This is a genomic window from Stenotrophomonas sp. JAG2, from assembly GCF_041080745.1.
Lineage (GTDB): Bacteria > Pseudomonadota > Gammaproteobacteria > Xanthomonadales > Xanthomonadaceae > Stenotrophomonas > Stenotrophomonas maltophilia_AA.
Map to the genome: position 1 here is coordinate 1 of NZ_JBEUMH010000008.1, position 56,093 is coordinate 56,093.

General features: G+C 66.7%; 52 protein-coding genes and 1 pseudogene (1 of these 53 running past the window's edge). 23 read left to right on the forward strand and 30 right to left on the reverse strand.

The features are described 5' to 3' along the window. Positions 1-42 precede the first annotated feature (42 nt). The 7 genes from AB9O74_RS11760 to AB9O74_RS11790 all read right to left on the reverse strand — a co-directional run bounded on the left by AB9O74_RS11760 (position 43) and on the right by AB9O74_RS11790 (position 8,947). Positions 43-1,467: a replicative DNA helicase gene (locus AB9O74_RS11760; protein WP_121037974.1), complete on the reverse strand. Its 1,425-nt coding sequence runs from the start codon at positions 1,465-1,467 to the stop codon at positions 43-45. Positions 1,468-1,681: 214 nt separating this feature from the next. Continuing rightward, a complete protein-coding gene (locus tag AB9O74_RS11765) occupies positions 1,682-2,242 on the reverse strand; it encodes an NADPH-dependent FMN reductase (protein WP_346478225.1) in 561 nt (186 codons plus the stop codon). Between the two features lie 167 nt (positions 2,243-2,409). Further along, positions 2,410-4,353, reverse strand: a complete 1,944-nt coding sequence (asnB, locus tag AB9O74_RS11770) for an asparagine synthase (glutamine-hydrolyzing) (protein WP_369349423.1) — start codon at positions 4,351-4,353, stop codon at positions 2,410-2,412. A 3-nt stretch (positions 4,354-4,356) separates the two neighbouring features. Further along, positions 4,357-6,636: a thiamine pyrophosphate-dependent enzyme gene (locus AB9O74_RS11775; protein WP_369349424.1), complete on the reverse strand. Its 2,280-nt coding sequence runs from the start codon at positions 6,634-6,636 to the stop codon at positions 4,357-4,359. A gap of 47 nt (positions 6,637-6,683) precedes the next feature. Next, positions 6,684-7,343, reverse strand: coding sequence for a glutathione S-transferase family protein (locus AB9O74_RS11780; RefSeq protein ID WP_369349425.1), 660 nt, complete (start codon positions 7,341-7,343; stop codon positions 6,684-6,686). Positions 7,344-7,433: 90 nt separating this feature from the next. Beyond that, positions 7,434-7,985, reverse strand: coding sequence for a GNAT family N-acetyltransferase (locus AB9O74_RS11785; RefSeq protein WP_369349426.1), 552 nt, complete (start codon positions 7,983-7,985; stop codon positions 7,434-7,436). Positions 7,986-8,116: 131 nt separating this feature from the next. Continuing rightward, the gene (locus AB9O74_RS11790) at positions 8,117-8,947 is read right to left on the reverse strand and encodes a glycine zipper 2TM domain-containing protein (RefSeq protein ID WP_369349427.1); all 831 of its coding nucleotides are present in this window, start codon (positions 8,945-8,947) and stop codon (positions 8,117-8,119) included. 159 nt (positions 8,948-9,106) lie between these two features. On the opposite strand from AB9O74_RS11790, the gene AB9O74_RS11795 reads away from it, so the two are divergent. After that, entirely contained in the window at positions 9,107-9,331 is a 225-nt protein-coding gene (locus AB9O74_RS11795; protein ID WP_369349428.1) for a DUF6116 family protein, read from the forward strand. Beyond that, the gene (locus tag AB9O74_RS11800; protein WP_369349429.1) at positions 9,328-10,101 is read left to right on the forward strand and encodes a TatD family hydrolase; all 774 of its coding nucleotides are present in this window, start codon (positions 9,328-9,330) and stop codon (positions 10,099-10,101) included. Before AB9O74_RS11795 ends, AB9O74_RS11800 begins: the two co-directional genes overlap by 4 nt. On the opposite strand, the gene AB9O74_RS11805 is transcribed toward AB9O74_RS11800, so the two are convergent. Further along, on the reverse strand, positions 10,075-11,478 hold the full coding sequence (locus AB9O74_RS11805; RefSeq protein ID WP_369349430.1) for an MFS transporter: 1,404 nt from the start codon (positions 11,476-11,478) through the stop codon (positions 10,075-10,077). The two genes, AB9O74_RS11800 and AB9O74_RS11805, sit on opposite strands and share 27 nt — an antisense overlap. A gap of 98 nt (positions 11,479-11,576) precedes the next feature. Here AB9O74_RS11805 and AB9O74_RS11810 point away from each other — a divergent pair, with 98 nt between their 5' ends. Continuing rightward, positions 11,577-12,449, forward strand: a complete 873-nt coding sequence (locus AB9O74_RS11810; protein ID WP_369349431.1) for a LysR family transcriptional regulator — start codon at positions 11,577-11,579, stop codon at positions 12,447-12,449. A gap of 28 nt (positions 12,450-12,477) precedes the next feature. Here AB9O74_RS11810 and AB9O74_RS11815 read toward each other — a convergent pair whose 3' ends face one another. Next, a complete protein-coding gene (locus AB9O74_RS11815) occupies positions 12,478-13,287 on the reverse strand; it encodes a tRNA threonylcarbamoyladenosine dehydratase (protein ID WP_319212080.1) in 810 nt (269 codons plus the stop codon). A gap of 94 nt (positions 13,288-13,381) precedes the next feature. Here AB9O74_RS11815 and AB9O74_RS11820 point away from each other — a divergent pair, with 94 nt between their 5' ends. Next, a complete protein-coding gene (locus AB9O74_RS11820; RefSeq protein ID WP_176989476.1) occupies positions 13,382-13,822 on the forward strand; it encodes a cytochrome c in 441 nt (146 codons plus the stop codon). Positions 13,823-13,940: 118 nt separating this feature from the next. Next, the gene (locus AB9O74_RS11825; RefSeq protein ID WP_019185918.1) at positions 13,941-14,426 is read left to right on the forward strand and encodes a glycine zipper 2TM domain-containing protein; all 486 of its coding nucleotides are present in this window, start codon (positions 13,941-13,943) and stop codon (positions 14,424-14,426) included. 88 nt (positions 14,427-14,514) lie between these two features. On the opposite strand, the gene AB9O74_RS11830 is transcribed toward AB9O74_RS11825, so the two are convergent. Beyond that, on the reverse strand, positions 14,515-14,718 hold the full coding sequence (locus AB9O74_RS11830; RefSeq protein WP_019185917.1) for a cold-shock protein: 204 nt from the start codon (positions 14,716-14,718) through the stop codon (positions 14,515-14,517). Between the two features lie 232 nt (positions 14,719-14,950). Between AB9O74_RS11830 and AB9O74_RS11835 the strand changes: the two genes are divergently transcribed. From AB9O74_RS11835 to arsC, 3 genes are all read left to right on the forward strand, one after another. Next, positions 14,951-15,436, forward strand: a complete 486-nt coding sequence (locus tag AB9O74_RS11835) for a DUF456 domain-containing protein (RefSeq protein ID WP_369349432.1) — start codon at positions 14,951-14,953, stop codon at positions 15,434-15,436. A 153-nt stretch (positions 15,437-15,589) separates the two neighbouring features. Continuing rightward, positions 15,590-16,756 (forward strand): phospholipase A, encoded by a 1,167-nt coding sequence (locus AB9O74_RS11840; protein ID WP_369349433.1) that lies wholly within the window; start codon positions 15,590-15,592, stop codon positions 16,754-16,756. Further along, positions 16,756-17,109, forward strand: coding sequence for an arsenate reductase (glutaredoxin) (arsC, locus tag AB9O74_RS11845; protein ID WP_346489713.1), 354 nt, complete (start codon positions 16,756-16,758; stop codon positions 17,107-17,109). Before AB9O74_RS11840 ends, arsC begins: the two co-directional genes overlap by 1 nt. Positions 17,110-17,118: 9 nt before the next feature. Here arsC and AB9O74_RS11850 read toward each other — a convergent pair whose 3' ends face one another. After that, positions 17,119-17,463: a hypothetical protein gene (locus AB9O74_RS11850; protein WP_346489712.1), complete on the reverse strand. Its 345-nt coding sequence runs from the start codon at positions 17,461-17,463 to the stop codon at positions 17,119-17,121. A 185-nt stretch (positions 17,464-17,648) separates the two neighbouring features. Between AB9O74_RS11850 and AB9O74_RS11855 the strand changes: the two genes are divergently transcribed. Further along, positions 17,649-18,758, forward strand: a complete 1,110-nt coding sequence (locus AB9O74_RS11855) for a sterol desaturase family protein (protein ID WP_369349434.1) — start codon at positions 17,649-17,651, stop codon at positions 18,756-18,758. 6 nt (positions 18,759-18,764) lie between these two features. On the opposite strand, the gene AB9O74_RS11860 is transcribed toward AB9O74_RS11855, so the two are convergent. Further along, a complete protein-coding gene (locus AB9O74_RS11860) occupies positions 18,765-19,400 on the reverse strand; it encodes a glutathione S-transferase family protein (RefSeq protein ID WP_369349435.1) in 636 nt (211 codons plus the stop codon). A 160-nt stretch (positions 19,401-19,560) separates the two neighbouring features. On the opposite strand from AB9O74_RS11860, the gene AB9O74_RS11865 reads away from it, so the two are divergent. Next, on the forward strand, positions 19,561-20,196 hold the full coding sequence (locus tag AB9O74_RS11865; RefSeq protein ID WP_369349437.1) for a LysE family translocator: 636 nt from the start codon (positions 19,561-19,563) through the stop codon (positions 20,194-20,196). Positions 20,197-20,297: 101 nt separating this feature from the next. Here the strand turns inward: AB9O74_RS11865 and AB9O74_RS11870 are convergent, their stop codons facing one another. Then, the gene (locus AB9O74_RS11870; RefSeq protein WP_261996983.1) at positions 20,298-21,815 is read right to left on the reverse strand and encodes a fumarate hydratase; all 1,518 of its coding nucleotides are present in this window, start codon (positions 21,813-21,815) and stop codon (positions 20,298-20,300) included. Between the two features lie 153 nt (positions 21,816-21,968). Here AB9O74_RS11870 and AB9O74_RS11875 point away from each other — a divergent pair, with 153 nt between their 5' ends. The 4 genes from AB9O74_RS11875 to AB9O74_RS11890 all read left to right on the forward strand — a co-directional run bounded on the left by AB9O74_RS11875 (position 21,969) and on the right by AB9O74_RS11890 (position 26,189). Next, positions 21,969-22,865, forward strand: a complete 897-nt coding sequence (locus AB9O74_RS11875) for an RNA polymerase sigma-70 factor (protein ID WP_369349438.1) — start codon at positions 21,969-21,971, stop codon at positions 22,863-22,865. Between the two features lie 35 nt (positions 22,866-22,900). Continuing rightward, positions 22,901-23,344, forward strand: a complete 444-nt coding sequence (locus AB9O74_RS11880; RefSeq protein WP_346478207.1) for a carboxymuconolactone decarboxylase family protein — start codon at positions 22,901-22,903, stop codon at positions 23,342-23,344. Between the two features lie 98 nt (positions 23,345-23,442). Beyond that, positions 23,443-25,314: an ABC transporter ATP-binding protein gene (locus AB9O74_RS11885; RefSeq protein WP_369349439.1), complete on the forward strand. Its 1,872-nt coding sequence runs from the start codon at positions 23,443-23,445 to the stop codon at positions 25,312-25,314. Between the two features lie 95 nt (positions 25,315-25,409). Further along, entirely contained in the window at positions 25,410-26,189 is a 780-nt protein-coding gene (locus tag AB9O74_RS11890; protein ID WP_354273483.1) for a ferredoxin--NADP reductase, read from the forward strand. Between the two features lie 107 nt (positions 26,190-26,296). On the opposite strand, the gene AB9O74_RS11895 is transcribed toward AB9O74_RS11890, so the two are convergent. Then, a complete protein-coding gene (locus AB9O74_RS11895; protein ID WP_369349440.1) occupies positions 26,297-26,779 on the reverse strand; it encodes a glutathione peroxidase in 483 nt (160 codons plus the stop codon). 240 nt (positions 26,780-27,019) lie between these two features. Here AB9O74_RS11895 and AB9O74_RS11900 point away from each other — a divergent pair, with 240 nt between their 5' ends. Then, the gene (locus AB9O74_RS11900) at positions 27,020-29,197 is read left to right on the forward strand and encodes a M3 family metallopeptidase (RefSeq protein WP_369349441.1); all 2,178 of its coding nucleotides are present in this window, start codon (positions 27,020-27,022) and stop codon (positions 29,195-29,197) included. A gap of 67 nt (positions 29,198-29,264) precedes the next feature. On the opposite strand, the gene cfa is transcribed toward AB9O74_RS11900, so the two are convergent. The 3 genes from cfa to AB9O74_RS11915 all read right to left on the reverse strand — a co-directional run bounded on the left by cfa (position 29,265) and on the right by AB9O74_RS11915 (position 31,620). Next, positions 29,265-30,383, reverse strand: a complete 1,119-nt coding sequence (cfa, locus tag AB9O74_RS11905) for a cyclopropane fatty acyl phospholipid synthase (protein WP_369349442.1) — start codon at positions 30,381-30,383, stop codon at positions 29,265-29,267. 14 nt (positions 30,384-30,397) lie between these two features. Then, positions 30,398-31,252, reverse strand: a complete 855-nt coding sequence (locus AB9O74_RS11910; RefSeq protein WP_176989463.1) for a DUF3298 and DUF4163 domain-containing protein — start codon at positions 31,250-31,252, stop codon at positions 30,398-30,400. Between the two features lie 65 nt (positions 31,253-31,317). Further along, a complete protein-coding gene (locus AB9O74_RS11915; protein WP_176989462.1) occupies positions 31,318-31,620 on the reverse strand; it encodes a GNAT family N-acetyltransferase in 303 nt (100 codons plus the stop codon). A 212-nt stretch (positions 31,621-31,832) separates the two neighbouring features. On the opposite strand from AB9O74_RS11915, the gene AB9O74_RS11920 reads away from it, so the two are divergent. Continuing rightward, positions 31,833-32,012, forward strand: coding sequence for a hypothetical protein (locus AB9O74_RS11920; protein WP_369349443.1), 180 nt, complete (start codon positions 31,833-31,835; stop codon positions 32,010-32,012). 169 nt (positions 32,013-32,181) lie between these two features. On the opposite strand, the gene AB9O74_RS11925 is transcribed toward AB9O74_RS11920, so the two are convergent. Together AB9O74_RS11925 and AB9O74_RS11930 are read right to left on the reverse strand one after the other, a co-directional pair. Further along, positions 32,182-32,805 (reverse strand): rhomboid family intramembrane serine protease, encoded by a 624-nt coding sequence (locus AB9O74_RS11925; RefSeq protein ID WP_319212117.1) that lies wholly within the window; start codon positions 32,803-32,805, stop codon positions 32,182-32,184. A 7-nt stretch (positions 32,806-32,812) separates the two neighbouring features. Continuing rightward, a complete protein-coding gene (locus AB9O74_RS11930) occupies positions 32,813-34,375 on the reverse strand; it encodes an oligopeptide:H+ symporter (RefSeq protein WP_176989460.1) in 1,563 nt (520 codons plus the stop codon). 235 nt (positions 34,376-34,610) lie between these two features. Between AB9O74_RS11930 and AB9O74_RS11935 the strand changes: the two genes are divergently transcribed. Continuing rightward, positions 34,611-35,399 carry an endonuclease/exonuclease/phosphatase family protein gene (locus AB9O74_RS11935; RefSeq protein WP_369349444.1) on the forward strand — a complete coding sequence of 263 codons (789 nt, stop codon included), beginning with the start codon at positions 34,611-34,613 and terminating at the stop codon, positions 35,397-35,399. A gap of 73 nt (positions 35,400-35,472) precedes the next feature. Here the strand turns inward: AB9O74_RS11935 and AB9O74_RS11940 are convergent, their stop codons facing one another. Beyond that, a complete protein-coding gene (locus tag AB9O74_RS11940) occupies positions 35,473-36,084 on the reverse strand; it encodes a superoxide dismutase (protein ID WP_123730769.1) in 612 nt (203 codons plus the stop codon). 267 nt (positions 36,085-36,351) lie between these two features. Here AB9O74_RS11940 and AB9O74_RS11945 point away from each other — a divergent pair, with 267 nt between their 5' ends. Then, positions 36,352-36,825 (forward strand): ribonuclease domain-containing protein, encoded by a 474-nt coding sequence (locus tag AB9O74_RS11945; protein WP_369349445.1) that lies wholly within the window; start codon positions 36,352-36,354, stop codon positions 36,823-36,825. Beyond that, a complete protein-coding gene (locus tag AB9O74_RS11950) occupies positions 36,822-37,274 on the forward strand; it encodes a barstar family protein (protein WP_369349446.1) in 453 nt (150 codons plus the stop codon). The genes AB9O74_RS11945 and AB9O74_RS11950 overlap by 4 nt, the downstream gene beginning before the upstream one ends. Positions 37,275-37,300: 26 nt before the next feature. On the opposite strand, the gene AB9O74_RS11955 is transcribed toward AB9O74_RS11950, so the two are convergent. Beyond that, positions 37,301-39,064 carry a hypothetical protein gene (locus AB9O74_RS11955; RefSeq protein WP_369349447.1) on the reverse strand — a complete coding sequence of 588 codons (1,764 nt, stop codon included), beginning with the start codon at positions 39,062-39,064 and terminating at the stop codon, positions 37,301-37,303. A 9-nt stretch (positions 39,065-39,073) separates the two neighbouring features. After that, a complete protein-coding gene (locus tag AB9O74_RS11960; RefSeq protein WP_176989455.1) occupies positions 39,074-39,673 on the reverse strand; it encodes an NfuA family Fe-S biogenesis protein in 600 nt (199 codons plus the stop codon). Between the two features lie 90 nt (positions 39,674-39,763). Here AB9O74_RS11960 and AB9O74_RS11965 point away from each other — a divergent pair, with 90 nt between their 5' ends. From AB9O74_RS11965 to zupT, 3 genes are all read left to right on the forward strand, one after another. Next, complete coding sequence (locus AB9O74_RS11965; RefSeq protein WP_176989454.1) at positions 39,764-40,105, forward strand: 4a-hydroxytetrahydrobiopterin dehydratase; 342 nt, start codon at positions 39,764-39,766, stop codon at positions 40,103-40,105. A 4-nt stretch (positions 40,106-40,109) separates the two neighbouring features. After that, positions 40,110-40,529: an energy transducer TonB gene (locus tag AB9O74_RS11970; RefSeq protein WP_179458505.1), complete on the forward strand. Its 420-nt coding sequence runs from the start codon at positions 40,110-40,112 to the stop codon at positions 40,527-40,529. A gap of 107 nt (positions 40,530-40,636) precedes the next feature. After that, positions 40,637-41,446 carry a zinc transporter ZupT gene (zupT, locus tag AB9O74_RS11975; RefSeq protein ID WP_176989452.1) on the forward strand — a complete coding sequence of 270 codons (810 nt, stop codon included), beginning with the start codon at positions 40,637-40,639 and terminating at the stop codon, positions 41,444-41,446. Positions 41,447-41,571: 125 nt separating this feature from the next. On the opposite strand, the gene AB9O74_RS11980 is transcribed toward zupT, so the two are convergent. After that, complete coding sequence (locus tag AB9O74_RS11980; protein ID WP_019182886.1) at positions 41,572-42,510, reverse strand: RluA family pseudouridine synthase; 939 nt, start codon at positions 42,508-42,510, stop codon at positions 41,572-41,574. Positions 42,511-42,952: 442 nt separating this feature from the next. Here AB9O74_RS11980 and AB9O74_RS11985 point away from each other — a divergent pair, with 442 nt between their 5' ends. Then, entirely contained in the window at positions 42,953-46,486 is a 3,534-nt protein-coding gene (locus AB9O74_RS11985; RefSeq protein ID WP_369349448.1) for an Rne/Rng family ribonuclease, read from the forward strand. 280 nt (positions 46,487-46,766) lie between these two features. Here the strand turns inward: AB9O74_RS11985 and AB9O74_RS11990 are convergent, their stop codons facing one another. The 7 genes and pseudogenes from AB9O74_RS11990 to AB9O74_RS12020 all read right to left on the reverse strand — a co-directional run. Beyond that, positions 46,767-47,645, reverse strand: a complete 879-nt coding sequence (locus AB9O74_RS11990; protein WP_369349449.1) for an endonuclease/exonuclease/phosphatase family protein — start codon at positions 47,643-47,645, stop codon at positions 46,767-46,769. Then, positions 47,645-50,827, reverse strand: a complete 3,183-nt coding sequence (locus tag AB9O74_RS11995) for a discoidin domain-containing protein (RefSeq protein WP_369349450.1) — start codon at positions 50,825-50,827, stop codon at positions 47,645-47,647. Before AB9O74_RS11995 ends, AB9O74_RS11990 begins: the two co-directional genes overlap by 1 nt. Next, the gene (locus AB9O74_RS12000; RefSeq protein WP_176989448.1) at positions 50,824-51,660 is read right to left on the reverse strand and encodes a carbohydrate ABC transporter permease; all 837 of its coding nucleotides are present in this window, start codon (positions 51,658-51,660) and stop codon (positions 50,824-50,826) included. The genes AB9O74_RS11995 and AB9O74_RS12000 overlap by 4 nt, the downstream gene beginning before the upstream one ends. After that, complete coding sequence (locus AB9O74_RS12005) at positions 51,657-52,538, reverse strand: carbohydrate ABC transporter permease (RefSeq protein ID WP_123730758.1); 882 nt, start codon at positions 52,536-52,538, stop codon at positions 51,657-51,659. Before AB9O74_RS12005 ends, AB9O74_RS12000 begins: the two co-directional genes overlap by 4 nt. Before the next feature lie 71 nt (positions 52,539-52,609). Next, positions 52,610-53,851: pseudogene (locus AB9O74_RS12010) on the reverse strand (sugar ABC transporter substrate-binding protein); the annotation flags it as partial. 33 nt (positions 53,852-53,884) lie between these two features. Then, complete coding sequence (locus AB9O74_RS12015) at positions 53,885-55,498, reverse strand: glucoamylase family protein (protein ID WP_176989446.1); 1,614 nt, start codon at positions 55,496-55,498, stop codon at positions 53,885-53,887. A gap of 226 nt (positions 55,499-55,724) precedes the next feature. Beyond that, positions 55,725-56,093: the 3' portion of a TonB-dependent receptor gene (locus AB9O74_RS12020; protein WP_369349451.1), read on the reverse strand. 2,691 nt of this gene lie beyond the right edge of the window; only the last 369 of its 3,060 coding nucleotides appear in the window; its start codon lies beyond the right edge, outside the window; the stop codon is at positions 55,725-55,727.

Genomic DNA, 56,093 nt, shown 5'->3' on the forward strand with positions numbered 1-56,093 from the left:
CCCCCCCCCCCCCCCCCCCCCACTACCGTAGCGCCTTCGGCGCTACTCGAACGAACCCACCGAATCGTGCGACAGGTTGTCGAACCGGGTGTACTCGCCGAAGAACTTGAGCTTGCACGAACCGGTCGGGCCGCCTCGGTGCTTGCCGATGATGATCTCGGCCAGGCCTTTGTCCGGCGACGTTTCCTTGTTGTAGTAGTCGTCGCGGTAGATGAACACGATCATGTCCGCATCCTGCTCGATAGCGCCGGATTCGCGAAGATCGGCCATCACCGGGCGCTTGTCGGTACGCGTTTCCAGCGAGCGGTTGAGCTGGGAAAGCGCGATCACCGGCACGTTCAGCTCCTTCGCCAGACCCTTCAACGAACGCGAGATCTCCGAGATTTCCGTCGCGCGGTTTTCGCTGTTGCCCGGCACGCTCATCAGCTGCAGGTAGTCGATCACGATCAGGCCCAGGTCGTGCTCGCGCTTGAGGCGGCGGCACTTGGAACGCAGGATCTCCGGCGACACGCCCGGCGTATCGTCGATGAAGATCTTGGTTTCCTTCAGCATCCGGATCGCACCCGTCACCCGGCTCCAGTCTTCATCTTCCAGCTGGCCGGTACGCAGGCGCTGGGCGTTGATGCGGCCGTTGGAGGAAATCAGGCGCATCGCCAGCTGCGAGGCCGACATTTCCATCGAGAACACCGCCACGCCCTTCTTGGACTTGATCGCGGCGTACTCGGCGATGTTCAGCGCCAGCGTGGTCTTGCCCATTGCCGGGCGCGCGGCCAGGATGATCAGATCGGTCGGCTGCAGGCCGGCGGTCATCGCATCGAAATCGGTGTAACCGGTCGGGAGGCCGGTGATGTTGCCGCCGTTCTCGAAGCGGTTGCGCAGCTCTTCGAAGGCGTCTTTCAGCGCGCCGGGCATCGCCACGAAATCGGTGCGGCCACGTGCGCCCTGCTCGGCGATCGCGAACACGGATTTTTCCGCTGCCGAGAGCAGTTCGCTGCTCTCGCGGCCTTCGGGCTGGAAGCCGTCGTTGACGATGTCCGTACCGACCTGGATCAGCTGCCGCAGCACCGCCTTGTCACGCACGATCTCCGCGTAGGCACTGATGTTGGCGGCCGACGGCGTGGTGCTGGCCAGTTCGATGAGGTACGCGCCGTCACCGACCAGCTCCATCTTGCCCTGCGATTCGAACCACTCGCCCAGCGTCACCGCATCGAACGGACGGTCGCGCTCGGACAGCTCGCGGATCGCGCGGTAGATCATCTGGTGATCGCGGCGGTAGAAGTCGGTTTCGGTCAGCTGGTCGTTGACCCGGTCATAGCTCTCCGGGGCCAGCATCAGCCCGCCCAGCACCGCCTGTTCGGCCTCGATCGAATGCGGCGGCACGCGCAGGGCGTCGATGCGCATCTCATCGCGATCAAAGCGGTCACCGCGGTCTTTGCGGTCGGAACGGAAGCCAGAACGGGCGGACATGGGGGGCGTACTTCCTGCAATGTGAGGCGTGGGACATGGTAGGCACGCGGGGAGCCCCGCAGCCATGCACAAACCTGTGGATAAACAGTGGATGAGCTGGGGATACCGGCGCCTGCCGGTACGATCGGCCGGGGCCGTCGCATCGCGTGCGACGGACGCCCTTGCGACGTCCGTCCCCGCCATTATCGCAGAAGCATGACCCGCTCGCGGTGGATCAGTGCGTGCCGCCGTGGGTGCCGACCCAGGCAATGAATGTGTCCACGAAGCCCTGCAGGAAGTCCTTGGTGCCGGCGTTGCTGATCGTGCCGTTTTCGTCGATCAGCCCTTCCTTGAAGTGCAGGAAGGCCTCGGGCTGGCCCAGCACCGGCATGTCCAGGTAGGCCAGGATGTTGCGCAGGTGCTGCTGGGCCAGCGCGGTGCCGATCACGCCGATCGAGGCGCCGATCACCGCTGCCGGCTTCCCGGCGAAGGCACTGTCGCCATACGGGCGCGAGCCGAGGTCGATGGCGTTCTTGAGCACGCCCGGGACCGAGCGGTTGTATTCGGGGGTGACGAACAGCACCGCATCCGCGTCGCGGATCTGCTGCTTCAGGCGGACACCCTGGCTGGGGTAGTCCTTGTCGAAATCCTGGTTGTACAGCGGCAGGTCGCCGATCTCCACGTAGGAGAACACCGCCTTGCCGGCCGCCAGTTTCTCCAGCGCGCGGGCCAGCACCTTGTTGTGGGAGCCCTTTCGCAGGCTTCCGACCAATACGGCGATCTTGTATTCGGCCATCACGTCATCTCCGTTCGGGGGAAAGGACCAGCCTAGGCGGGCTTACCTTCGGCAACGGTGAAGGCGGCGTCAGCCACGCATGGCGTGGCTCTACAGCCGACACCACATCCGGTAGAGCCACCCCATGGGTGGCTGCCTTCCGCCCAGACCTGACAGCACAGGCGGCGCTATGCGCGTGTCACGTCGGCGCGTGCGTTGCGCCAATGCGCCTGCCAGGCCTGGAACATCAGCACGTTCCACAGATGGGTGTGCCACTTGCGCTCGCCCTGCTTGAACTGCTGCCACAGCGGCGCGACCGCCTCGACGTTGAACACGCCCTCCTCGGCCAGCCGCGCCGGATCCAGCAGTTCATCGGCCCAGCCGCGCAGGTCGCCCTTCAGCCACGCGCTGACCGGGGCCCCGAAGCCGCGCTTGGGACGGTGCACCATGTCCTGCGGCACGTAGCGGCCGAGTACGCGCTTGAGCAGGTACTTGCTGACCCCGTCGCGCTGTTTCATCGCCATCGGCAGCGACCAGGCGAACTCCGCCACGCGCCAATCCAGCAGCGGCGCACGCGCCTCCAGGCTGACCGCCATACTGGTGCGATCCACCTTGCACAGCAGATCATCCGGCAGATAGGTACTGAAATCGGCCAGCATCATCGCGTCCGCCGGCGAGCCGGCGCCGTGCAGCGGATCGGCCAGGTCGTAAAAGCTGCCGGCCGCCTGCGCGCCACGCACGGCGGCAACCGGGTCGCGCCAACGCGAAATGCGGTTGCGGTAGACATCACCAATGCCACGCGCGCCGGACTCGGCCAGCAGCGCAGCCAGGCCGCCGGTGCGCGAGGCCTCGCCCTGCGTGTGCGCATGGCGGGCCATCCAACGCCGCAGCGGCGCCGGCACCTTGCCCAGCAGGCGCCAGTTGCGCATCGCCCGCTGGTAGCGGGTGTAACCGAAGAACAGTTCATCGCCGCCGTCGCCCGACAGCGCTACCGTCACGCCCTGCCGCGCCAGCTTGGCGACCAGCGCCGTGGGCACCTGCGAGGCATCGGCGAAGGGTTCGTCGAACATCGCCGGCAGGCTGGGCACCACCGCGAGCGCGTCGGCACCGCTGACATACAGCTCGGTGTGATCGCAGCCCAGGTGCTGGGCCAGCGACTTGGCCAGCGGCGCCTCGTCATGGTCCGAGCCGGTGAAGCCGATGCTGAAGCTGTGCACCGGCTGGCTCGACTGCGCCTGCATCAAGGCGGCCACCACCGAGGAATCGGTACCGCCGGAGAGGAACACGCCGACCGGCACGTCGGCCACCATGCGCAGCGCGACCGCGTCGCGCAGCACGGCATCCAGGCGCTCTTCGGCCTCGGCCTCGTTGCCGGTGAAGGGCGCGGCGAGCGCCTGCTGCATGCGCTCGCGCGCATTCCAGAACGGCTGCTGCAACTGGTCCGGGCGATGGGCGGCGGCGCCGGCGGCGACCGCCTCGGCATCCAGCCGCAGCACGCGGCCGGGCATCAGCTTGAAGCAGCGCTCGTGGATGCAGTGCGGCGCGGGGATGTAGTCCAGCCGCAGCAACAGGGTCAGCGCATCGCGGTCGACCTCGTTGTCGAAGGCCGGGTGCTGCCACAGCGCCTTGAGCTCGGAGCCGAACACCAGTGTTTCACCGGCCCAGCCGTAGTACAGCGGTTTCTTGCCGACCCGGTCGCGGGCCAGCCACAGGCAGCGCTCGGCGCGGTCCCACAGGGCGATGGCGAACATGCCGTTGCTGCGCTGCAGGGTCTCGTCGAAGCCCCACTCGGTAATCGCGGCGAGCAGCACTTCGGTATCCGAATGGCCGCGGAAGCCATGCCCCAGGGCGTCCAGCTCGGCGCGCAGTTCGGCGAAGTTGTAGACCTCGCCGTTGTAGGCCAACACGTAGCGACCATCGGCCGAGGTCATCGGCTGATGCCCCAGCGGCGACAGGTCCAGGATGCTCAGCCGGCGATGCGCCAGCGCGATGCCGGCGGAAGCATCGGCCCACACCCCGCTGTCATCCGGGCCGCGGTGCACCAATGCGTCGCCCATGCGCCGCGCCTGTTCTTCCAATGCTGCCTGCTCTCTTGCCGGAGCGGGCAGCAGCATGCCTGCCAATCCACACATGTATCAAGGGTCCTGCGCCAGCGCGAGGGCGGCGTTCAATACCGCATTGTCGCTTGGAAGCACGCACAATGCTGCCCCCGCCAGCGGCGTGTAGGTATCGGCGCCGCATACCCGCCGGATCGGCAGGTGCCCCAGCCCCGCCTCGACCAGCGCGGTGATCACGCCCTCGCCCACCCCGGCACTGTGCCGGCCCTCATCGACCACCAGCACGCGCTGGGCATCGGCGGCCTGCGCGGCGATGAAACCCGCATTGAGCGGCACCAGCCAGCGCAGGTCGACCACCCGCACCTGCCAGCCCAGCTGCTGCTCGATCGCCCGTGCCGCGCGCAGGCTCATCGGCACGCCGTTGCCATAGGTGAAGATGACCAGGTCACTGGCCTCCGGCGCGTAGACCCGGCCCTCGCCGAGCACCAGTGCCTGGTCGGCGGCCGGATACGGGAACAGCCACTGACCATCGCCGGGCGCGTGCAGGTCCTTGGTCATGTACAACGCGATCGGCTCGAGGAACACCGCGACGCGGCCATCGACGGTCGCCAGCGCCGCCAACGTGCGCAGCATCATCGCCGCATCGTCGCCGCGCGAAGGACAGCCGACCACCAGCCCGGGAATATCGCGCAGCGCGGCGATCGAGTTGTCGTTGTGGAAATGCCCGCCGAAGCCCTTCTGGTACCCCAGCCCGGCGATCCGCACCAGCATCGGGTTGCGGTACTGGTCGTTGGAGAAGAACTGCAGCGAGCAGGCCTCGCCCCGCAGCTGGTCCGCCGCATTGTGAAGATACGCCAGGTACTGGATCTCGGGGATCGGCAGCATGCCCAGGTTGGCCAGGCCCTGCGCCATGCCCAGGATCATGGTTTCATCGAGCAGGGTATTGAACACACGGCGCGGCCCGAAGGCCTTGAGCAGGCCCTTGCTGACCGTGTACACCCCGCCCTTCTGCGCGACGTCCTCGCCGAACAGCAGCGTGGACGGGTACTTGGCCATCAGATCGTGCAGTGCCTGGTTGATCTGTATCGCCAGATGGCGCGGCGGCTGTGCTTCCGGCAACTGCGCCGGACCGCCAAATGCAGCGGCGCGCGCCTCATCGCCGGCCATTCGCGTGGCTTCGGCATGCACCGCCGCCGGCGAATACGGCGCCAATGGCGCGATGACCTCGGCCAGCGCCGACAACTTCGGGCGTCGATCCGCTTCGGCGGCGGCGGCGAAACAGCGCACGCGCACGCGCTCGTACAGATCGAGCACCTGCCCTGCCGTCATCCAGCCGGACGCCATCGCGATCGCCGCCGAGCGCAGCAGCGGATCGCTGGCCTCGGCCGCGCACAGTTCCGGCAACGGCCGCCATTCGATTTCGAAATCCGTACCGGCATGGCCCATCAAACGCGTGGTGCGCAGGTGCAGGAAGGTCGGGCGCCGCGTCTGCCGGCAATGTGCCAGCGCGCGCTCCACCTGCGCATGCCCCTCGACCAGGTCCAGACCGTCAGCGAAGAAGTAATCCAGGCCCGGGCGGTGCGCGAAGCTCTGCGCGATCCAGCCATCCGGTGTCTTGACCGAAATGCCGATGCCGTTGTCCTCGCAGACGAACAGGATCGGCGCGGGAAGGCGCTGGTAGGCGGCCCACGACGCCGTGTTGAACGCGGTCTGCGCGGTGGCGTGGTTGGCCGAGGCATCGCCGAAGGAGCAGATCACCACGCTGTCGTCGGGAATCGGCAGTGTGTGGCCGATGCGCCGCCCGCTTTCGATGGCCAGCGCCGTGCCCAGCGCCTTGGGCAGGTGCGACGCGATCGTCGAGGTCTGCGGCAGCACCCACAGCGGCTTGCTGCCCCACACCTTGTGGCGCCCACCGCTGGCCGGATCGTCCCGACTGGCCGCGAACGAAAGCGCCGCATCCATCACCGGGTCCATGCCCGGCAGCTTGCGGAAGCGCTCGGCCATGAAGCCGCCGGAACGGTAGTGCAGGAACGCCGGATCGGTGTGCCGGGCCAGGCGCGCCACCAGCGCATTGCCCTCGTGGCCGGACGAACCGATCGTATAGAAGACCTTGTTCTGCACGCGCAGCACGCGCGCCATCAGGTCCAGATGGCGGCTGATCAGCTGCGACTCGAACAGGTCGGCAAAGCCCTGCGCATCCAGCGTGCTGCCGGGCAGGATGGGGCTGCCGGGTGCTGGCGTCGGCACGGGATCGCCGCGCCATTGCTGAACGAAATCGATGAAATTGGCATCGCAGATCTCGGCCCGGTTGAGGCCTTTCATGCGTGCGGGAATCGGATCGGGAACCACGGCAAACATGCATCACCCTCCGTGACGTGTTGCGGATGTGGACAACCGGATGGACCTCAGATGGACTGCGCGAACAGGGCCTGCACCTCCGGCAGCGGCGTGGGCATGGGCACGAACCGCGGCTGCTCGCGCACGCGCTGCAGCCAGCCCTGGACCGCCGGGTACGGCGACAGCGCGACGCCGCCGTCCGCCGCGACATCGGTGTAGGCGAACAACGCGATATCGGCGATACCGTAGGCCCGTCCACTGAACCATGGCGACGTGGCCAGGTGCTCTTCCATCACCGCCAGGGCCTGTGCCGAGCGCTCGCGCAGGCGCGTCAGCTCGTTGCGTCGCGGCGAGTCCAAGGGTGTCCAGCCGCTGATGAAACGTGCGACCGCGAGGCAGGGCTCGTGGCTGTACTGCTCGAAGAACATCCAGCGCAGCGTCTGCGCGCGCTCCCAACCATCGGTGGACAGATATGGCGTGCCCTCCGCCAGCCAGAACAGGATCGCGTTGGATTCGGGCAGCACGCGCCCGTCGTCGCGCTGAACCAGTGGCACCTTGGCGTTGGGATTCATCGCCAGGAAATCCGGCGTATGGGTCTGGCCGTGCGCACTGTCGACTTCGACCCAGTGGTAGCGCGTGCCCAGCTGCTCCAGCAGCATCCGCACCTTGTGGCAGTTGCCCGACACGGACATGCCGTACACCGTCAATGGAGCCCGCAACGACGTCATCGCACCCTCTTGGCCATGCATCGCGGGCGGCCTGCCCGCGATGCCGAGTCTGGCCTCACCGCATCGCCTTTGCCAAGCGCGGGTGCAGCATCACCGTTGCGTGGCGCGGCGCTGCTGCCATTGCTGGCGCGACTGGCCCCAGATCTCGATCGGCGTGCCGGCATGCGGCGGCGGCAGCTCGCCCATCCGCAGCAGCGAACTGCCCAGCTTGCGCGCGACGACCTTGGAATTCTCGTTGGCGGCATCGATGGTGTGGATGACCTCTTCCCAGCCGAGCGTGTCGAACGCCCAATCCATGCTGGCCACCGCCGCTTCGGGCGCATAGCCCCTGCCCCAGCTCTCGCGGCGGATGCTCCAGCCGACCTCGGTGCCCGGCCAGTCCAGCGGCTGCCAGGGGCCCATGCGGCCGACCCAGTCGCCACTGCTTTTTTCGATCACCGAAAACATCGAAAACCCATACAGGTGCCAACTGCCGACCAGGCAGCTGAAGCTGCGCCAGGCCTGCGACGGTGCCTGCACGCCGCCGAGGTGCTGCATCACCTCCGGATCCGAACAGAAGCGCAGGAAGGCATCGAAATCCTCGGCGCGCGGTGGGCGCAGGATCAGACGGTCGGTCTCCAGCCGGAGGTCGAAAATGCTCATGGCGTCCTCTGTGAGTGCAGGTGTACGCAGATGATCCCAGAACACCGATCGGCGCGCTGCACCGCTGACCCCCACAACGCAGCACGCCGGCAGATGCCGGCGTGCGGGTGATGCATTCGAGCTGCTGGCACTTACTGCCTGTTCGCATCCAGTGCGGCGGTCTGGGTGACCAGCTGGCCGTCGATCACCGGCAGGCGATCGCTGCTCGGCTTGTTGTCCATCTTCACGGTCTTCTCGGCGCCGTCGTAGCGGTAGGTCACGTTGTAACCGGTCACCGCATTGGTGGTGCCCATCGGGATGCGGTTGCCCGGCTTGCTGGCCATGCGCATGGTGCCGGTGGTGCCGTCTTCATTGCGGTAGGTCACGTTGTAGCCGGTGACGCGGGTCGACTCGGAGGTCGCGGTTTCGGTATGGCACTGGCGCTCGGTACGGTTGACCACCCGGCCACCGACATGGCGCTTGTCGACCTGGTTGCCGATCATGCCGCCGGCGACGGCACCCGCGGCCGTGGCAGCCTTGCGGCCGTTGCCACCGCCGACCTGGTTGCCCAGCAGGCCGCCGATCACGGCACCGGCGACGGTACCGCCGACATTGCCGTCGCGCTCCGGCAGACGTTCCTGGACGACCACGTCCTGGCAGACTTCATGCGGCGTCTGCGTGCTGGACGTCTCGCGCACCGGCTCGGTGCCGATCACGGTGGCGTAGGCCTTTTCTTTCTTGGTCAGCGGATCGACCTTGACGATGTCGGCGTACTCGAGCTTGCCAGTTTTGTCTTCGATGGCCAGCTGATCAGTGCGCGCGCCATCGTCGGCGAGCGGCGTGGTGTCCAGAGTGGGCCGGGTCTGAGCAGCGGTCACCGCATCGGGCGAGGAACTGCCGCCCTTCATGAAGGCAGCGGTGGCGATCCCGCCGACCAGCAGCGCACCCGCAGCGACCAACGCAGTAGTAGTTGTACTTTTCATAACCGGCTCCTTGCGGACGATCCGCAACGTTCTTGAGTGAATTCCAGCACGGCCACCCTGAACGGAATCTCCACGGATCGTGAACATCCGGCCGCCCATTCAGGTTCGGTGAGCCTTGGGCTCGTGATAGCGTTTACAGCATCTGCCCAGGAGTGCCCCATGTCCAATCCCATACTGTTGCCGGTGCTGGAATGGGCGCGTCGGCTGCGCTACCCCACCCTGTTCAAGATCACCGCCGCCCTGTTCGCCGTGACCCTGGTGATTCCGGACCCGCTGCCGTTCGTGGATGAAATCCTGTTCGGCCTGGGCACGCTGCTGCTGGCCAACTGGAAACGACGCGGCGACAAGACACACCCGCCACTGCCGGCCAAGCGCCGCGCGTGAGGTTGATCGACAGCCACTGCCACCTGGATGCGGGCGAGTTCGATCCGGATCGCCCTGAAGTGATCGCGCGCGCCCGCGAGGCCGGGGTGCGGGCGCAGGTGGTGCCGGCGGTCACTGCCGCCAGTTGGCCCGGGCTGCGCGACGCCTGCCGGCTGGCCGACGGGCTGCACCCCGCCTACGGGCTGCACCCCATGTTCCTGGACCAGCATCGCCCCGAACACCTGGAGGAACTGCGCGCGTGGCTCGAGCGCGAGCGCCCCTGCGCGGTGGGCGAGTGCGGGCTGGATTTCTTCGTGGAGGGTCTGGATGCGGACGCCCAGCTGCACTACTTCCTGGGCCAGCTGCGGCTGGCACGCGACTTCGAGCTGCCGGTGATCGTGCATGCGCGCCGTGCGGTGGATGCGGTGATCGCGGCGATCAAGCAGATCGGCGGGCTGCGCGGCGTGGTCCACAGCTTCTCCGGCAGCCCCGAGCAGGCGCGGCAGCTGCACCAGCTGGGCTTCCTGATCGGGCTGGGCGGCCCGTTGACCTATGACCGCGCCCAGCGCCTGCACCGCCTGGTGGCCAACATGCCCCTGGAGCAGCTGCTGCTGGAAACCGACGCGCCGGACCAGCCGGATGCGGGCATCCGCGGCCAGCGCAATGAGCCGGCGCGATTGCCGGTGATCCTGGCGGCGGTGGCACGCCTGCGCGGGGAACCGGCCGAGGCGATTGCCGCGCAGACCACGGCCAATGCGCGCACCCTATTCGGGCTTCACGGTTTCTCCTGAAGCGCGCAACGGATCGAGCGGCCCCGGGCGCATGCCAAACCAGCACAGGACGCTCGCCAGCAATAGCGCTCCCGCCGACATGCCGATCGACATGTGCATGCCATGCATGAACGCATCCGGCGCGCCATCGGCGACCAGGCTCCCAAACAGGGCGACACCCAGCATGCCGCCGACCTGTCGCGCGCAGTTGAGTACGCTGGAGGCAATGCCCGCCCGCGACCGCTCGACCGATGCAAGCGTCGCGTTGGTCATGGTCGGCACCACCAAGGCGACCCCGCTTGCCGCCATCAGCATCGGTACGATCAACAGCGCGTACTGGCCCCCGATGCTCACCCGCATCAACAACAGGTAACCCGATCCCGCCAGCGCAAGGCCCATGAACATCAGCAACCTGGGACCGAGACGCGTAATCAGGCGCCCCGCCACCACATTGAGTGCGACCAGAACGAGGGTCATCGGCAGAAAGGCCAGCCCGGTCTGTTGCGGCGACAGATGCTGCTGCATCTGAAAAAACAGACTGAACACGAAGATCAGACCGTAATAGGCGAAATTCACCGCGACGCCTGCCAACGAGACGATGGAGAACGTGTGATTCCGAAACAGATTCAATGGCAGCATGGGTGAGGTGCTGCGTGCTTCAATCCAGAGGAAGGCCGCGAGGGACATGAGCGCCAACAGCGTCCCTCCGCGCACCACGCCATGCTGCCAACCCAGCTGGCCTGCCTCGATCAAGGTCATGGTGGTCGCTGCCAGCGCGACCATGGCAGCCGCCTGCCCACGCCAGTCGAGGCCACGCCGATGTCCGCCGCCGGACGGCGCCGCATGCCGGAGCGTCAGGCAGATTCCGATCAAACCCATCGGAAGATTGATCAGAAACACGCTGCGCCAGCCTGCATGCGCTACCAGCACTCCGCCCAGCACGGGACCGGCAGCCAGAGCCGCTCCCCCGAGAGCGCCCCACCACCCGACGGCACGGCTACGCGCCTGGCTGTCCGGAAATGCCTGCTGCACCATGACCAGCGAGTTGGGTACCAGCAACGCCGCGCCCATGCCATGGATCAGCCTGGCCCCGACCATCACGGGCAGGCTGCCCGCAAGCCCGCAGGCAGCCGACGCCAGAGTGAATACCACCAAGCCCGAGAGATAGAGCCGGCGCGCGCCGAAGCGGTCGCCCAGCGCCCCGCTGGTAAGCAGCAGTGCGGCGAAAGCCAGGGTGTAGGCATTGACCACCCACTGCAAGCCGGCCACATCGGTTGAAAATTCATGCTGCAGAGCATCCAGTGCGACGTTGACCACACTGATGTCCAGCAGCACCACCACGAAGCCGAGCGCGGCGGCCCAGAGCGTACCGCGCGCGGAAGCAGGAAAAGCTGCCATTTGGGGTCCCACAAGCAGAAGAGACCGTCCATGCTAGGCTTGGCGGGCACCCTCGAAAATTCCCCGAAATCACACTCCATACCTGCGAAAACGCACAGATGTTCGACTGGGAGAATCTCCGTCATTTCCTGGCGGTTGCGCGCGACGGCACCTTGTCAGGCGCGGCTCGGGCGTTGCATGTCGACCATGCAACCGTCAGCCGTCGTGTTGCGGCCCTGGAGGTCGAACTCCAGGTTGCGCTGGTCGAGCGCTTGCCACGCTCCGTCCGCCTTACCGCGATGGGCGTCCAGATTTACGAGCACGCCAAGGCCATGGACGCCTCGGCATTTGCTGTCGCGCGCGTGAGCCGGGCCAGCCAGGATGCTGTCAATGCCAGGGTGACCCTTAGTGCACCACCAGTGCTGGTGGCGCACCTGTTGGCGGAACGGGTTGCCGACTTCCGGGCAGCGCAGCCCGGCATTCAACTTTCCGTGTCGGCGCAGGCCCAGCAGGTATCACTCGCCCGCCGCGAGGCGGATGTGGCTCTGCGGCTCGTCCGCCCCAAGGAAGCCAGCAGCGTTGTGCGCAGAATCGGACGAATGCCGTTCGCGCTCTATGCCAGCCACGCGTACGTCGCCAACCGTCGGCCCGAAGACTGGGCCTTCATTGCCTATGACACGCAGTTTGCTGACATGCCCCAGCAGCAGTGGCTGCTGCAGATCGCGGGAAGCCGTACCGTGGCGTGCGAACTGAGCGACATCAGCAGTCATCGGGCAGCCGCTCTGGCCGGAGCGGGCGTGGCCGCGTTGCCGCGCTTTCTCGGTGATGCCGCGCCCGGACTGACTCCGCTGGAGCATGACGGAGCGCCGTTCTGGCGTGACATCTGGCTGGTGGTGCACCGTGACCTCCGGCGGTCACCCTCGGTACGCACGGTCATGGACTTTGTGGCGAAGGTCGTCGCGGACCGGCCCGGCCTCGGGTTGGACGCGTAGGCCGGTGCACTGCCGTGACCGCAGCGGCTCAGTCGGCCGTGACCGCCTTGGCCGGCTTCTTCATCAACATCTCCAGCGCCTTGCCCACCGCCGCGAACGCGAACGCACCGGTGATGTGGGTCGCCGCGCCCAGTCCGGCGCCGCAGTCCAGCTTCAGCGCCGCATCCGCGCCGAGGTTCGGACGGATGCCACATACGCTGCCGTCAGCCTGCGGGTATTTCACGTTCTCCAGCGAGTACACCGCCGGCACGCCGAAGTAACGCGAGGCGTTCTTGGGGAAGTTGAAGTCGCTGCGCAGCTTCTTGCGGATCAGCGCCATCATCGCGTCGTGCTCGGTGCGCGAGACATCGCGGATCCGCACCAGGGTGGGATCGGTCCGCCCACCGGCCGCGCCAACGGTCAGGATCGGCAGCTTGCGGCGGCGGCACCAGGCAATGGTTTCGACCTTGACCCGGAAGCTGTCGCAGGCGTCGATCACCAGATCAAAATCGCGGTCCAGCAGCTCGACCATGTTGGACACCGTCAGGAACGAGGCGATCGCATCGACGCTGATGTCCGGGTTGATCGCCCGGCAGCGCTCGGCCATCGCCTCGGCCTTGTTGCGGCCGTACTGGCCGGCCAGCGCCGGCAGCTGGCGGTTGGTGTTGGACACGCAGATGTCATCGGCATCGATCAAGGTCAGGTGCCCGACCGCCGTGCGCGCCAGCGCCTCGACCACCCACGAGCCCACGCCGCCCATGCCCACCACCGCCACCCGGCGGCTGGCGAGCAGATCCACGGTGCCTACTCCATACAACCGGTCGATGCCGGCAAATCGTTCGCGCAGTACGTCGTTCATGCGCCTATTTTAATGCGCACTGGCCCGGCCGGGACGCGCCGTGGACAGGACGCGTCGTACCATCGCCGCAGCCACCCTCAAGGAAGCCCTCACCATGAACGACCCCGTGACCCCGCAGCGCCGCCCGTCCGCCGCCTACCGCTACCTGTTCGTCGGCCTGCTTGGCCTGGTGATCGGCCTGATCGCCACGGTGATGGTCTCGCGCGCTATCCAGGCCCGCCAGGACCCCTTCCCGGATTCGCTCATGCACGTGATGAACCGCCAGGTGGAACTGCTGCAGGCGGCGCAGGCGCAGAACCGCTGCAGCCTGGCCGACACCGTGCCGCGCCTGCAGACCCTGCGCTCGCTGTCCAATGACCTGGACCTGGCTTTCCCCGGCCTGAAGGACAGCCAGGGCTTCCAAACGCACGCCAGCGCCCTGCGCGCCACCCTCAATGAGGCGCTGGCGGCACCGCCGACCGACTGCCCGGGCATGGCCACGCTGGTCGAGAAGATCCAGACCGACTGCAAGGCCTGCCACCAGGATTTCCGCTGATTCATCTTCCAGCCACGCTGGCGGCCCGGGATTGGCACGCTGTTCACGCAGCACAGGACACGATCTGCTCCATGCGCACCAGACGCATTCGACCACCCCTCTGGCCAGGAGATACACCATGAAGATTCAACTGATTGCCGCCGCTGCCGTTGCCACCGTCGCCCTGGCTGGCTGTGCCACCACCTCGCCGGGTTACGGCAGCAGTGGTTACAACAACGGTTACGGCAATTCCGGCGGCAACTACAACACCAACCGCTGTGCCGACTGCGGCATCGTGACCCGCATCAACCAGGTCGCTTCGGGCCGCAGCGCGCCGAGCGCGACCGGCGCAGTCCTGGGTGGCATCGTCGGCGCGGTTGCCGGCCATGAAATCTCCGACCACACCGGTGGCAGCCGCGGCAACAAGAACATCGCGGCCGCCGCAGGCGCAGTCGGTGGCGCGCTGGCCGGCAACCAGATCCAGAAGAATGTCACCAGCGACACCTTCGACATCACCGTGCGCATGGACGATGGCCGTACCGTCGTCGTGAACCAGCGCGATCTGGGCGGTATCCGCGAGAACACCTACGTCCGCGTGGTCAACGGCAAGGTGATCCTGCGCTGATCAGCGCAACGTCACTCGCAGGCAATAAAAAAGGGCCCGCGCAAGCGGGCCCTTTTCGTGTGTCAACCAGGCAGGACCCGGTCTGCGCTCAGAGCGGCTTCACCTTGTCGGCCTGCAGGCCCTTCTGACCGGTGACCACTTCGAACTCGACCGCTTGACCTTCCTTCAGGCTCTTGAAGCCCTGGGATTCGATCGCGCGGAAGTGCACGAACACATCTTCGCCGCTCTCACGGCTGATGAATCCGAAACCCTTCGCGTCGTTGAACCACTTGACGGTGCCCTTCTCAGCCATCTCAGCTACTCCCTAACTGTCTTGTTGTTGGATACACCCGTACAGGCGGCTGACAGCAAGGGGGAAGCGAGGTGCAACGATGCAGCGGATCTGGAAGATCTACCATCATCAGGCCACGATCCACGGTGACCTTGCCAAGCTCAGCGTCTGCAACTTAACCCGAGCAAAACGAAAAAGCAACTGGCCAAAACCTTCGGATGTCAACCCCATTTCAGGAACCATACTGGACAGCATGGACTATTCATTCATCTTGTACCTGCTAGCCGTCGTTCTGGTGCTGGTCGGCATCGCCGGCGTGATCCTTCCCGCCCTGCCCGGCATTCCCCTGGTGTTCGCCGGATTGCTGCTGGCGGCATGGGCGGACGATTTCGTCCATGTCGGCTGGTTGCCACTGACGGTGCTGGGCCTGCTGACGCTGCTCTCCTTCGCGGTCGACATCCTGGCCACCGTGGTCGGGGCACAGCGGGTCGGCGCCAGCCGCAAGGCGCTGTGGGGCACCTTCCTGGGCAGCATCGTCGGGGTGTTCTTCATGCCGATCGGGCTGTTCGTGGGGCCGTTGGCCGGCGCCCTGCTGGGCGAGTACTGGCATACCCGCGAGCTGGGGCGTTCGACCAAGGTGGGCCTGGCGACGTGGCTGGGCATCCTGCTGGGATTCGCCTTGAAGCTCGCACTGGTGATCGCGATGCTGGGGCTGTTCGCCTTCGCCTGGTTCTTCTGACCGCACCGCGGCAGTGCGGCTTCACGCCCTGAGCACACCATTGACCGGCATAAACCCGGTCAGATCGATGATGTCGTGCGCTGGCGGGAAATCCGGGCAGCGGCGACACTGTGCGGTTAGACCCATTCATTCTTGTCACGCGGCCCTGCTCCCATGACCATGCCCCATTCCCGTTCCGCCCTGTTCACCGCCCTGGCCCTGGCCTGCGCGGCGCTGCCTGCTGCTGCCCAGGAGGCCGCGCCCACCCCGGCCTCGCCGGAGGCCTGCGCCCTGGTGGACACTGACGCAGCGCGCCTGGCCTGCTACGACAAGCTGTTCGGGCGTACGCCCGAGGTCACCCTGGCCGCCGATGCCGCTGCCACCGCCGCCAAGCAGGAGCGCCGCGAAGAACGTCAGGCCTCCCGCAGTGCCGACGCCGACGCGCCCGCGACGCAGCGGGTCAAGCAGCGCCTCGGCGAAGTGTTCAAGAACGACGGCCATGAAGATGCGCTGGCCAATGCCGGCAAGGGCTCGCTGCTCGACAGCCGTTGGGAGCTCGCGCAGGACTCCAAGCTCGGCGCCTTCCAGCTGCGCGCCTACAAGCCGGTCTACCTGCTGCCCGCGTTCTGGACCAGCGACAAGAACCAGATGCCGCAGTCGCCCAACCCGGTCAACACGGTCAACACCTCGCAGCAGCTGGACAGCGCGGAACTCAAGTTCCAGCTCAGCTTCAAGACCAAGATCGTGGAGAACCTGTTCGGCGACAACGGCGACATCTGGGCCGGCTACACGCAGAGCTCGCGCTGGCAGGCCTACAACGCCGACAACTCGCGCCCGTTCCGCGAGACCAACTACGAGCCGGAAGTGATGATGATGTTCCGCAACGGCTACTCGATCGGCGGCTGGCGCGGACGCATGAGCGGGATCAGCGTCAACCACATGTCCAACGGCCGCGCCGATCCCCTGTCGCGCAGCTGGAACCGGGTGATCGCCACCGTCGGCCTGGACCGCGAAAACTGGGCGCTGGTGCTGCGCCCGTGGTATCGCATCCCGGAAGACCGCAAGGACGACAACAACCCGGACATCTCCGATTACATGGGCCGCGGTGATGCCACCCTGACCTGGAACAAGAACGGTCACGAGGTCTCGCTGATGGCGCGTCACTCGCTGCGCGGCGGCGACCGCTCGCACGGTGCGCTGCAGCTCGATTACGGCTTCCCGATCAGCAACCTGCTGCGCGGCCACGTGCAGATCTTCGATGGCTACGGCGAGAGCATGATCGACTACAACCACAAGGCCACGTATGTCGGCCTGGGTGTGTCGCTGCTGGAGTGGTATTGATGGCGGTGACGATCTGGCACAACCCCCGCTGCAGCAATTCACGCGGGGCGCTGGAACTCCTGCGTGAGCACGGCATCGAGCCGGTGGTGATCGAGTATCTGAAGACGCCGCCGGACCGCCCGACGCTGGCTGCGTTGATCACGCGCATGGGTATCGCTCCGCGTGAGTTGCTGCGCAGCAAGGAGCCGGCCTATGGTTCGCTCGGGCTGGACGACGCCGCGCTGTCCGATGCCGCGCTGATCGAGGCGATGGTCGCCCACCCGGAACTGATCAACCGCCCGATCGTGGAGACCCCGCGCGGGGCACGCCTGTGCCGGCCGCCGGAGACGGTGCTGGAGATCCTGCCGGCGTAAGGCCGCGCCTCAGCTGCCTCCGCAGCGGCTGGTACATCGGTTGTTATCCTCGCCACAGGTCAGCGCGGGCAGCCGGTTGCGGCAGTAGTCGCGGCTGGCCTGGCATGATTTACGCAGGTCCGGGTTGTCGATCTTGTCGCACTTCGCGTCGCGCTGGGTCGCCACCCCGGCGCCACAGCTGTCGCCGCTGCCAAATCCCGTCCGGCTGGTCATGCAACTGTCGTACTGGCGTTGGCACTGCTGCATGCACTGGTTGGCAGCGGTGACGTCGCGCAGACTGGGCGGGTTGGCGTGGAAATCGCCATCACTGCTGCAGGCGGAGAGCAGCAGGGTCAGCAGCAGCGCGGACAGCATCCTTGGCATCGTCGTACTCCGTGTCGAAAGCACCCGGTCATCGCCGCGTGCGTACATGCCCCGAATGTAGCATTCCTCGCGTGCCGGGCTAAGACCCGGGCGGCCAGCGCTGCCGCAACCGCCTCTTCCATTACGCCGGCTCCCGCACTCACACTACCCTTGCCCTTTCACCTGGATGCCAGCGGATGGCCCGACCACGACGCTCGTTCTTCGCCTACGCCTCCGCCTTGCTGGGCCTGCTCAGCCTGTTGGGCGTGGCCTGCTTCCACTTTCCGGATCTGCTGACCAGCCGCGAGTTCCGCGCGGTCTACAACGAACAGTTCGCCCGCCACCTGCTGCTGGTCGGGTTGGCCGCCGCCTTCATGCTGGGCACGATGGCGATCCTGCGCGACCGCAACAAGCGGATCGCCACGGTCGGCGTCGGCAGCGCCACCCTGGCAGTGCTGCTGGGGGGTACCAATGTCCAGTTCGATTCCATCGGGAAGACACCCTACTCGCTGGGTCTGGACTGGTTCGTGCTGTCGCTGTTCTTCTCGGCGCTGGTGTTCGTGCCGCTGGAGCGCTACCTCGGCAAACACGTGCTCTCGCCGCTACGGCCGGGCTGGCGTACCGATGTCGGCTATTTCTTCATGAGCCACGTGCTCGTGCAGTTCATCCTGATCCTGGTGACCGCCTCGACCTCGACCATTGCCGGGCTGGCCGCGTTTCCTGCGCTCAAGACGCTGATCCAATCGATGCCGGTATGGCTGCAGTTCCTGATCGCCGTATTCGTCGCGGACATGGCCCAGGCGCTGCTGCACCGCGCGTATCACAACACCCCATGGCTCTGGCGCTTCCACGCGGTGCACCACTCCAGCCGGCACATGGACTGGCTGGCCGGCTCGCGCATCCATTTCGTCGAAATCGTCATGACCCGCAGCTGCGTGCTGCTGCCACTGCTCATACTCGGATTCTCGACCCCGGCAATCAACGCCTACGTGATCCTGGTGGGTCTGCAGGCGGTGCTGGCGCATGCCAACCTGGGCATCCGTTTCGGGTGGCTGGAGTACCTGCTGGTGCTGCCGCGCTACCACCACTGGCATCACGCGCGGCAGCAGGAGTACGTCGACGTCAACTATGCCATCCACCTGCCGCTGGTGGACATGCTGATGGGCACCTTCAAACTGCCCCGCGATCAACGGCAATGGCCGCAGGAATACGGCGTCATGAAACTGGAAACCGTGCCCAAGGGCCTGCTCAACCAGCATCTGATGCCGTTCCGTGCGCGTCGCACCTTCGACGAGTACGTCGACTGACGTTACTCAGCGCCAGTCGGTGATGCCCTCGCGACGGTAGACCTCGGCGAACGCCGGGCGGGCTTTCAGGCGATCGGCGTAGGCCTTCAATGCCGGCCAGGTGTCACTCGGCGTGGGCATGTTGCGCGACCAGCGCATCAGCATCACCACCATGAAATCGACCACGCTCAACGACTCGCCCAGCACATACGGGCCGCGCGTGGACAGGTGCCCGGCCAGATGCTGCCAGGCGCCTTCCAGTCGCTCGCGCGCCCGCTGGCGGGTCGCGTCCACGTGCTCGGGGCCGGCCATTTCCTGCGGGTAGAACCACGCCCGATACGCCGGTTGCACGGTATTGGCGCACCAGAACATCCAGCGGTAGGCCTCGGCGCGCTCGGCGGTCCCCGGTGCGGGCAGCAGGGCCGCGTCGGGATGGCGGTCTGCCAGATGCAGCGCGATCGCTGCCGCTTCGGTCAATACCTGCCCGTCCAGCACCAGCGTCGGCACCAGGCCCGCGGGATTCAAGGCGAGATACGCCGCGTCCTTGTGCTCGCGCTTGTCGAAATCCAGCAGCACCAGATCGTGCTCGATCTGCAGTTCCAGCAGCAGCCAGTGCACGACCAGGGCGGCGGTACTCGGTGATCCATACAGCGTGGTGCGCATGTGCAGGGCCTCTTGAGGGAGGCGCACAGTATGCGCCCGCGCTCCGTGCCATCCCATGGGTACAGAGCACCGGCGGTGGGGACGCGTTCTGTCTCTGCCACTGCGCCGCGGACGCTCGCAGAATGCCTCCTCTGCCCCGCCGTGCGCCCAGGATCCTCCCATGCCCGATTCGTCCGCCCTGCTCGCCTTCGGTCTGATTTCGCTGGGCATGGTGCTGACGCCCGGGCCGAACATGCTCTATCTGATCTCGCGCTCGATCTGCCAGGGCCGCAGCGCCGGGCTGATCTCGCTGGGCGGTGTCGCGCTGGGTTTTCTGGTGTACCTGGCGTGCGCGGCACTGGGCATCACCGCGCTGCTGATGGCAGTGCCGCATGCCTACGACGTGCTGCGTCTCGCGGGGGCGGCGTATCTGCTGTACCTGGCCTGGCAGGCGCTGCGCCCCGGCGGACGGTCGCCGTTCCAGCTGCGCATGCTCAACCACGACAGCCCGCGCAGATTGTTCGGCATGGGCCTGTTCACTGCGCTGCTCAATCCCAAGATCGCCGTGATGTATCTCTCGCTGCTGCCGCAGTTCATCCAGCCCCACGGGCATGGCAGCGTGATGGCGCAATCGGTGGTGTTGGGCCTGGTCCAGATCGCGACCAGCGTCAGTGTCAACGCACTGATCGTATTGGCCGCCGGCAGTATCGCCACCTTCCTGGCCGGGCGCCCGCGCTGGCAGACGGTGCAGCGCGGCCTGATGGGCACGGTGCTCGGCGCGCTGGCGGTGCGCATGCTGGTGGACGCGCGCCGCTGAGGGAAAGCCCCGACCAACGGTCGGTGCCTGCCCGCGCCAGCCACGAAAAACGGCGCCCTGGGGCGCCGTTCTCGTTTCCAGCGTTGCCGCGACCGGAGGCCTCAGGCGACGACGACCGGAATCTTGCCGATGCGGGCCTGCCATTCGCGCGGGCCGGTCTGGTGCACGGACTCGCCGGTGGAATCCACCGCCACGGTCACCGGCATGTCCTGCACGGTGAACTCGTAGATCGCTTCCATGCCCAGGTCGGCGAAGCCCACCACCTTGGCGGCCTTGATCGCCTTGGAGACCAGGTACGCCGAGCCGCCGACCGCCATCAGGTAGGCCGACTTGTTGTCACGGATCGCCTCGATCGCCGCCGGGCCGCGCTCGGCCTTGCCGACCATGCCCAGCAGGCCGGTCTGTTCCAGCACCTGGCGGGTGAACTTGTCCATGCGGGTCGCGGTGGTCGGGCCGGCCGGGCCGACCACTTCGTCGCGCACCGGATCGACCGGGCCGACGTAGTAGATGAAGCGGCCCTTGAGGTCGACCGGCAGCGGCTCGCCCTTGTCCAGCATTTCCACCATGCGCTTGTGCGCGGCGTCGCGGCCGGTCAGCAGCTTGCCGTTGAGCAGCAGCGTCTGGCCCGGCTTCCAGCTGGCGACGTCCTCCGGGGTGATCGTGTCCAGATCGACACGGGTGCCCTTGGAGGCGTCATAGGTGATCTGCGGCCAGTCTTCCAGCGACGGCGGATCCAGCATCACCGGGCCGCTGCCATCCAGGGTGAAGTGCGCATGGCGGGTGGCCGCGCAGTTCGGGATCATCGCGACCGGCAGGTTGGCGGCGTGGGTCGGGAAATCCTTGACCTTGATGTCCAGCACCGTGGTCAGGCCACCCAGGCCCTGCGCGCCGATGCCCAGCGCGTTGACCTTGTCGAACAGCTCCAGGCGCAGCTCTTCGGCACGGTTGGAGGCGCCACGTGCCTTCAGTTCGTTGATGTCGATCGGCTCCATCAGCGACTCCTTGGCCAGCAGCATCGCCTTCTCGGCGGTGCCACCGATGCCGATCCCGAGCATGCCCGGCGGGCACCAGCCGGCACCCATGGTCGGCACGGTCTTGAGCACCCAGTCCACGATCGAGTCGGACGGGTTGAGCATGGCGAACTTGCTCTTGGCTTCCGAACCGCCGCCCTTGGCCGCCACGATCACCTCGACGGTGTCGCCCGGCACGACCTTGACGTTGACCACGCCCGGGGTGTTGTCCTTGGTGTTGACACGCTTGCCGGCCGGATCCGCCAGCACCGAGGCGCGCAGCTTGTTGTCCGGGTAGTTGTAGGCACGGCGCACGCCTTCGTTGGCCATGTCTTCCACGCCCATCGTGGCGTCGTCCCAGCGCACGTTCATGCCGATTTCCAGGAACACGGTGACGATGCCGGTGTCCTGGCAGATCGGCCGGTGGCCTTCGGCACACATGCGCGAGTTGATCAGGATCTGCGCCATCGCTTCCTTCGCGGCCGGCGACTCTTCGCGCTCGTAGGCAGCGTTGAGGCTCTTGATGTAATCGACCGGGTGGTAGTACGAAATGTACTGCAGCGCGTCGGCGATGGACTGGATGAGGTCTTCCTGCTTGATCGATGTCACGACTTGCTCGCTTGCTGGAGGCTGGCGGGGTTGAACCGCCGATTTTAACAAGGACCGCCCGGCGGCGTTGAGAATCGCTCGCGGCCGCGGCTTTTGGTGCACAGTGGCCGCCCAGCCTTGTCACAGCGGCCCGCCCTGCCGCGTCCTCCCGGCATGACCCCGACCGACACCTTCCAGACCCACCGCCCCCGCCTGTTCGCCCTGGCCTACCGCCTGCTGGGCAGCCGCAGCGACGCCGAGGACATCGTCCAGGACGCCTGGCTGCGCTGGCAGGGCTCCGACATCGCCGCGATCCGTGATCCGGAGGGCTGGCTGGTCACCGCGACCACCCGGCTCGGTTTGGACCGGCTGCGCGCGATGCGCAGCGCGCGCCTGGAGTACGTCGGGCCCTGGCTGCCCGAACCGCTGGAGATCGCCCTGGATCCGGACCCGCTGCAGGACCCGGCCCAGCGGCATGCGCTGGCCGACGAGGTCTCGGTGGCCTTCCTGGCGCTGCTGGAGCAGCTCAAGCCGGACGAGCGTGCCGCCTTCCTGCTCAAGGACGTGTTCGACTACGACTACCCGGATATCGCGCCCCTGCTGGAGCACTCGCCCGCCAACTGCCGGCAGCTGGTGCACCGGGCGCGCCAGCGGCTGCAGACGGGCGCCCCGCGCTTCACGGTCTCGCCCGCGCAGCACCGCGACCTGCTGGCGCGCTTCATGGACGCCTCGCAGCAGGGCGATCTGACCGCGATCCGCTCGCTGCTCGATGCCAATGCCGAGATGATCTCCGACGGCGGTGGCCGCGTGACCGCGGCGATCCGTCCCCTGCTGGGGGCCGAGCGCATCGCACAGCTGTACTGGGCGATCGCGCGCCGCAACGGGCAGCATCCGGCCCGGCTCGGCCAGGTCAACGGCGAGCCGGCGATCCTGCGTTTCGCCGGCGACCAGCTGCACTCGGTCACGATGATCACGGTCGATGCAGGGCGCATCGTGCGCGTGCTCAGCGTGCTCAATCCGGAAAAACTCACGGCCCTTGTCACAGCGCGCGACGCTGGCACGTCCTCCTGATGAAGACGGCCGCTGCGGCCGTCATGGAGTCCGTCATGTCTGCGTCCCCCCGTGTTCCCTACACCCGCCTCGCCGCCGAGGCCTTCAAGGGCCTGCTGGCCACCAGCAAGGCCGTGCACGACAGCTCGATCGATCCGGTGCTGATGGAACTGGTGTTCCTGCGTGTCTCGCAGATCAATGGCTGCGGTTACTGCATGGACATGCACGGCACCACCCTGCGCAAGGGCGGGATCGAACCGCGTAAGCTGGATACGCTGCCGGCCTGGCACGAAAGCCGCTTCTTCGATGCGCGCGAGCGCGCCGCGCTGGGCTGGGCCGAGGCGCTGACCCGGCTGAGCAGTGCGGCCCCCTCCGACGCCGCCTACGAGGCGCTGGCGCCGCACTTCGACGAGAAGGGCATCAGCGACCTGAGCATGGGCATCGCGGTGATCAATGCCTGGAACCGCCTCGGCGCCGGGCTGCTGCCGCCGCTGCCGTAAGGGTCGGGTAGTGCCGGCTTCGGTGCGTCCGCGTCTGCAATCTGCGCATGGACTGAATTCATGCATCAACCACGGCCACGGCGCGCACAATACCGCCCATGCCCGCCTCCCCCGCTGCCGGTGCACCCGGCCAGAAGAACCCCAGCCTGCGCGAGCGCGTCAATGCGATGCGCAACCTGCCCCCGTTCCTGCGCCAGGTCTGGCAGACCAGCCCCGGGCTGACCTTGGCCAGCCTGGGTCTGCGCGTGATCCGTGCATTGCTGCCGGTGGCGATGCTCTATGTCGGCAAACTGATCATCGATGCGGCAGTGCTGCTCAGCCAGCACGATGCGGGTTTCCCGCCGTTCGGCGAGGCCCTCTCCAGCGGGCTGCTGAACCCGCTGCTCGGCCTGCTCGCACTCGAGTTCGGCCTGGCGATGGCCTCGGACCTGCTCGGCCGCATGGTCAGCTACGCGGACACCTTGCTGTCGGAGCTGTTCACCAACGTCACCAGCGTGCGCCTGATGGAACACGCGGCCGAACTGGATCTGGAGGACTTCGAAGACCCCGACCTGCAGGACAAGCTGGACCGCGCACGGCGCCAGACCATGGGCCGCATGAACCTGATGAGCCAGCTGTTCGGCCAGGTGCAGGACAGCATCACCGTGGCCAGTCTCGCGGTCGGCCTGATCGTGTACGCGCCGTGGTTGATCCTGCTGCTCGCGGTCGCGCTGATCCCGGCGTTCATCGGCGAATCGCATTTCAACGCCGCCGGCTACAGCCTCAACTTCCAGTGGACGCCGGAGCGCCGTCAGCTGGAATACCTGCGCCAGATCGGGGCCAGCGTGGAGACCGCCAAGGAGGTGAAGATCTTCAACCTCCATCGGTTCCTGATCGACCGCTACAAACGGCTGGCGGAGAAGTTCTATCTCGCCAACCGTGCGCTGGCCCGCAAGCGCGCGATCTGGGGCACGCTGCTGGCCGCACTGGGGACGCTGGGCTATTACGCCGCGTATGCCTATATCGCGTGGCGCACCGTGCGCGGCGATTTCTCGATCGGCGACCTGACCTTCCTCGCCGGCAGTTTCCTGCGCCTGCGCCAACTGCTCGAAGGCCTGCTGATCGGGTTTTCGCAGGTCGCCGGGCAGGCGTTGTATCTGGACGATCTGTTCTCGTTCTTCCAGATCCAACCGGAGATCCATTCGCGCCCGGACGCGGTCGCCATTCCGCAGCCGATCACCGACGGCTTCGTGTTCGAGAACGTCGGCTTCCGTTATCCCGATGCCGAAAACTGGGCAGTGCGCCAGCTGGATTTCGAACTGCGCGCCGGCGAAGTGCTGGCCCTGGTCGGCGAGAACGGTGCCGGCAAGACCACCCTGGTCAAGCTGCTGGCCCGCCTGTACGACCCCGACGAAGGCCGCATCCTGCTCGATGGCCGCGACCTGCGCGATTACGACCTGGATGACCTGCGCGCCAACATGGGCGTGATCTTCCAGGACTTCGTGCGCTACAACCTCAGCGCCGGCGAGAACATCGGCGTCGGCCTGGTCGAGGCGATGACCGACGACGCCCGCATCCGCGATGCCGCCCGCCGCGGCATGGCCGACGAGGTCATCGCCGGCCTGCCCGGTGGCTACGACCAGCTCATCGGCCGCCGCTTCAAGATGGGCGTGGACCTGTCCGGCGGGCAGTGGCAGAAAATCGCGATCGCGCGTGCCTACATGCGCGATGCGCAGGTCATGATCCTGGACGAACCAACCGCTGCCCTGGATGCGCGTAGCGAGTTCGAGGTGTTCCAGCGGTTCAAGGAACTGTCCGACAACCGCACCGCCGTGCTGATCTCGCACCGCTTCTCCTCGGTGCGCATGGCCGACCGCATCCTGGTGCTGGCCGGCGGCCGTATCGAGGCCAGCGGCACCCACGCCGAACTGATGATCCAGGGCGGCCGCTATGCCGAACTGTTCGAGCTGCAGGCGGCCGGCTACCGCTGAAACCCCCGCCTGACGGGCCTGTCCGGCCAGTCAATGAGAATTTATCTCATTTGAGATAAACTAGACCCGACGAAACCGACCAGAACCCCACCCCCATGTCTTCCGCTTTTGGCGCCGAAACGGTGCTTGAGGTCCGTCACTGGACCGATGCCTACTTCAGCTTCACCACGACCCGCGACAGCGGCTTCCGCTTCGAGAACGGCCAGTTCGTGATGATCGGCCTGGAAACCGAAGCGCGCCCGCTGCTGCGCGCGTACTCCATCGCCAGTGCCAACTGGGAAGAGAACCTGGAGTTCTTCAGCATCAAGGTCCAGGACGGCCCGCTGACCTCGCGCCTGCAGCACATCCAGCCGGGCGACAAGGTGCTGGTCGGCAAGAAGCCCACCGGCACCCTGCTGATCAGCGACCTGCACCCGGGCAAGCACCTGTACCTGCTCGGCACCGGCACTGGCCTGGCGCCGTGGCTGTCGGTGATCAAGGATCCGGAAACCTACGAGCGTTTCGACAAGGTGATCCTCACCCACGGCGTGCGCTACGAAAAGGACCTGGCCTACCGCGACCTGTTCGAGAAGGAACTGCGCGAGCACGAATTCCTCGGCGAGATGATCGGCGACAAGCTGCTCTACTACCCGGCCGTGACCCGCGAAGCCTTCCCGAACCAGGGCCGCCTGACCTCGCTGATGGAAAGCGGCGAGATGCAGAAAACCCTCGGCCTGCCGCCGCTGGACCCGGAACACGACCGCGCCATGATCTGCGGCAGCCCGCAGATGCTGGCCGACCTGCGCACCGTGCTGGACAGCCGCGGCTTCCAGACCTCGCCGCGCATCGGCACCCCGGGTCATTACGTGTTCGAGCGCGCGTTCGTCGAAAAATAAGGTGGAGCCACGCCATGCGTGGCTGGACCCCGCCAAGGTAATTCAACACGAGCAGCCGGCCAGCGGCCGGCTCTACCCGTCGCCGCGGCCCTGGCCGGGCGACGCCGTCAACCCAGCGCGGCCTCGATATCCCCGCGCAGCGATGCCGGCGTGTCGGTCGGCGCATACCGCCCCAGCACCTGCCCCTCGCGGCCGACCAGGAACTTGCTGAAGTTCCACTTGATCCCGCGCGTCCCCAGCACCCCGGCCTTCTCGCGCTTGAGCCACTGCCATAGGGGATCGGCGCCGTCGCCGTTGACCTCGACCTTGTCCGACATCGGGAAACTGACCCCGTAGGTCAGCGAACAGAACTCCCCGATCTGCGCCGCATCGCCCGGCTCCTGGTGCCCGAACTGATCGCAGGGAAACCCGATCACCACCAGTCCCCGCGGCCCGAACTCCCGCCACAGCGCTTCCAGCCCCTCGTACTGCGGCGTGAATCCGCACTTGCTGGCCACATTGACCAGCAGCAAAACCTTGCCCTGGTACTGCGCCAAGGCCTGCGGCTGGCCGGACAGGTCCACGAACGGGAAATCGAAGGCGGTGGTCATGGCAGGGGCTCCGGTGGAAAGACCCATCTTAGCTCGCCCACCGCGTGCGGCCTGGGGATGTGAGGAGCCGGCCAGCGGCCGGCACTACCCTCCGGGCGGCACGGACCAGCCCGGCTGACATCAAGGCGCCAATGGGCTGTCCAGTGCTGGCCTGCTCTGGCCAAAACATGCCTTTCGACACAAGCCCCTCCGCAACGGCTCGGGTTACCCTCAAAGACTTGTCTGACCGGAGATTTCCCCTTGACCACCCGTCTTGCCCTCGCCGTCGCCGTGACCCTCGGCCTTGCCCTGCCCGCTTATTCCGCCACCGCCGCCACCCCGGCCGCGACCGCGACTGCCGCCCAGCAGGCCAACCCGTTCTTCGCCGACAGCCCGCTGCCGCTGCACTTCCCGCAGTTCGACAAGATCAAGGACAGCGACTTCGCTCCCGCCTTCGACGCCGGCATGGCCCAGCAGCTGAAGGAAGTCGAGGCGATCGCCAACAACAAGGCCAAGCCGACCTTCGACAACACCCTCATCGCCCTGGAAAAGAGCGGTGACACCCTGGATCGCGCCACCACCGTGTTCTTCAGCCTCGTCGGTGCCGACACCAACGACGCACGCAAGAAGCTGCAGGCCGATTACTCCGCACGCTTCGCCGCGCACAGCGACGCCATCGCGCTGAACGGCAAGCTGTTCGCCCGCATCCAGACCCTGTACGACACCCGCACCCAGCTCGGCCTCGACGCCGAAGGCGTGCGCCTGGTCGAGAAGTACTACGAGAACTACGTCCGCGCCGGCGCCAAGCTGTCCGAAGCGGACAAGACCAAGCTCAAGGAAATGAACGCCGAACTGGCCAACCTGGGCACCAAGTTCAGCCAGAACGTGCTGGCCGAAGTGAACGCTTCGGCGATCACCGTCGACGACGTCAAGGAACTGGACGGCCTCTCGCAGGAACAGATCTCCGCCGCCGCCGAAGCCGCCAAGGCCCGTGGCCAGGACGGCAAGTACGTCATCACCCTGCTCAACACCACCGGCCAGCCGCCGCTGACCAACCTGGCCAACCGTGCGCTGCGCCAGAAGATCTACGAAGCCTCGGTGACCCGCGGCAGCCGCGGCGGCGAGTACGACAACACCGCCCTGGTCTCGCGCATCATGCAGCTGCGTGCCGACAAGGCCAAGCTGATGGGCTTTGCGAACTTCGCCGCCTACAACCTCACCAACCAGACCGCCAAGACGCCCGAAGCCGTCAACGCGATGCTCGGCCAGCTGGCCCCGGCCGCGGTGGCCAACGCCAAGCGCGAAGCCGCCGATCTGCAGACGATGATCGACAAGGAACAGAAGGCCGCCGGCAAGCCGACCTTCAAGCTGGAAGCATGGGACTGGGCCTTCTACAGCGAGAAGGTGCGCCAGGCCAAGTACAACTTCGACGAATCCCAGCTCAAGCCGTACTTCGAAATGAAGAACGTGCTCGAGAACGGCGTCTTCCACGCCGCCCAGCTCGAGTTCGGCCTGACCTTCAAGCAGCGCACCGACCTGCCGGTCTACCACGAGGACGTCACCGTCTACGACGTGTTCGATGCCGACGGCAGCCAGCTGGCGATCTTCATCTTCGACCCGTATGCACGCGCCTCCAAGCGCGGCGGCGCGTGGATGAACTCGTACGTTTCGCAGTCCGAACTGACCGGCTTCAAGCCGGTGGTCGCCAACCACCTCAACATCCCCAAGCCGCCGGCCGGCAAGCCGACCCTGCTGACCTGGGATGAAGTGACAACCACCTTCCACGAATTCGGCCACGCCCTGCACGGCATGTTCTCGAACGTGAAGTACCCCTACTTCTCGGGCACCTCGGTGCCGCGCGACTTCGTCGAATTCCCCTCGCAGGTCAACGAGATGTGGGCCGATGATCCGGTCATCCTGAAGAACTACGCCAAGCACTACCAGAACGGCACGGCCATGCCGCAGGCCCTGCTCGACAAGGTCGTCGCTGCCGCCAAGTTCAACCAGGGCTTCGCCACCACCGAATACCTCGGTGCGGCCATGCTCGATCAGCGCTGGCACCAGATCGGCCCGGACCAGGTGCCGGCCGCCAAGGACGTCATGAAGTTCGAAGCCGAGGCCCTGGCCAAGGACGGCATCTTCTACGCGCCGGTCCCGCCGCGTTACAAGACCCCGTACTTCAGCCACATCATGGGCGGCTACTCGGCCGGCTACTACGCCTACATCTGGTCGGAAGTGCTGGATGCCAACACCCAGAAGTGGTTCCGCGAGAACGGTGGCCTGAGCCGCAAGAATGGCGACCACTTCCGCCAGACCCTGCTGTCCAAGGGCGGCAGCGTCGATGCGATGGAACTGTTCCGCAATTTCGCCGGGCATGAGCCGCAGATCGAGCCCCTGCTCGAGAAGCGCGGCCTGACCTCGGGTGACAGCAAGAAGTAAGCGTCCAATCCCGACGACGCGCTGTACGGAAAACGCCCGGCACTGCCGGGCGTTTTTCATGGCTCACTCACCGCGGCGCCACATACCCCCCAGGCACGCCGTTCGGCGACAGCACCAACTGCCACAACTGCGCATGCCGGCAGCGGAAACTCGCCATCGAACCGGCCAGGTAGAACCGCCACATCCGGCGGAACCGTTCGTCATAGCGCTGCGCATCCAGCCGCGGCCACGCCGCTTCGATGTTGGTCCGCCACGCCTGCAGCGTCCGATCGTAATCCGCGCCGAAGTTGTGCCAATCCTCGAGCACGAACAGCCCCTCCAGCGCCTCGGTCACCTGTGCCGCCGAGGGCAGCATCGAGTTCGGGAAGATGTACTTCGCGATCCACGGATCGGTGCGATGCCGCGACAGATTGCTGCCGATCGAATGCAGCAGGAACAGGCCATCCGGTCGCAGGCAGCGCCGCGCCATCTCGAAGTAGCCGCGATAGTTCTTGTCGCCCACATGCTCGAACATGCCCACCGACAGGATCGCGTCGAACGATTCCTCCACGTCGTGGTAGTCCTGCAGCCGGATCTCGACCGGCAGGCCCGCGCACAACTGCCGCGCATACTCCGCCTGCTCCTGCGAAATCGTCACCCCCACCCCGGACACGCCGTAGCGCTCGGCCACGAATTTCAGTGCCTCGCCCCACCCGCAGCCGATATCGAGAATCCGTTGCCCGGGGCGCAGCCCCAGCTTGCGGCAGATGAGATCGAGCTTGGCCTCCTGGGCCGCATCCAGGTCCGTGGCCTCGCGCCAGTAACCGCAGCTGTAGACCAGCCGCTGGCCCAGCATCGCCTCGTACAGATCATTGCCCAGATCGTAATGACGCCGGCCGACCTCGAAACTGCCCGCCCCGGCCTGCAGGTTGAACACCCGCGCCTTCAGCGCATCGGCCAGGTCGCGCCAGCCGTGCACGCGCTCGTCCAGATGCGCCTGCATCAGATGGAAGAGGAAGTCGTCCAACGCGCGGGCATCCCAGTGCCCGTCCATGTAACTCTCGCCCAGGCCCAGCGAGCCCTGGGCCATGACCCGCGCGTAGAAGCGCGGGTCGTGCACCGTGATGTCCTGCGGCTGGTCACCGTCAACGGTGACCCCCGCTTCATGCAGCAACCCTGTGACCCGTCGTTGCAGCCCAGCGTCCACATCGCCTCCGTCGATCAGCCCCGGGCGAACAACCCTGCGACATCCTGACCCACGTGCGGCACCAGCACGGCGGCCGGGACGTCCACGGTCTGCGTGCCGTCCGAGTACGGCCCTACCTGGTAGGGCGGGAACACGAAGCGTATCGCAGAGATGCGCCCGTCGGAACCGGTCAGCGGCTGGAACTGGCTGAAGTTGTCCGCGCTCGGCCCGGTGCCGTCGGCGATCATCCGGCTCGCGTTGCGCAGCGATTCCTGCATCTGCGCCGGCTCCATTTCATCGCCACTCAACCGGGTCGCCACGCGCTCGCGCAGCTGATCGGCCACGTAATCGCTGATCGCCTTCCAGCCCTTGGCGTCCGCCACCAGCTTGTCGGCGGTGAGCATCTGCTGCTGCTCCGGCAGCCACACGAAACGCGCCACCAGCGGCTCGCCATGGGCGCCACCGGTGTAGCGGCTGCCATCGGCCGTCACCACCACCAGCTGCGGCGTTTCCAGGACCTTCTCGAAGGTCAGCGACAGCTCGTAGGGCATGGTCGGCTTGTCGTTGCCCAACCCGTCCAGCGCCTGCTGCAGTTCTGCCCGCGCACTGTCGGCGTAGCCACCCAGCGCCTTGGCCAGACCCGGATAACGGGCGATGTCCGGCGGGTAGGTGATCCCGACCACGGCCTGCGGCGAGGTTTCAATCACGTCGCGCAGCTCGAGCGGCGCCTCGGGCGCCACCGCGGGCGCGGCCGGCTCGGCAGCGGTGTCGGCCGGCGTCGCCGGGGCCTGTGTGTCGCCGTCGCGCTTGCAGCCTGCCACCAGCACCACGCCCATAGCCAAAGCCAACGCGCTGGCGCGCAGCGCGCGACGGTTTCCTGCGATGTTCATCCTGAAATCCCCTTGTTGTAACCCACCATCATGATCAGCCATCCCTGAAGCATGACCCGCTGCCCTCATCGGACCAGCAGGTCGTCGTACTCCTCATGCCGCTGCAGGAACGCCTCGGCGTATGCGCAGGCCGGCACGACCTTGAACTTGTTGTCGCGCGCATAGCGCAGCGCCACCTTGGTCAGTTCGCCCGCGACCCCGCGCCCGGCGATCGGCTCGGGCACCTCGGTGTGGGTGATGACCATCCGCTTGCGCTTGATCTGGTAATCCAGCAGTGCCAGATGCCCTTTGACCCGAGCCTGGAACCGGTGATTGGCCAGATCGTGCTCCACCTCGTAAGCCAGTCCGGGCGGCGTGACCGAAGCCATGAGCGGTGTCTCCTGCGGCGACTGCAGCGATAGTGCGCAGCCGGCCGCCATGATCGCGTGAAGCCTGAACAGGGGCAAGCAGCGACGCGGCGCGTCACTTGCCGCCCTAAAGCTTGCGCGACTCAAGCCGATATCGGATTCGGACAGGGCGTGAAAGCTGGCATGGCTTTTGCGAAGACCTGCCTGTACGTACCCGCTCTCCGGAGGTCCGCATGGACAACACCGCACCCGCCCCCGCCGCCCACGGCGATGCCGACAGCTCCCTGCTCGAAGGCCTGTTCCAGCTGGCCGTGAACGGCCAGACCCAGGGCTGGGAATTCGACCAGATCAACCAAGAGGTCTATGCCCGGCTGCTCAGCACCTATGGCGTGGACGGCAAGAAGGCCGCCTGACGGTGGACGTGCTCACGACCGGTAGACGTGCTCACGACCAACGGTCGTGAGCTACCCCCCCGGCGCGACGACGCATCGACCCACCGTCGGTAGGTACCGACCGTTGGTCGGTACAACCGCCCCCGGCGCCACGACGTAGGTACCGACCGTTGGTCGGTAGATCCCCGACTCACCCGCCGAGGCTGAAAGTCGGGTTGCTCAGCTCACGCAGGAAGTGGCTGAAGATGCTCGGCTGCATGGCCAGCATGAACAGCACGCCGAAGGCTGCACCGGCCAGGTGCGCGCTGTGGTTGATGCGATCGCCACCGCGGCGGTCCATCCAGATGCTGTAGCCCACGTAGAACACGGCATAGATGATCGCCGGGGCCGGAATGAACAGCACCAGGATGATCGACCACGGCTTGATCAGGATGAAGGCGAACAGCACCGCCGAGACCGCACCCGACGCCCCCAGGCTGAGGTAGTTCGGGTTCTTCTGGTTCTTCAGGTAGCTCGGCAGGATCGAGACCAGCAACGCCCCCAGGTAGAACGCCGGATAGGTCAGGTAGCTGCCGCTCAACTGCAGCATCACCTGTTCGATGAAGCCGCCGAAGAAGAACAGCGTGATCATGTTGAACGCCAGGTGCGACAGATCGGCATGGATGAAGCCATACGTGATCAGGCGGTCGTACTGACGGTTGCGGTCCACCGCGGGCGGCCACAGGATCAGGCGGTCGGCCAGCGCGCGGTTCTTGAACGCCATCCACGACACGATGACGGTGATGGCGATCAGCAGCAGGTTGACTGGGGTCATGTCAGGCTCAGGCGGTGCGGTAGTTGTCGACCATACGATAGCGCTTGGCGTACCAACCGAAGGCCAACGCCGCCAGGAACGCGAAGCCGGCGAAGAAGAACATCAGGAACGCCGCCTCGCTCAATCCCGTACTGGCGATCTGGTGGGTCACCGTATCGTTGCGCACCGCCGCGTTGGACAGCAGCACCCACAGGTTGCCAATGGTGGTGGTCAGGTTCCAGAAGCTCATCACCACGCCCTTCATCGCCTGCGGCGCCTGGCTGTAGGCGAACTCCAGGCCGGTGGCCGAGACCAGCACCTCACCGAAGGTCAGCAACGCGTAGGGCAGCATCTGCCAGAAGATCGACATGACGTTGCCGCCGTCCATCATCACCTGGATGCCGCCGACCACGATCCAGGCCAGCCCGCTGAAGGCGATACCGGCGGTCATCCGGCGCAGCGCGGTCGGCTCGAAGCCGAAGCGGCGCAGCATCGGGTACAGCACCAGGTTGTTGAACGGGATCAGGATCATCACCAGCAGCGGGTTCAGCGCCTGCATCTGCGAAGCGGTGAACCAGCTCGGCATGGCCATCTGCTGGCCCTGCAGGACCCAGGTCGAGGCCTTCTGGTCGAACAGCGAGAAGAACGGGGTGGTCAGCGCGAAGATCACCAGCACGCGCAGCACCGAGCGCACGCCCTCGACCGCCTCGGCCGGATGCACCGCGCGCGCGCGGTCCAGCTGCATCCAGGTACCACCACCGATACCGGCCAGCAGCAGGACCAGCGCGATGCACAGGCAGATCACGATGCCCAGGCTGCCGACCAGCCCCATCGAGGCCACTGCCAGCACGGCACCGAGGATCGCCAGCGTACGGCCCGGACGGCCCTTGCCCGGCACCTGCGCCGACAGCGCGGTGCGCACGACATTGCCGAACGAATGCGGGTCTTTCGGCGGCAGCGGCACCAGTACATAGCGCTTGCGGCCCATCCAGAACACGAAGGTCGCCACGAACATCAGGATGCCCGGGATGCCGAACGCCCACGCCGGGCCGAGGTTCTTCAGTGCCAGCGGAATCAGCAGCGAGGCGAACAGCGAGCCGAAGTTGATGATCCAGTAGAAGGCATCGAAGACGACCTTGGCCAGGTGCTTGTTGCTCTGGTCGAACTGGTCGCCCATGAACGAGGCGACCAGCGGCTTGATGCCACCGGCGCCCAGCGCGATCAGGCCCAGGCCGACGAAGAAGCCCTGGCGGCTGTCTTCGAAGATGGCCAGGCAGGCGTGGCCGGCGCAGTAGATCAGGCTGAACCACAGGATGGTGTGGTACTTGCCGAAGAATTTGTCGGCCAGCCAGCCGCCGAGCAGCGGGAAGAAATACACGCCGATCATGAAGCTGTGCATGATGTCCTTCGCCTCGCCGGCGCGGCCATCGGCGGTGATCTCCTGCAGCAGCAGCGAGGTGATCAGGAACTGCACCAGGATGTTGCGCATCCCGTAGAAGCTGAAGCGTTCGCAGGCCTCATTGCCGATGATGTAGGGAATCTGGCGCGGCATCTTGCCTTTGCCGGCGCTGGCGGCTGCGATATTGCTCATCCTGTGGGGCTGTCCTGCGAACACGAAAGGACCAAGATTACCGGAACGCCCTACCCCAGCGCACGCTGCACAGCTGCATGACAGCCGCTGCCGGACATGGCAGGCCGATCAGCGACCGCCGCCCGGGTGGGCACATGTCACGGATCGTCGACGGCGGAAGCGTAAACTTATCGTTATGCGCACGCACATCACCGGTGGGACCCGACGTTGGCCAGGCTGGATCCTGCTGCTGTTGATGACAGCCCCCGCCGCCCTGGCACATGCGCGCCAGGCCGAAGACGCCCTGCCTTCGCTGAAGATCGCGACGCTGGAGCTGCCGACCCTGGACGATGCGCAGTGGCAGCAACGCCGTGACCAGGTGCTGCAACTGCTCGAATCGATGCAGCCGGACGTGATCGCGGTGCAGCGTGTACAGCAGACCCAGGGCCGCAACCCGGCCTGCTGGCTGGCCAGCCGGCTGCGCTACAGCTGCGATTTCGTCACCGCCGACCCGCCCAGCCAGCCGCTGCGGCACGGCAGTGCCATGCTCACCCGTCTGCCCGTGACCGATGACGCGGTCACCCTGCTGCATCCGCCCGGGCAGTTCAGCGCGGCGGGCATGCTGCGGGTCAAGCTGCACGAAGAACTGATCAACATCTATGTCGCCCGGCTGCGGCCGGAGCCGGACGATGCACAGATCCGCCGGCACCAGACCAGCGACCTGATGACCTGGATCGGCGCGACCGCCGACGGCCTGCCCTCGCTGATCGCGGGCGATTTTTCAGCCGAGATCACCGAACTGGTGGGCAGCACGCCGGGCTTCCAGCCGGCCCGCAAGAACCCGGGCGAACGCGTGGACCCACCCTCGTTGGCCGGCGCGGCACGGGGCCACGGGCTGGATGTGCTGTTCCAGGTCAAGCACTTCGGCGGCATCCGCCAGGACAGCATCAAGCTGCCGGCCAGCGAAGGTGACCCCACGGCGATGCGCCTGGGCACGATGGCCACCCTGCGCCTGCAGACCCCGGAGAGCACCGGCGCGCCCTGAGCCGGGCGGCGTCCCAACGAAAAACGGCCAGGCATCGCTGCCTGGCCGTTCGTGTGTCAGGTGACCGTGCCGATCAGGCGATGGCTTCCTGGTAACGACGCTCGACTTCATTCCAGTCGACGACGTTGAAGAACGCGCCGATGTATTCCGGGCGACGGTTCTGGTACTTCAGGTAGTACGCGTGTTCCCACACGTCCAGCGCCAGGATCGGCGTGTTGCCGTCCATCAGCGGGCTGTCCTGGTTGGCGCTGCTTTCCACCACGACCTTCTTGTCGGGGGTGACGCTCAGCCAGGCCCAGCCGCTGCCGAAGCGGGTCAGGGCCGCCTTGGTGAAGGCTTCCTTGAACTTCTCGAGGCCGCCCAGCTGCGAATCGATGGCCTTGGCCACATCGCCCACCGGAGCGCCGCCGCCGTTGGGCGACATCACGGTCCAGAACAGGGTGTGGTTGGCGTGGCCGCCGCCGTTGTTGCGCACGACGCCCTGCAGGTTCTCCGGCAGCGACTTGGTCTTCTTGACCAGTTCTTCCACCGGCAGGTCGGCGAACTCGGTGCCTTCCAGCGCTGCGTTGACGTTGTTGATGTACGTCTGGTGATGCTTGGTGTGGTGGATTTCCATCGTCGCTGCGTCGATATGCGGCTCGAGCGCGTCGTAGGCGTAGGACAGCTTGGGGAGGGTATAGGCCATGTGGTTCTCCTGGTAGCTCACTCGCCCGGCAAAGACCGGGCGTTGCGGTGTCGATGATGGGGATGGCCAACAAGCTTACCAAGGGCCATGTAAAGGAAACTTCGTCCTGCGCGGTCGATCGCGTGTCGGGATCGTTACGCGAAAGTGACGGCACACGCAGGCGGCACGGCGTCGATCGCAGTGCAACACGCCTGTTCGGCTGGGCCTCACCGTGCAGGCCGATGATCGCAGTAGAGTAGACCCCTCGCCCATCGTCCCTGGCCCCTCATGCGCAAGCCGCTGCTGTTGTTGATCGCCATCGTGCTGCTGGTCGGTGGCCTGGCCGCCATCAAGCTGGCCCAGCGCCCGCCCGCGCCGCAGTTCGCCCCGTCGCTGACCCAGCCGGAGAGTGCGCCGGCCGCCGGTGCAGCGGCGTCATCGAAAGCGGCGCCCGAGGCGGCACGCGATCCGCTGCCCCCGTTCCTGCCCACCGAAGCGCGCGACACCATCGCGCTGATCCAGCGCGGCGGCCCATTCCCGCACCGGCAGGACGGCAGCATTTTCAGCAACCGCGAACAACGCCTGCCGCAGCGGCCGCGCGGTTACTACCACGAATACACGGTGGACACGCCCGGCGCCGGCAATCGCGGCGCGCGGCGCATCGTCACCGGCGGCACACCCCCTACTGGCTGGTTCTATACCGATGATCACTATGAAACGTTCCGCAGTTTCGACGTTCCACCTGCCGGGAGCTGGCAATGACGCATGACGGATTCGAGTTGGGCCTGCACGACATCAACAACGCCGGCATCTATGCGATCGGCAATGACGATGTCGCCCCCTTGTCGGCGGCGATGCGCGATGCCGGCCTGCGCGTGATCCAGATCGACCTGGCCGGCTGCCAGGACAAGCGCACGCTGCTGATGCGACTGGCCGCGCGCCTGGACTTCCCGACCGGCTTCGGCGGCAACTGGGATGCGCTGACCGACAACCTGCGCGACCTGGCCTGGCTGCCGGCCAACGGCTACGCGCTGTTCTTCAGTGATGCCGATGCGCTGCGCAGCGAGGCCGGCGCGGAGTTCGACACGCTGCTGGAGGTGCTCGACGAAGCCAGCCGCTACTGGAGCGACAGCAACGTGCCGTTCTGGGCCTTCGTCGCATTGCAGGATGCGGACGTGGAACTGGACGCGGACGCGGACGCCGCACCGTAACGCCCAGCATCCGGTAGAGCCACGCCTCAGCGGCTGCCGTTGTCTTCCTGCAGTTCTTTCTTGAACGGGATGTCCGGCGGCGGCCGCGCGATGGCGGGCTGGTCCTGCATGTTCGGATCACTCAGGCCGCAACCACCGCCGAACTGCAGGACGGAAATCACGCACGAGATCGACGAGCTCGTGCCGGGGATCGGGATCTCGACCGCCTTGATGCCCTTGCGGACCCATTCGGCCAGCAGCGATTCGTTGGGTGCCCAGTACTTGTCGAACGAGGTCGGGGTGTAGTCGTACGGCGGGCGCTTGAGCCAGGTACCGGACTGCGCGATGCGCTCCTTGCTCCAGCCGTCCTTGTCGCCACCGGGCGCGCCGCGCTCGGTATTGCCGGCGCCGGCCTGGCCCGGGACGCGCACACTGCCATCGGCCTTGAACAGGCTGCCGCCGTTGCCCTGGGTCGCACTCACGGCCCTGCCGTTGAGATCGGCATCCTGCGGATGGTTGGCCGCACCCCAGTCGTCCGCGCGGTTCGGCGTGGCCCAGCTGCCCGGCGCTGCTGCCGTCTGCCGGGCCGGCGCACGCGTCGCATTGGCCGCGCTGGTGCTCGACGCGCTGGCGGCAGGACTGGCGGCGGTATTGGCACGGGACGCTGCCGGGGCCGTCGCGGTAGTGCTTGCCGCGGTCGGCGAAGGGGGTTCCGGGCGTGGCGCGGCATTGGGCACCGCGCGTTCGCGCACGGCGACCTCCGGTGATCGGCCCGGCACGGTGACCTCGCGCGCGGGCAGCGTCGCCACCGTCACCGCAGGTGCGGTCACTGGCCGGATCTCGCGCTCACGCACCTGCAGTTCGCGTTGCGGGAGCGTGGCATCCACCCGCGGGCCGGGCACCCTAACGGCCGGAGCGGCTGCTTCGACCACGGTGACCTGGCGCTCCTGGACGGTGACGTCGGGTGTCCGCAGTTGCGGTTCGGCCGGGCGCAGCGTGGGTACGGTGCTGCGCGGCGTCGGTGCTTCCACGGTCACCACGGTGCGCTCGCGCACGGCGATGTCCTGCGGGTCGCGTGGCACCACACGCACTTCGGTGCGCGGCACGCTGGTCGGCGGCACCACGAAATCAGTCGTGGCCTGGGCGACCTCGGTCGCCTGCACAGGCTGCTCCACCGCGGGTGTCGACGGCGCGGGAGGCGCCGGCTGCGGTTCACTGGGCGGTGCAGGCGCGGCGACGGGCTGCGGCGCCGAGGCAGACGGCTCACGCGCGTCGGCACCGGCCGAAGCCACCGCCTGGGCGCTGTCGGTCGCTGCGGCACGGGCGGCCTCCGCGGTCGCCGGTTCGGCGGCCGGCTGGCCGCCTTCCTCCTGTTGCGGGGTGCCGCGGCCCACGAAGGCCACCTGCACGCGCCCGCTCTCGCCACCCTGCTCCGGTTCGCTCGGCGGCCGGATCAAGGCGACCCACAGCAGCAACAGGGCGAACATCAAATGCAGCAATGCGCTGATCACCGCCGAGGTCCAGCGCATCCATCGCTGGTCGCGCGGCGCCGGATCCCAGCCCTGCCAGAGCAGGCGACGCATCGCCTGGGCGAAACTCAGGGCCGGCAGGCGTCCGCCGTGTGGAACTGGCGCACGCTGGGCCAGCTCGGCCAGCACCTCGCTGGCGCGGAACGGCCGCGGCAGCGGCGACAACGCACGCAGCCACAGGCCCCACCCGTAAGGGAGGCCCGTGGTTTTTTCGAGAATGCGCTTGTCCGGCTGGCGAGCCAGCAGCCAATCGAGGATGTCGTCAGCCCGGCGCAGTGGCACGCAGTGCGATCAGGCAGCCGTGCCGCGGGGAATGTACGGCGCGTCGCCACTGTCGTGGTCGGTCGCGTCGCGCACCGCGGTGATGCCGGGCACGCGGCCCATCAGCGTCTTTTCGATGCCCTGCTTGAGCGTGACGTCGGCCATGCCGCAGCCCTGGCAGCCGCCACCGAAGCGCAGCAGCACCACGCCCTCGGCCGAGACTTCCTGCACCGCGACCTTTCCGCCATGCGAGGCCAGCTGGGGATTGACTTCGTTCTCCACCACCCAGCGCACGCGTTCGACCAGCGAGGAACCTTCCGTCGGCGCCTCGCCCTTGATCTTGGGCGCCTTGATGGTCAGCTGCTGGCTGCCGGTCGCATTGGTGACGAAATCGATCTCGGCGCCATCGACCCAGGCCACGCTGGTGGCGGCCACGTAGAGGGTGAAGCCATCGCAGTCCACCGCCCACTCATCACCGAGCAGTTCGCTCGGATCGGCGAACTCCAGGCGGGCATCGGCGCGCGGGGTGCCCGCATCGACGGCGGTCAGGCGCACGCCCATGCCGGGCACGGCCTCACGCTCGATCAGTTTGCGGAAATAGGATTGGGCAGTGTCGGATATCTGGATCATCGGGCTATTCTAGCCAATCCCTTGTTATGCGCTCATTCGGTTTATACACCCGACCGCGCATTGTTCAGTCATCCAGATGTGGAGGAACCCATGGCCGACCTGATTCCGCTGGCCCAAGCCCATTGCGTGCCGCGCAAAGGCAGCGACCACAAGCTCGGCGCCGCCCGGGTCACCGAGCTGCTGGCCCAGGTCCCGGGCTGGGAGCTGGCCGAGGCCGGCCAGGCGCTGACCCGTACCTTCCGCTTCGACAACTACCACGGCACCATGGCCTTCGTGAACGCGCTCGCCTGGGTGGCCCATCGCGAAGACCACCACCCGGACCTGGGCGTGCATTACGACCGCGCCGTGGTGCGCTTCTCCACCCATGACGTGGGTGGCCTGAGCGAGAACGACTTCATCTGCGCGGCGAAAGCCTCGGCCCTGACGGAGTAAGCCCATGAAACTGCCGTACATCGCACTGTCCAGCCTTGCCCTGGTCGCTCTGGCGGGCTGCAACAAGACGCCCGCCGAACCGGCCGCCCCGGTCGCCGCCCCCACCGAGGTCGCGGCGGTCAAGACGCCGCCACCGGAGTACCCGATCGAACTGGCCTGCCAGGGGATCGGCGGCACCAGCACCTTCAAGGTGACCATCGCGGCCGACGGCCAGCCCAGCCAGGTCCAGCTCGCCAGCGGCAGCGGCAACGCCCAGCTCGACGAGCAGGCACAGAAAGCCGTGCAGGCCTGGCAGTTCAAGGCCGCTACCCGCGCTGGGCAGACGGTCTCGACCACGATCCAGGTGCCGGTCAGCTTCAATCCGCCGCAGCCCAAGCCCGACCAGTGCTTCGCGGTCGAAGAACGGCTGCGTCGCGGCGGTTGATCGCCGCGTTGTCTTGAGGTCAGCCGCCACAAGCCTCGTGCCCCCTGATCCGCGCCCCGGTGTTGCTGCCCGGGGCGCGTTGCACTTTTACAAGGACGCGTCGGCGGATGCCTGATATTTCCAGTGAAAACGTATGGATCGCCCTGGCGGTGACCCTGGCCGCCGGCCTGGCCACCGCGCTAGGCAGCCTGATGGTGCTGTTCTCACGCCGGCCCAACCCGCGCCTGCTGGCGTTCGGGCTGGCCTTTGCCGGCGGCGCGATGGTTTTCGTCTCGCTGACCGAGATCCTCAACAAGGCGATCGACTCGTTTACCCAGGCCTATGACGCCCGGCTGGGCTTCGCCTACGGCACTGCGGCCTTCCTGGTCGGCGTGCTGCTGATCGTGGTGATCGACCACCTGATCCCGAACCCGCACGAGAGCCTGGACAAGCAGGATCCGCTGTTCCGCGACAACAACAAGGCCTACATCAAACGGGTCGGCCTGCTGACCGCCGTGGCGATCACCGCGCACAATTTCCCGGAGGGCCTGGCGACGTTCTTCGCCACGCTGGAGAGCCCGTCGGTGGGCATGCCACTGGCCTTCGCCATCGCCATCCACAACATCCCCGAGGGCATCGCGATCGCGGTGCCGGTGTACTTCGCCACGCAGAACAAGTTCTACGCGTTCGGCGCCAGCCTGCTGTCCGGCCTGGCCGAACCGATCGGCGCGGCCATCGGCTATGTCCTGTTGTCCGGGGTGCTCAACCACGCCACCTTCGGCTGGGTGTTCGGGATCATTTCGGGCGTGATGGTGTTCCTGGCCCTGGATGAGCTGCTGCCCGCGGCCAAGCGCTACGCCAAGGGCCACGAGACCGTGTACGGCCTGGTGGCCGGCATGGGCAGCCTGGCGATCAGCCTGGTGCTGTTCAAGTGGTGAGGCCGGCCCGTGTGGGCGGGAAGCGGTAGGGCATGACCGTTGGTCATGCCGGCCTGGGGTGATTGGCGTGGGCGCGTACCGACCAACGGTCGGTACCTACCCCGTCGCTGCGGCCTACGCCGACACTATTTCAACCGGTTCAACACCTCGACCAGCTCCTCGGCCAGCGGTGCATTGATCAGGTACGGCGTCTTGCCCGCGTCCAGCGCGAACTCCAGCGAGGCGGCGTGCAGGAACAGGCGCTTCAGCCCGATCTGCTCACGAAGCCGCTTGTTGACGTCCGGATCGCCGTACTTGTCGTCACCGGCCACCGGATGCCCCAGATGCTGGGCGTGGACGCGGATCTGGTGGGTGCGGCCGGTTTCGATCCGCACCTCGCAGTACGAATGCCCGCCCTTGCGCTCCAGCACCTTGAAGTGGCTGATCGACTCCTTGCCGATCGGGTTGACCTGGACATGGCGCTCGCCGCCCTGGCGCAGGCCCACGTGCAGCGGGGCGTCCACGGTCATGGTGCCATCGGGCATGCGGCCCGCCAGCAGGGTCAGGTAGCGCTTGCGGATGCCGGCGCCATGGTCTTCCCGCAGCAGCGCCTGCAGCTCGCTCAGGGCGGAGCGCTTCTTGGCCACGATCAGCAGGCCCGAGGTGTCGCGGTCCAGCCGATGGACCAGCTCCAGGGTCTTGCCCGGGCGCAGCGCGCGCAGGGTTTCGATCGCGCCGAAGCTGATGCCGCTGCCGCCGTGGCTGGCTACGCCCGACGGCTTGTTCAGCGCCAGCAGCCGATCGTCTTCGAACACGATGGCATCCTCCAGTCGTTTCATGAACGCGGCGGGGGGGCCGGCTTTGTCGCCCTCCTCGTTGAGACGGACGGGCGGAACCCGCACTTCGTCGCCGCCCTCGAGCTTGCGCTCGGCCTTGGCGCGGCCGCCGTTGACGCGGACCTGGCCACTGCGGACGAGCTTGTAGATCAGGCTGCGCGGTGCACCCTTGAGCTGGCCGAGCAGGAAGTTGTCCAGGCGTTGCCCGGCGCGGTCGGCCGGGACAGTGATGATACGTACGCTGGTCATGGCTTCAGCGGCTTTGGGGGTGGGCTCGGTAACGGTCATTGGCCTTTTATTCTGTTACACTCGGCGGGCGAGATAAGGGATTGATTTCGTTGGAAGTTGCTCTGGGCCAGAAGCCCGACTTCCCTCGATTCCGGCACAGTGCGCAGCCACCGCCCCCGGGGCGGCCATGTTAGCGGCTCACCGGCGGTCCCGGCCATCGCCGGATGTCTGACACGCATTCGCGCTGAACATGTCCCTGTGGCGCTCCAGCCTGGCTGAAAGCTGCCTCCGGCCCAGTAACACCCAAACCAAAACAAATGAAGCGCTCCCGCGGCCTGCCGTGGTGTCGTAGCGCTGGAAACCCAAACTGCCCTCCCCGCGCATGCGCGATGGGCGGTGAAGCGTGACCAGAAGCGAAACCCCATGGCGTTCCGCGCGGTAGCAGCGCGCGAGGAACGCAAGAATGAAGCGAATGCTGATCAATGCCACGCAGGCTGAAGAGCTGCGGGTAGCCATCGTGGATGGCCAGACGCTGTACGACATCGACATCGAACAGCCGTCCAAGGAACAGAAGAAGTCGAACATCTACAAAGGCCGCATCACGCGCCTTGAGCCTTCGCTGGAGGCCGCTTTCGTCGAATACGGCGGCGAGCGCCATGGCTTCCTGCCGCTGAAGGAAATCTCCCGCGATTACTTCCAGGCGGGCGTCGACCACAACAAGGCCGGCATCCGCGAGCTGCTGCGCGAGGGCCAGGAAGTCGTGGTCCAGGTGGACAAGGAAGAGCGCGGCAACAAGGGCGCTGCCCTGACCACGTTCATCTCGCTGGCCGGCCGCTACATGGTCCTGATGCCGAACTCGCCGAGCGCCGGTGGCGTCTCGCGTCGCATCGAGGGCGAAGACCGCGCCGCGCTGAAAGAAGCGCTGGACAAGCTGAACATCCCCGACGACATGGGCGTGATCATCCGCACCGCCGGCGTCGGCCGCGATGCCGAAGAGCTGCAGTGGGATCTGGACTACCTGCTGCAGGTCTGGAAGTCGATCGCCGAAGCGGCGCTGACCAAGCCGGCCTCGTTCCTGATCTACCAGGAATCGCGCCTGATCGTGCGCGCCCTGCGTGACTACCTGCGCGCCGATGTCGGCGAGATCCTGGTGGACACCGAAGAGCTGTACGAGACCGCCCAGGAATTCATGCAGCAGGTGATGCCGCAGACCCTGCGCAAGCTCAAGCATTACAAGGACGACATCCCGCTGTTCAACCGCTTCCAGATCGAATCGCAGATCGAAGGCGCGTATGAACGCAACGTCCGCCTGCCGTCCGGCGGCTCGATCGTGGTCGACCAGACCGAAGCGCTGACCGCCATCGACGTCAACTCCTCGCGCGCCACCAAGGGCAGCGACATCGAGGACACCGCTTTCCAGACCAACCTGGAAGCAGCCGACGAAGTGGCACGCCAGCTGCGCCTGCGCGACCTGGGCGGCCTGGTGGTCATCGATTTCATCGACATGGCCTCCAACAAGCACCAGCGCGAAGTCGAGAACCGCCTGCAGAACGCACTCAAGTACGACCGTGCGCGCGTGCAGCTGGGCCGCATCTCGCGCTTCGGCCTGATGGAAATGAGCCGCCAGCGCCTGCGTCCGAGCCTGGGCGAATCCAGCCAGATCGTCTGCCCGCGTTGCGACGGCCATGGCCGCATGCGCAGCGTCGAGTCGCTGTCGCTGTCCATCATCCGCGTGGCTGAAGAGCATGCGATGAAGGAGAACACCGGGCAGGTGCTGGTCCAGGCCCCGGTTGAGATCGCCAACTACCTGCTCAACGAGAAGCGCAGCGCGCTGCGTGAGATCGAGCAGCGCCATGACGCGCCGATCGTGATCGTCGCCGATGAGCAGCTGCACACCCCGCATTACGAAGTGACCCGCCTGCGCGAGAACGAGCTGGGCGAAGAAAGCGGCAAGCCGAGCTACCAGCGCGGCACCCCGCGCAAGTTGCCGGTGCACGCGCTGACCAAGGCCCAGCTGAACATCCCGGTCGCCCCGGTGGTGACCCAGGTCAAGCACAGCCAGCCGGCCCCGGTGCGTGAAGCCCCGGAACCGGAAGCCGCACCGGCCCCGGTCGCCGCCCCCGTTGCCGCCCCGGCTGCAACCGGCGTGGTGGGTTGGCTGAAGCGCATCTTCGGTGGCGAACCGGCCCCGGCCGCCACACCGCAGCCGAGCAACCGCCCGGGCCAGGACGGCAACCGCAATGGTCGCAACAAGGATCGCAACGGCAAGGACCGCAATGGCCGTCGTGATGAGCGTGGCGAACGCGGTGGCAACGGCAATGCGCAGGCGCAGGGCCGTGGCAAGGACCGTGGTGAGCGTGGCGAACGCGGCCCGAAGGGCGAGCGTCGGGACGAGCGCCGTCAGGACACCGCCGCCGCACCGGCCAATGGCAACGCCGCGCAAGTGCAGGCACCCGGCCAGGGCAAGCCGCGCAACGAGCAGCAGCCGGCCAAGCCGCGCAATGAACCGCGCAATGACCAGCAGCAGCCGAAGCTGAAGCAGAAGCAGGGCCAGAACGGCCAGGCCAAGCCGCAGCAGAACGAGGGTGAGAAGCCGGCCGTGAGCGAAAAGCCCGCGCGCCAGCCGCAGGCCGATGCACCGAAGCCGACCAGCACTGCACCGGTCGCTGCCGACGCCGCCGTGATCGCTGCAGCTGCCGTCGTGGCCACCGATGCCGCCGCGCCGGCCGCCCACGTCCAGGAAACGGCCAAGGCCGCCCCGGCCGAGGATGCACAGCTGAGCGACACCGACGCCATCGAACAGGGTGACGCGCCGGCCAATGCCGAAGACGGTACCGGTGAAGGCGCCTCGCGCCGTCGTCGTGGTCGTCGCGGTGGCCGTCGCCGTCGTCGTGGCAATGGTGAGCAGGCTGCCGGCAGCGATGGCCTGAACGGTGACGACAACGGTCTGGATGACGATGGCGACGACCAGGACGGCGATCAGGACGGCGGCACCGCCGCCCCGGCGGAGCGTCAGGTGGCCAACAACGGTCAGCCGCAGCCCGAGTTCGAGTTCGACGACGAATCCGGCAACGCGCCGGCCGCTGCGCCCGCACCGGTCCAGGCCCCGCGCCCGGCCCCCGTGGCGGCCGTCGCTGCCGCGGCGCCGGTCGCCGTGGTCAGCAGCCCGGTCGTGACCGCCGGTCACGCCGAGCCGACCCCGGCCCCGGTGGCTGCACCGGTTGCCGAGAAGGCTCCGACCCCGGTCGTTGAAAAGGCGTCTGCCCCGGCAGTCGAGCCGATCACCGAGAAGGCGCCGGCTTCCTACAACGACCCGGTGCCGTTCGTGGAGAGCCCGAAGCCGACCCCGGTTGCTGCTCAGCCGGCCGCGCCGGTGGAAGCTGCGCGTCCGGTTGAGCCGGTGGCTGCTCCGGTGGTTTCGGCCCCGGTAGCTGCTCCGGCTCCGGTCGCTGCTCCGGCGGCTCCGGCCCCGGCAGCTGCTCCCACGGCTCCGGCTCCGGCCGCTGCTCCGGTGGCTTCGACTCCGGTCGCTGCTCCGACGGCTCCGGCTCCGGTCGCTGCTCCGGCGGCTCCGGCTCCGGTTGCTGCTCCGGTGGCTCCGGCTCCGGTCGCTGCTCCGGTCGCTGCTCCGGCGGCTCCGGCTCCGGTGGCCGCTCCGGCAGCTCCGGCCGCTCCGGTCATTGAGACCGCTGCGCAGGAAGTGAAGGAGCCGACCGCCGCGCCGGTGCAGACCAGCATGCTGGATGCCGTCGACGCGACTCAGGCCCCGGCACAGTCGGCAGCCCCGCAGGCCCGTACCGAATCGGCCTCGGCCGGCCCGGTTGTGCACAACGGTCAGCTGTTCGGTTCGGCCGCCAGCGACACCCCGGCCGCCACCAACGCTGCCGAACAGGCTGCGCAGGCCGAAGCCCGCGAGGACATCCCGACCGATGCCCCGCAGGCCGACGAAGGCGACAAGGCTGACCAGGAAAAGCAGGAAAAGAACGACACGCCCTGATCCTGGGTGAGTGACGCAACAAACAGACAGCGGCCTTCGGGCCGCTGTCTGCGTTTGGGGTATTGAATGGCGCAGCAAGCGGCGTGCGTCAGACGGCGGTCATGATGGCGGCGCTGAGAGCATCCACGCATGGCGTGGATCTACCCATGCCATCGGACGCATCAAGGATGGACCCACGCCATGCATGGATCCTGCACGGGATACATCAAGGGTAGATCCACGCCATGCGTGGATGCGGCCATTCGCGCGCTACGCCGTCACCGACGACGCAGCGCGTGCCTCAGGGCGTCGTCGCCCCGGCGTTTCCGGTGCCCGGCGCAAACTGCAGGCGGGTCCACACACCGTAATGATCCGAGGCCCAGCGACCATCGGCATACGGCTGGTCGAACAGGATCTTCGCCTCGCGGGCGAGCAACCGGTCCTGCTGGAAGAAAATGTGGTCGATGCGCGAGGGTGCTTCGTAGTAGTGCCGGTTGAGCGTACTGACCTGGGCCAGTTCGTTGTTGACGTGCACGCTGCCGTAGCTGTCGCCGTAATGATTGCGCAGCTCGCTCAGGTCACCGGCATCCACCAGCGCATTGAAGTCACCGGCCACCACCACCGGTGCGTCGCCCGCGGTCTTCGCGATGAACGCCAGCAGATCCGCGACCTGCTCGCCGCGGATACGGCTGCCTGCCGCATCCGATCGCTCGTTCAAGTGCGTGGCGTAGACATTCACCGGGCGGCCGTCCACATCGATGCGCAGATGCGCCACGGTGCGGTAGTCGTTGATCGGTGCCAGCAGGTGGTCGTTGCGCGACAACACCGGGCGACGGGTCAGCAAAGCATTGCCGTAGCGCTTGAAACGCCCCGGCGGATCGGTGGAGACGAACTGGTAGTCGTAGCCGAGCTTGCGCGCCAGCCACGCGGCCTGGTTGCGCACGTGGGGCTTCTGGATCACTTCCTGCAGCGCGATCGCGTCAGGCTTGAGTGCCTGCAGTTCGCGCAGGATCACCTGGCGGCGGGCCGGCCAGTCTTCGCGGTCGTGGTGCAGGTTGAAGGTGACCATGGTCATCTCCTGCCCTGCCCCGGTGCCCTGCGCCCACGCAGGCAGTGGCGCCAACGCCAACGCCAGCGCGGCGGCCATCAGGCCGCCCATCATCTTCGTCATCTGCCGCATTACGGTGCCTTGCGCTCTGCCCGGCGTACCGACGCCGGAATCTCGATCTCGACCTTGGCCGGCACCTGCATCACGCGCAGCTCGCCGCCCACCCATTCCGCCGGCTCCCCATTGATGGTGGTGGCGCCCGGCTCGCCGCTGTACGGCCACGGCAGCACCACGCCGCCGGCCGGCGGAATCAGCCCGGCCGACACGGTCAGGGTGAGCTGCTTGTCGTTGCGGACCAGCGCGTAGTTCAGCTGCCCGTTCGGCGTGCGCAGGCCTTGTACACCGACCCCCTTGCCTTCCAGCCAGCGCGACGGCACGCCGGCGGCCAGCACCAGGCTGTCGTCGATGTCGCGGTTGTACGCGAACATGTCCAAGGCCGAGCGCACGAAGTCCGAGGCCACCCACGCATGCGGCAGGTCGCCCAGGAAGAACGGTTTGCGCGGCGTGCGCGAGACCACTTCGGCCCACTGGTTCCAGGGCTGCGGCGCGCGGTCCTTGAAGAAGAACTCGGTCGCCTGCCAGGCGCGGTCACGCCAGCCCAGGCGTACGAAGGCGGCCACGTTGCGCCACTCGTAGGGGGTGTAGTCCTTCCACTCGCGCTTGCCATCCCGACGCGCTTCGAACTCTTTCCAGTACCGCTCGAAGGTGTTGTTCAAGTAAGGCTGGGGCAGGCGACCCTGCTCACCGGCCGGCGCCAGCGCGATGGTGGTCGAGGTTGCATCGAAATCGCCGAGCTCGGCCGAGCCCGGCAGATAGTCGATCCTGTGCTGTGCGGTCGCGGCCAGCAGCGAGGCCTGCAGGTCGTCACGGAACTGGTCGCGCGATTCGCTGATCTGCATCGCCTCCGCCTTGCCCAGCGTGCTGGCGATGATCGCCGCATCCTTGTAGCCCCGCAGCGCCCAGAAGTTGTCCCAGTACGAATGCATCGGCTTGGCCGAATAGCCCTCGTGGCTGATCGAGACCGGCATCATCCCGTAGAAGGCCGGGTTGCGGGCGCGGTTCTCCTCGGTGCGCTCGCTCAGGCGCAGCTGCTCCATGTACTGGTAGGCGCCCTGCACATGCGGCCACATCACCTCCAGGAAGGTGGTGTCGCCGGTGTAGCGCCAGTACTCGGCGATGTTGAAGATCAACTCGCCGTGGCTGTCGTTCTCCGGCACCGGGTCGCTGCCGCGCGAATCCACGCAGCACGGCACCTTGCCGTTGTCGAACTGATACGGCGCATACCAGTTCACGTACTGGCGCACCGCATCGCTGCGGCCCATGCGCAGCAGGCCTTCGGAAATCATCGCGCCATCGCGGATCCAGCTGCGCGAATACGAGCGCGTGCCCGGCTGCAGGCTGGGCCCGATGCGCGAGATCAGCATGTGCGCCAGCGAAGTGCGCAGCGTGTCGGCCAGCGGCTTGCCGGCGGCGGGAACCTGCAGCGTCACCTGGTCCAGCTTGGTCCGCCACATCGAGGCGACCTGCTGCTGCGCCTTGGCCGCGTCGAAGGCCGAGGGCATGGTCCAGTTGCCGGTCTGCGGCAGCACGATGGCCACCTCGCGGCTCTGGCCCGGCTCCAGCTTCCAGCGGTAGAGCAGTGCGCCCGAGGCCAGGCCCGTGCCGTCCTTGACCTCGGTGGTGCCCGGCAGCTTGCCGCTGGCCAGGTGGACCACGTCGAGCTTGCTGTCGAAGGCGGTGGCGAAGGCGGCATCGGGTGACTGCGCCGGGTACAGACGCGGCTTGCCGTTGACATCCACGTGGGTCGGGTCGAACGACAGATTGTCGATCCGGCTGACGCCGCCGACGGTGTTGAGGAACTGGGTCGGCGGATTCACCTGCCAGGGGCGCACGGCCAGGGCCAGCGTGTACTCGTGGGCGACCTTGTCCGGGTTGCGCAGGGTGTAGCGCCCGACCAGCTGCGCGTTGTCCGGCGTGCCCTGCACGAAGCCGGTTACCTGCAGGCCGGCCTTGTCGTGGGTCCAGCCGACGTTGGCGATCGGCAGGTAGTCGTCCTGCAGCGACTGGCTGGTGGTGACGTCGGCCCAGCTCAGCAGCTTGTTGTCGACCAGCACGAACGGCTCGACGCTGAAGCTGGATTTGGCCACTTCCAGCGCGCCGTCTTCACCGATCAAGGCCTGCTCGCGGCCGCCATCCAGGCCGAGCAGCGTCCAGTACGGCTGTTCACCGGTGAAACCGCGCGGCACCGAGCCGCGCGGCAGCTCCGCGCCGACCGAGCGGACGAAATCATTCGGGGTCGCGGCGAACTCGAGCGGTTTCAGCGTGATGTCGCGGATGCCGTAGCGCCAGCTCGGGCCGCCTTTCAGGTCGAAGCGCAGGTAGCGCGCTTCGGTATCGGGCAGGGCCAGCCAGTCACGGCCACCGCCGCCGGCGGTCACCTCGCGCACCGTGTTCCAGGCGCGACCGTCGGCCGAGGAACGCACCACGTAGCGCGTGGCCTCCAGCCCGGGCAGCCATTCGATCACCGCCCCACCGAACTCGCGCACCTTGTGCAGGTCCAGGCTGATCGTCTGCTCGGCCACGCCGCCGCTGATCCACACCGTGTCCGGCTTGCCATCGACGATGCGGTTCTGCAGCGCGGTGGCGGTATCGGCGATCACCGACGGGCTCAGCGAGGAGGTATCGGCCGGCGGCAGGCCCTGCAGCGTGAGCCGGTCGAAACAGACCGTGCCCTTGCCGCCCACCTTGCTGTAGATCGTGAACTCCATCGCAGCGCTGCGCTTGAGCGTCTTGTCCTTCTCCGGGCCCCAGGCCTTGTCGATCTGGCGCTTGCGGTACTGCACCGGCGCCCACGCCTTGGGGAACGCGTAGCCGGGCCGGTTGACCCACCACACGTTGTCGCCACTGGCGTCGATCAGCTTGAACTGCAGGTCGTTGGCGGGGGAATCACCGCGCAGCTGGAAGCCGAACTGGTAGTTCTCCGGGTACTGGATGCCCAGCTCGCGTCGGATGCCGACGTAGCCGGAGACGTTGTGGAAGTCGTAGTCCAGGCAGAGCGCGCGGCCGCCGCCACTCCCGGCGACGCTGCGCAGCGAACCGCTGACCTGGTCGGAGACGACCAGCTTCCACGGACTCATGTCGTCGAAGCTGTCCAGCACCTTGGGTGCCGGCAACACCGGCGTCGCCGGCGGTGCGGCCGAGGCCGCCAGTGACCAGACCAGACCCAGACCCACCGCGACGACGGCATGCTTCACCCTTTGACACTCCCCAGCAGCAGACCTTGGATGTAATAACGCTGCAATGCCAGGAACAGCAGCAGCACCGGAACCACCGTGACCACCGCGCCGGCCATCATCATTTCAACGTCCATGATGTGCTCGCGCGACAGCGTGGCCAGGGCCACCGGGAGAGTGTAGTGCTCCTGGTCGGTCAGCACGATCAACGGCCACATGAAATCGTTCCAGGCGGCCATGAAGGTGAAGATCGACAGCGTCACCAGCACCGGCTTGAGCATCGGCAGCACGATCTGGAAGAAGATCCGCAGCTCCCCTGCCCCGTCGATGCGGGCCGCTTCGAGCAGCTCGTCCGGGATCGAACGCGCGTACTGGCGGACCAGGAAGATGCCGAACACCGTCGCCAGCGCCGGCACGATCACGCCACCGAAGTTGTTGACCAGGCCCAGCTGCTTCATCAGCAGGAACAGCGGCAGCATCGCCACCTGCGCCGGGATCACCAGCGCGGCCAGCAGCAGCTGGAAGATGCGCTCGCGGCCGGCGAAGCGCAGCTTGGCGAAGGCATAGCCGGCCATGGTGTTGAGCAGCAGCGAGCCGAAGGTGATCGCCAGCGAGACCATCAGGCTGTTGACGAAGTTGTTGGCCATGCCGGTACGCGCGAACAACTCATGGTAGTTCGCGGTCGTCAGCGAGGACGGCAGCAGCGGCGGCGGGAAATGCGCCGCCTCGCCGGTCGGCATGAACGACACCGACAGCATCCACAGCAACGGCGCCAGGCTCAGGACCGCGAGCACCAGCAGGCCGCCATTGACCCACCAGGCATGCCAGCGCGATTGACCGATTTCACGACTCATACCAACTGCCTCTTGCGGCCGAAACGCAGCATGATGCTGGTGACGCCCAGGATGATCAGGAACAGCAGGAACGCCACCGCGGAGGCGCGGCCCAGGTTCCACCACTTGAAGCCTTCTTCAAACATGAAGTACAGCACGCTGACGGTGCTCTGCAGTGGGTCGCCACGCGTCATCACGTAAGGCTCGGCGAACAGCTGGAAGTAGCCGGACACGGTGATCACGCCGACCACCAGCAGCACCGGGCCGAGCATCGGCAGGGTGATGTGCAGGAACTGCTTCCAGCGCGAGGCGCCATCAATGCGGGCGGCCTCGTACAGGTCATGCGGGATCGCCTGCAGGCCGGCCAGGAAGATCACCATGTTGTAGCCGAAGTTCTTCCACACCGCGAACAGCATGATGGTCGGCATCGCCCAGTTCGGGTCGCCGAGCCAATCGATCGGGCTGATGCCCAGATGGCCCAGGCCGTAGTTCACCAGGCCGTAGCTGGTATGGAACAGGTAGCGCCAGATCACCGCCACCGCCACCAGGGTGGTCACCACCGGGGCGAACAGCGCGGTCCGGAACAGCGCCTTGAAGCGTGCGGCCGGAGCGTTGAGCAGGATCGCCGCGCCCAGCGACACCGCGATCGACAGCGGCACGCCGACGATCACGAAATACGTCGTGTTCCACAGCGACTTCCAGAACATCGGGGTCTGCAGCAGATCGATGTAATTGCCCAGGCCGACGAAGCGCAGGTTGTCCCCATCGGCCAATGCATACAGGTCGAAATCGGTGATGCTCAGGGCCAGCGCCGAGAACACCGGCAGGCCGAAGAACACCGCGATGACCAGGATGGCCGGACCGGCGAACATCCAGCCGGCAAGCGAACGCTGCTTCATGGTGCCACCTCCGTGGCCACTGCACTGGAGTGCTGCTTGTCGCTCACCCCGGACGATTCCTGGCGGTGCTGCTCATGCATCCAGCGGCGTTTGGCGAGGACCTTGTCCACGCGTGCGTCCAGCTCTTTCACTGCTTGATCCTGGTCCAGGCCACCACGCACCACCTGTTCGGTGGTGATCCGCATTTCCTGGGCGATCCGCTCCCACTCCAGCACCTTCGGGGTCGGCTTGACCCGCTCGAGCTGGTCGCGGAACGGCTGCGCCAGTGGATCGTTGGCCAGCGAGGGATACTCCCAGGTGCTGCGCCGCGGCGGCAGATCGCCGATGATCGAATGGAAGCGCTCCTGGATCGCCGGGCGCGACAGGAACTCGATCAGCTTCCACGAGGCTTCCTTCTGCTTCGAATTGCGGAAGATCACCAGGCTGGTCCCGCCGGCGATGCCCGCACCCGGGCCATCCGGACCCGGCAGCGCGGCCGTGCCCCACTGCCCTTCCAGCTCCTTGGGCTGCAGCTTCTTGAACTCGCGGATGTTCCAGGGGCCGGACACGTAGAACACGTTGAAGCCCCGGAAGAACTCGTCCCAGACGTTGGAGATCTGCGTCTCGGACATGCGCGGGGCCCAGCCCTGCGCGAACATGTTCTCGTAGAAGCCCAGCGTCCTGCGGAAGCCCGGGCTGCTGAAGTTGCCGCGGGTGTCCTCATCGCGCAGCAGCGGATCGGGCTGCTGCAGGGCGAAGGACAGCTGCTGTTCGAACTCGTTGATCGGCATCAGCACCGCGTAGCGGCTCGGACCCTGCATCTTCTTGATCGCCGCCATCATGTCGTTCCACTCGTCCCAGCTGCGCGGCGGGTGGTCATAGCCGGCCTTGGCCAGCAGGTCCTTGCGGTAGTACAGCAGGCGCGTATCCACGTACCACGGCACGCCGACCAGCTCGCCATGGATCACGTTGGTATCCCAGATGCCCTGGAAGTAGTCGGCCGGGTCCACCACCTTCGACTGCGCCACGTAGGGCTGCAGCGGCGTCAGGGTGTTGAGTTCGGCGAACTCGGGAATCCAGGTATTGCCCAGCTGGCACACGTCCGGCAGCCCTTCGGCGGCGAACGCGGTCAGCAGCTTTTCATGCGCGGCCGTCCACGGGATGTTCTGCACATCGACATGGATGCCGGGGTTTTCAGCCTCGAACTCGCGAACCAGACCGGTGACGACTTCAGCCTCGCGGCCCATCGCCCAGAAACGCACGGTGACCCCTTCCGGTTCTTTCCGGCAGGCACTCAACAACAGGCTGCCGACGATCAGCAGCAACAGACTCAACCCCAGCTTCGGGCGCGACGACGATGGCACTGCTTACTTCCCCTGCTGCTGGTTGCGGTTCGAATTGGAATTGTTCTTCTGTTCCTGGGCTGCTGCCGCGCGCGATTCGGCGATGCCCACCGAGCGCGCCGAAGCCGCCTTTTCATCTTTCTGCAGTTCCATCGGCTGATCCTCGCCTTCCGGCGTCAGCCAGCCACCGGTGAAGCCGGCGCGTTCCAGGCCCTTGCGGATGTGCGGATTCTTCTTCATCACATCCCAGACGAAATCATTCCGGTAGTTGGCGATCATGGTCAGGATCGGGCCCTGGTCGATGCCGATGTAATCACTGGCCACCCAGCCGCGATCCGGGACCAGGCGACCGGTCTTGATCGGGATGTCGTAGTTGAAGCTGGGATTGAACGAATCCAGGAAGCCGTAACTGGAATAGATGTAGTCGCCGTAGCGCTTGTGCATCTCCACCGCGGCCGGGATCACCTCTTCCGGGGCGAACACGATCGAGGAGATCGCGGCGGTCGGCGCGATGGTGCCGTCATCGAAGTTCTCGCGCAGGCCGGCGCCGCGCGAAGAGTAATGGCGGAACTGGCGCTGCTCGCCGCGGTATTCCTGGGTGGTGTTCTGCGGGCCATCGCTGGCGGTCAGCCCCCACACGTTCTGGCCGTAATCCTTCCAGTTCATCGGGTTGGCGATCGCGTATTCGCGCTGCGCCAGGGCGGCCGAGCGGCTGTTGAGGAAGTAGGTGCTGCCCCGCTCGCGCATGTAGGCATCCTGGATGTCGCGGAAGTCGACCCACACATGCGTGTACTGGTGGCCGAACAGCGGACCGAAGGACAGGTATTCCTGGCCCTGGTAGACGCCCCAGTCGTTGTCGTAGGTACGTGTCCAGACCGTCCAGGCGTCCGGGCTGACCGGATGGGTCGGCGAGCCGAGCGCGAGGATGTAGACCATCATCGCCTCGTTGTAGCCCATCCAGTCGTGATCGATGAAGCCGCTCTCGGGGAACCAGCCCATCGAGATCAGCGGCGCACGCTGCTGCAGCCACGGCCAGTCCACGCGCTTGTACAGCGTGTCGGCGATCTCGCGGATCTCTTTTTCGCGCGCGTCGTCACCGTCGTAATAGGACTGCGCGAACAGCACGCCCATCATCAGCAGCGCGGTATCCACGCTGGAGAGTTCCACCCAGCTGTCGTAGCGGCGGCCTTCCTGCATGTCCAGGAAGTGGTAGTAGAAGCCTTTGTAGCCGCCCTTGCCGGTGCGCTGCGGGCCCATCGGCAGGTCGCGGAAGAACTTCAGCGTCAGCAGGGTGCGGTCGATCGCCTGGTTGCGGCTGACCCAGCCGTTCTCGATGCCGATCGGATAGGCGGTCAGCGCGTAGCCCACCGAGGCGATGCTGGCGAACGGACGCGACGGGTAACGGTCCGGGCTGAGCCCGTTGACCTCGTTGGTGGTATCCCAGAAGAACTGGAAGGTGCGGCGTTCGATATCGTCGAACAGCGGCGGCAGCTCCGGCTTCATCGGCCGCGGCGGCACATCCGCCTCGACCAGGATCACGGGCGGCTTCGGCTTGGCCGGCTCCTGCTGGGCCTGCGGCTGACAGGCAGCGGCGGCGAGACTGATCGTCGCAGCGGTCAACAGGTGGCGTGCCTGCATGGGCCAACTCCTTGTGCGGTGTTCGTGACTGGGAAGCATAACGTCCAATGACCTGAAATCGTTTACAGAACGCCGCTTTAAAAAACCACGCATGCGTGGTCGAAAGCGGCGGGTCATTGCCCAGGCCGCTGCCACCCTCCGTGGCACCGGCCTGGACAATGGACTGGCCCGAGGGCCAGCCATTGCCATGAAACCGGCCCCGTCCGAGGACGGGGCCGTTGCTGCATCAGAAGCGGAAGCCGACTTCGGCCTTGACCTGACGCGGCGTACCGATGATGTCGCCGGTCTCGTTGTAGCTGGCCTGCAGCTTGCCGTTGGTCTTCACGTAGTTGTAGGTCGAGAAGTTGTCGAAGTTGAACACGTTGATGATGTCGATGCGCGCGTACAGCTCGGTCTCGCCCGGCATCTTGAACGTCTTCGTCGCCTGCAGATCGACCGAACGGTAGCCGAAGATCTTGCCACCCAGCAGGAACTTGCCATTGGCGTTGGGCACCGCGGCCTGCGGGGTCGGCAGGTTGTAGCCACTGGCCTGCGGCACCGGGTACCAGTCGTTGACGGCGGTCGGGGTGGCCAGGGTGAGCTTGCCACCGAAGGT

What these genes read in the sequence shown, in the direction of transcription:
- AB9O74_RS11875 (WP_369349438.1), top strand. Translation starts at nt 21,969, where the DNA reads ATGACCCCGACCGACACCTTCCAGACCCACCGCCCCCGCCTGTTCGCC.
- asnB (WP_369349423.1), bottom strand. Translation starts at nt 4,353, where the DNA reads ATGTGTGGATTGGCAGGCATGCTGCTGCCCGCTCCGGCAAGAGAGCAG.
- AB9O74_RS11780 (WP_369349425.1), bottom strand. Translation starts at nt 7,343, where the DNA reads ATGACGTCGTTGCGGGCTCCATTGACGGTGTACGGCATGTCCGTGTCG.
- AB9O74_RS11960 (WP_176989455.1), bottom strand. Translation starts at nt 39,673, where the DNA reads ATGATCCAGATATCCGACACTGCCCAATCCTATTTCCGCAAACTGATC.
- AB9O74_RS11880 (WP_346478207.1), top strand. Translation starts at nt 22,901, where the DNA reads ATGTCTGCGTCCCCCCGTGTTCCCTACACCCGCCTCGCCGCCGAGGCC.
- AB9O74_RS12000 (WP_176989448.1), bottom strand. Translation starts at nt 51,660, where the DNA reads ATGAGTCGTGAAATCGGTCAATCGCGCTGGCATGCCTGGTGGGTCAAT.
- AB9O74_RS11815 (WP_319212080.1), bottom strand. Translation starts at nt 13,287, where the DNA reads ATGAACGACGTACTGCGCGAACGATTTGCCGGCATCGACCGGTTGTAT.
- AB9O74_RS11855 (WP_369349434.1), top strand. Translation starts at nt 17,649, where the DNA reads ATGGCCCGACCACGACGCTCGTTCTTCGCCTACGCCTCCGCCTTGCTG.
- AB9O74_RS11785 (WP_369349426.1), bottom strand. Translation starts at nt 7,985, where the DNA reads ATGAGCATTTTCGACCTCCGGCTGGAGACCGACCGTCTGATCCTGCGC.
- arsC (WP_346489713.1), top strand. Translation starts at nt 16,756, where the DNA reads ATGGCGGTGACGATCTGGCACAACCCCCGCTGCAGCAATTCACGCGGG.
- AB9O74_RS11885 (WP_369349439.1), top strand. Translation starts at nt 23,443, where the DNA reads ATGCCCGCCTCCCCCGCTGCCGGTGCACCCGGCCAGAAGAACCCCAGC.
- AB9O74_RS11805 (WP_369349430.1), bottom strand. Translation starts at nt 11,478, where the DNA reads ATGGCAGCTTTTCCTGCTTCCGCGCGCGGTACGCTCTGGGCCGCCGCG.
- AB9O74_RS11790 (WP_369349427.1), bottom strand. Translation starts at nt 8,947, where the DNA reads ATGAAAAGTACAACTACTACTGCGTTGGTCGCTGCGGGTGCGCTGCTG.
- AB9O74_RS11990 (WP_369349449.1), bottom strand. Translation starts at nt 47,645, where the DNA reads ATGCGGCAGATGACGAAGATGATGGGCGGCCTGATGGCCGCCGCGCTG.
- AB9O74_RS11890 (WP_354273483.1), top strand. Translation starts at nt 25,410, where the DNA reads ATGTCTTCCGCTTTTGGCGCCGAAACGGTGCTTGAGGTCCGTCACTGG.
- AB9O74_RS11840 (WP_369349433.1), top strand. Translation starts at nt 15,590, where the DNA reads ATGACCATGCCCCATTCCCGTTCCGCCCTGTTCACCGCCCTGGCCCTG.
- AB9O74_RS11835 (WP_369349432.1), top strand. Translation starts at nt 14,951, where the DNA reads ATGGACTATTCATTCATCTTGTACCTGCTAGCCGTCGTTCTGGTGCTG.
- AB9O74_RS11910 (WP_176989463.1), bottom strand. Translation starts at nt 31,252, where the DNA reads ATGAACATCGCAGGAAACCGTCGCGCGCTGCGCGCCAGCGCGTTGGCT.
- AB9O74_RS11935 (WP_369349444.1), top strand. Translation starts at nt 34,611, where the DNA reads ATGACAGCCCCCGCCGCCCTGGCACATGCGCGCCAGGCCGAAGACGCC.
- AB9O74_RS11775 (WP_369349424.1), bottom strand. Translation starts at nt 6,636, where the DNA reads ATGTTTGCCGTGGTTCCCGATCCGATTCCCGCACGCATGAAAGGCCTC.
- AB9O74_RS11950 (WP_369349446.1), top strand. Translation starts at nt 36,822, where the DNA reads ATGACGCATGACGGATTCGAGTTGGGCCTGCACGACATCAACAACGCC.
- AB9O74_RS12005 (WP_123730758.1), bottom strand. Translation starts at nt 52,538, where the DNA reads ATGAAGCAGCGTTCGCTTGCCGGCTGGATGTTCGCCGGTCCGGCCATC.
- AB9O74_RS11985 (WP_369349448.1), top strand. Translation starts at nt 42,953, where the DNA reads ATGAAGCGAATGCTGATCAATGCCACGCAGGCTGAAGAGCTGCGGGTA.
- AB9O74_RS11765 (WP_346478225.1), bottom strand. Translation starts at nt 2,242, where the DNA reads ATGGCCGAATACAAGATCGCCGTATTGGTCGGAAGCCTGCGAAAGGGC.
- AB9O74_RS11895 (WP_369349440.1), bottom strand. Translation starts at nt 26,779, where the DNA reads ATGACCACCGCCTTCGATTTCCCGTTCGTGGACCTGTCCGGCCAGCCG.
- AB9O74_RS11865 (WP_369349437.1), top strand. Translation starts at nt 19,561, where the DNA reads ATGCCCGATTCGTCCGCCCTGCTCGCCTTCGGTCTGATTTCGCTGGGC.
- zupT (WP_176989452.1), top strand. Translation starts at nt 40,637, where the DNA reads ATGCCTGATATTTCCAGTGAAAACGTATGGATCGCCCTGGCGGTGACC.
- AB9O74_RS11965 (WP_176989454.1), top strand. Translation starts at nt 39,764, where the DNA reads ATGGCCGACCTGATTCCGCTGGCCCAAGCCCATTGCGTGCCGCGCAAA.
- AB9O74_RS11970 (WP_179458505.1), top strand. Translation starts at nt 40,110, where the DNA reads ATGAAACTGCCGTACATCGCACTGTCCAGCCTTGCCCTGGTCGCTCTG.
- AB9O74_RS12015 (WP_176989446.1), bottom strand. Translation starts at nt 55,498, where the DNA reads ATGCAGGCACGCCACCTGTTGACCGCTGCGACGATCAGTCTCGCCGCC.
- AB9O74_RS11930 (WP_176989460.1), bottom strand. Translation starts at nt 34,375, where the DNA reads ATGAGCAATATCGCAGCCGCCAGCGCCGGCAAAGGCAAGATGCCGCGC.
- AB9O74_RS11830 (WP_019185917.1), bottom strand. Translation starts at nt 14,718, where the DNA reads ATGGCTGAGAAGGGCACCGTCAAGTGGTTCAACGACGCGAAGGGTTTC.
- AB9O74_RS11850 (WP_346489712.1), bottom strand. Translation starts at nt 17,463, where the DNA reads ATGCTGTCCGCGCTGCTGCTGACCCTGCTGCTCTCCGCCTGCAGCAGT.
- AB9O74_RS11860 (WP_369349435.1), bottom strand. Translation starts at nt 19,400, where the DNA reads ATGCGCACCACGCTGTATGGATCACCGAGTACCGCCGCCCTGGTCGTG.
- AB9O74_RS11920 (WP_369349443.1), top strand. Translation starts at nt 31,833, where the DNA reads ATGGACAACACCGCACCCGCCCCCGCCGCCCACGGCGATGCCGACAGC.
- AB9O74_RS11825 (WP_019185918.1), top strand. Translation starts at nt 13,941, where the DNA reads ATGAAGATTCAACTGATTGCCGCCGCTGCCGTTGCCACCGTCGCCCTG.
- AB9O74_RS11820 (WP_176989476.1), top strand. Translation starts at nt 13,382, where the DNA reads ATGAACGACCCCGTGACCCCGCAGCGCCGCCCGTCCGCCGCCTACCGC.
- AB9O74_RS11795 (WP_369349428.1), top strand. Translation starts at nt 9,107, where the DNA reads ATGTCCAATCCCATACTGTTGCCGGTGCTGGAATGGGCGCGTCGGCTG.
- AB9O74_RS11760 (WP_121037974.1), bottom strand. Translation starts at nt 1,467, where the DNA reads ATGTCCGCCCGTTCTGGCTTCCGTTCCGACCGCAAAGACCGCGGTGAC.
- AB9O74_RS11945 (WP_369349445.1), top strand. Translation starts at nt 36,352, where the DNA reads ATGCGCAAGCCGCTGCTGTTGTTGATCGCCATCGTGCTGCTGGTCGGT.
- AB9O74_RS11810 (WP_369349431.1), top strand. Translation starts at nt 11,577, where the DNA reads ATGTTCGACTGGGAGAATCTCCGTCATTTCCTGGCGGTTGCGCGCGAC.
- AB9O74_RS11925 (WP_319212117.1), bottom strand. Translation starts at nt 32,805, where the DNA reads ATGACCCCAGTCAACCTGCTGCTGATCGCCATCACCGTCATCGTGTCG.
- AB9O74_RS11940 (WP_123730769.1), bottom strand. Translation starts at nt 36,084, where the DNA reads ATGGCCTATACCCTCCCCAAGCTGTCCTACGCCTACGACGCGCTCGAG.
- AB9O74_RS11980 (WP_019182886.1), bottom strand. Translation starts at nt 42,510, where the DNA reads ATGACCAGCGTACGTATCATCACTGTCCCGGCCGACCGCGCCGGGCAA.
- AB9O74_RS11915 (WP_176989462.1), bottom strand. Translation starts at nt 31,620, where the DNA reads ATGGCTTCGGTCACGCCGCCCGGACTGGCTTACGAGGTGGAGCACGAT.